This is a genomic window from Pseudomonas sp. PAMC25584, from assembly GCF_058135675.1.
Window position 1 is genome coordinate 1,984,986 of sequence record NZ_CM176870.1, and the last position, 55,916, is coordinate 2,040,901.

48 protein-coding genes, 4 tRNA genes and 1 pseudogene (1 of these 53 only partly in view) are annotated in these 55,916 nt (G+C 62.1%); 30 read left to right on the forward strand and 23 right to left on the reverse strand.

Going from position 1 to position 55,916, the window contains the following annotated elements; all coding sequences use genetic code 11:
* Positions 1 to 77: 77 nt before the first annotated feature.
* The 3 genes from ACS5Q8_RS09265 to ACS5Q8_RS09275 are packed head-to-tail and all read right to left on the reverse strand — an operon-like array spanning position 78 to position 5,027.
* Positions 78 to 1,979, reverse strand: a complete 1,902-nt coding sequence (locus ACS5Q8_RS09265) for an ATP-binding protein (RefSeq protein ID WP_465160089.1) — start codon at positions 1,977 to 1,979, stop codon at positions 78 to 80.
* Entirely contained in the window at positions 1,976 to 2,905 is a 930-nt protein-coding gene (locus ACS5Q8_RS09270) for an ABC transporter substrate-binding protein (protein ID WP_426099392.1), read from the reverse strand. The genes ACS5Q8_RS09265 and ACS5Q8_RS09270 overlap by 4 nt, the downstream gene beginning before the upstream one ends.
* Before the next feature lies 1 nt (position 2,906).
* Positions 2,907 to 5,027 carry a TonB-dependent receptor plug domain-containing protein gene (locus ACS5Q8_RS09275; protein WP_465160090.1) on the reverse strand — a complete coding sequence of 707 codons (2,121 nt, stop codon included), beginning with the start codon at positions 5,025 to 5,027 and terminating at the stop codon, positions 2,907 to 2,909.
* Positions 5,028 to 5,222: 195 nt separating this feature from the next.
* On the opposite strand from ACS5Q8_RS09275, the gene ACS5Q8_RS09280 reads away from it, so the two are divergent.
* The 9 genes from ACS5Q8_RS09280 to ACS5Q8_RS09320 all read left to right on the forward strand — a co-directional run bounded on the left by ACS5Q8_RS09280 (position 5,223) and on the right by ACS5Q8_RS09320 (position 13,085).
* Positions 5,223 to 6,248 (forward strand): NAD(P)H-dependent glycerol-3-phosphate dehydrogenase, encoded by a 1,026-nt coding sequence (locus tag ACS5Q8_RS09280; RefSeq protein WP_465160091.1) that lies wholly within the window; start codon positions 5,223 to 5,225, stop codon positions 6,246 to 6,248.
* 10 nt (positions 6,249 to 6,258) lie between these two features.
* A complete protein-coding gene (locus ACS5Q8_RS09285; RefSeq protein ID WP_276197249.1) occupies positions 6,259 to 6,606 on the forward strand; it encodes a DUF4389 domain-containing protein in 348 nt (115 codons plus the stop codon).
* Positions 6,603 to 7,052: a phosphohistidine phosphatase SixA gene (gene sixA, locus ACS5Q8_RS09290; protein WP_465160092.1), complete on the forward strand. Its 450-nt coding sequence runs from the start codon at positions 6,603 to 6,605 to the stop codon at positions 7,050 to 7,052. Before ACS5Q8_RS09285 ends, sixA begins: the two co-directional genes overlap by 4 nt.
* 85 nt (positions 7,053 to 7,137) lie before the next feature.
* Positions 7,138 to 8,793, forward strand: coding sequence for an AMP-binding protein (locus ACS5Q8_RS09295; RefSeq protein WP_443694745.1), 1,656 nt, complete (start codon positions 7,138 to 7,140; stop codon positions 8,791 to 8,793).
* Between the two features lie 29 nt (positions 8,794 to 8,822).
* Positions 8,823 to 9,266: a hotdog fold thioesterase gene (locus tag ACS5Q8_RS09300; RefSeq protein ID WP_247408308.1), complete on the forward strand. Its 444-nt coding sequence runs from the start codon at positions 8,823 to 8,825 to the stop codon at positions 9,264 to 9,266.
* A gap of 97 nt (positions 9,267 to 9,363) precedes the next feature.
* A complete protein-coding gene (locus ACS5Q8_RS09305) occupies positions 9,364 to 10,167 on the forward strand; it encodes an alpha/beta fold hydrolase (RefSeq protein ID WP_276197252.1) in 804 nt (267 codons plus the stop codon).
* On the forward strand, positions 10,164 to 11,018 hold the full coding sequence (locus ACS5Q8_RS09310) for an alpha/beta hydrolase (protein ID WP_465160093.1): 855 nt from the start codon (positions 10,164 to 10,166) through the stop codon (positions 11,016 to 11,018). Before ACS5Q8_RS09305 ends, ACS5Q8_RS09310 begins: the two co-directional genes overlap by 4 nt.
* Before the next feature lie 114 nt (positions 11,019 to 11,132).
* Positions 11,133 to 11,951 (forward strand): DUF4892 domain-containing protein, encoded by an 819-nt coding sequence (locus ACS5Q8_RS09315; protein WP_465160094.1) that lies wholly within the window; start codon positions 11,133 to 11,135, stop codon positions 11,949 to 11,951.
* A gap of 72 nt (positions 11,952 to 12,023) precedes the next feature.
* A complete protein-coding gene (locus ACS5Q8_RS09320) occupies positions 12,024 to 13,085 on the forward strand; it encodes an AI-2E family transporter (RefSeq protein WP_276197255.1) in 1,062 nt (353 codons plus the stop codon).
* Positions 13,086 to 13,149: 64 nt separating this feature from the next.
* Here the strand turns inward: ACS5Q8_RS09320 and ACS5Q8_RS09325 are convergent, their stop codons facing one another.
* Positions 13,150 to 14,184, reverse strand: a complete 1,035-nt coding sequence (locus tag ACS5Q8_RS09325) for a sensor histidine kinase (protein WP_276197256.1) — start codon at positions 14,182 to 14,184, stop codon at positions 13,150 to 13,152.
* Positions 14,184 to 14,948, reverse strand: coding sequence for a response regulator (locus tag ACS5Q8_RS09330; protein WP_276197257.1), 765 nt, complete (start codon positions 14,946 to 14,948; stop codon positions 14,184 to 14,186). Before ACS5Q8_RS09330 ends, ACS5Q8_RS09325 begins: the two co-directional genes overlap by 1 nt.
* Positions 14,949 to 15,207: 259 nt before the next feature.
* Between ACS5Q8_RS09330 and pyrF the strand changes: the two genes are divergently transcribed.
* Positions 15,208 to 15,906 carry an orotidine-5'-phosphate decarboxylase gene (gene pyrF, locus ACS5Q8_RS09335; protein ID WP_253394462.1) on the forward strand — a complete coding sequence of 233 codons (699 nt, stop codon included), beginning with the start codon at positions 15,208 to 15,210 and terminating at the stop codon, positions 15,904 to 15,906.
* Between the two features lie 59 nt (positions 15,907 to 15,965).
* On the opposite strand, the gene ACS5Q8_RS09340 is transcribed toward pyrF, so the two are convergent.
* Positions 15,966 to 16,973, reverse strand: a complete 1,008-nt coding sequence (locus ACS5Q8_RS09340; RefSeq protein ID WP_276197258.1) for an NADP-dependent oxidoreductase — start codon at positions 16,971 to 16,973, stop codon at positions 15,966 to 15,968.
* 227 nt (positions 16,974 to 17,200) lie between these two features.
* Between ACS5Q8_RS09340 and ACS5Q8_RS09345 the strand changes: the two genes are divergently transcribed.
* From ACS5Q8_RS09345 to ACS5Q8_RS09360, 4 genes and pseudogenes are all read left to right on the forward strand, one after another.
* Positions 17,201 to 17,962: an SDR family oxidoreductase gene (locus ACS5Q8_RS09345; RefSeq protein WP_465160095.1), complete on the forward strand. Its 762-nt coding sequence runs from the start codon at positions 17,201 to 17,203 to the stop codon at positions 17,960 to 17,962.
* Between the two features lie 202 nt (positions 17,963 to 18,164).
* A complete protein-coding gene (locus tag ACS5Q8_RS09350; RefSeq protein WP_247405967.1) occupies positions 18,165 to 19,577 on the forward strand; it encodes an aminotransferase-like domain-containing protein in 1,413 nt (470 codons plus the stop codon).
* A 1,059-nt stretch (positions 19,578 to 20,636) separates the two neighbouring features.
* A pseudogene (locus ACS5Q8_RS09355) lies at positions 20,637 to 20,798 on the forward strand (HAMP domain-containing protein); the annotation flags it as partial.
* 18 nt (positions 20,799 to 20,816) lie between these two features.
* On the forward strand, positions 20,817 to 21,659 hold the full coding sequence (locus ACS5Q8_RS09360; protein WP_426120543.1) for a methyl-accepting chemotaxis protein: 843 nt from the start codon (positions 20,817 to 20,819) through the stop codon (positions 21,657 to 21,659).
* Between the two features lie 39 nt (positions 21,660 to 21,698).
* Here the strand turns inward: ACS5Q8_RS09360 and ACS5Q8_RS09365 are convergent, their stop codons facing one another.
* Together ACS5Q8_RS09365 and ACS5Q8_RS09370 are read right to left on the reverse strand one after the other, a co-directional pair.
* Positions 21,699 to 22,511, reverse strand: coding sequence for an alpha/beta fold hydrolase (locus ACS5Q8_RS09365; RefSeq protein WP_465160096.1), 813 nt, complete (start codon positions 22,509 to 22,511; stop codon positions 21,699 to 21,701).
* A gap of 117 nt (positions 22,512 to 22,628) precedes the next feature.
* Positions 22,629 to 23,399, reverse strand: a complete 771-nt coding sequence (locus tag ACS5Q8_RS09370; RefSeq protein WP_247398767.1) for a hypothetical protein — start codon at positions 23,397 to 23,399, stop codon at positions 22,629 to 22,631.
* 357 nt (positions 23,400 to 23,756) lie between these two features.
* On the opposite strand from ACS5Q8_RS09370, the gene ACS5Q8_RS09375 reads away from it, so the two are divergent.
* From ACS5Q8_RS09375 to ACS5Q8_RS09390, 4 genes are all read left to right on the forward strand, one after another.
* Positions 23,757 to 23,832: transfer RNA gene (locus ACS5Q8_RS09375), tRNA-Glu, on the forward strand.
* A 2-nt stretch (positions 23,833 to 23,834) separates the two neighbouring features.
* Positions 23,835 to 23,910: transfer RNA gene (locus ACS5Q8_RS09380), tRNA-Gly, on the forward strand.
* Positions 23,911 to 24,014: 104 nt separating this feature from the next.
* Positions 24,015 to 24,090: transfer RNA gene (locus ACS5Q8_RS09385), tRNA-Glu, on the forward strand.
* 3 nt (positions 24,091 to 24,093) lie between these two features.
* Positions 24,094 to 24,169: transfer RNA gene (locus ACS5Q8_RS09390), tRNA-Gly, on the forward strand.
* A 294-nt stretch (positions 24,170 to 24,463) separates the two neighbouring features.
* On the opposite strand, the gene ACS5Q8_RS09395 is transcribed toward ACS5Q8_RS09390, so the two are convergent.
* A complete protein-coding gene (locus ACS5Q8_RS09395; RefSeq protein WP_247398764.1) occupies positions 24,464 to 26,086 on the reverse strand; it encodes an acyl-CoA synthetase in 1,623 nt (540 codons plus the stop codon).
* Positions 26,087 to 26,347: 261 nt separating this feature from the next.
* On the opposite strand from ACS5Q8_RS09395, the gene ACS5Q8_RS09400 reads away from it, so the two are divergent.
* Together ACS5Q8_RS09400 and ACS5Q8_RS09405 are read left to right on the forward strand one after the other, a co-directional pair.
* The gene (locus ACS5Q8_RS09400) at positions 26,348 to 27,847 is read left to right on the forward strand and encodes a PAS domain-containing sensor histidine kinase (protein WP_443697890.1); all 1,500 of its coding nucleotides are present in this window, start codon (positions 26,348 to 26,350) and stop codon (positions 27,845 to 27,847) included.
* Between the two features lie 16 nt (positions 27,848 to 27,863).
* On the forward strand, positions 27,864 to 28,499 hold the full coding sequence (locus ACS5Q8_RS09405) for a response regulator transcription factor (protein WP_017846815.1): 636 nt from the start codon (positions 27,864 to 27,866) through the stop codon (positions 28,497 to 28,499).
* Between the two features lie 6 nt (positions 28,500 to 28,505).
* On the opposite strand, the gene ACS5Q8_RS09410 is transcribed toward ACS5Q8_RS09405, so the two are convergent.
* Together ACS5Q8_RS09410 and ACS5Q8_RS09415 are read right to left on the reverse strand one after the other, a co-directional pair.
* Positions 28,506 to 29,120 carry a TetR/AcrR family transcriptional regulator gene (locus ACS5Q8_RS09410; protein ID WP_247398758.1) on the reverse strand — a complete coding sequence of 205 codons (615 nt, stop codon included), beginning with the start codon at positions 29,118 to 29,120 and terminating at the stop codon, positions 28,506 to 28,508.
* A complete protein-coding gene (locus ACS5Q8_RS09415) occupies positions 29,113 to 29,964 on the reverse strand; it encodes a 3-hydroxybutyryl-CoA dehydrogenase (RefSeq protein ID WP_276197267.1) in 852 nt (283 codons plus the stop codon). Before ACS5Q8_RS09415 ends, ACS5Q8_RS09410 begins: the two co-directional genes overlap by 8 nt.
* Positions 29,965 to 30,125: 161 nt before the next feature.
* Here ACS5Q8_RS09415 and ACS5Q8_RS09420 point away from each other — a divergent pair, with 161 nt between their 5' ends.
* Positions 30,126 to 31,172 (forward strand): AraC family transcriptional regulator, encoded by a 1,047-nt coding sequence (locus ACS5Q8_RS09420; RefSeq protein ID WP_465160097.1) that lies wholly within the window; start codon positions 30,126 to 30,128, stop codon positions 31,170 to 31,172.
* A gap of 1 nt (position 31,173) precedes the next feature.
* Here ACS5Q8_RS09420 and ACS5Q8_RS09425 read toward each other — a convergent pair whose 3' ends face one another.
* Complete coding sequence (locus tag ACS5Q8_RS09425) at positions 31,174 to 32,193, reverse strand: AraC family transcriptional regulator (protein ID WP_276197269.1); 1,020 nt, start codon at positions 32,191 to 32,193, stop codon at positions 31,174 to 31,176.
* 259 nt (positions 32,194 to 32,452) lie between these two features.
* Here ACS5Q8_RS09425 and ACS5Q8_RS09430 point away from each other — a divergent pair, with 259 nt between their 5' ends.
* Positions 32,453 to 34,231: an acyl-CoA dehydrogenase family protein gene (locus ACS5Q8_RS09430; RefSeq protein ID WP_276197270.1), complete on the forward strand. Its 1,779-nt coding sequence runs from the start codon at positions 32,453 to 32,455 to the stop codon at positions 34,229 to 34,231.
* A gap of 43 nt (positions 34,232 to 34,274) precedes the next feature.
* Positions 34,275 to 35,780, forward strand: coding sequence for a succinyl-CoA:acetate CoA-transferase ScpC (gene scpC, locus ACS5Q8_RS09435; RefSeq protein WP_465160098.1), 1,506 nt, complete (start codon positions 34,275 to 34,277; stop codon positions 35,778 to 35,780).
* Positions 35,781 to 35,832: 52 nt separating this feature from the next.
* Here scpC and ACS5Q8_RS09440 read toward each other — a convergent pair whose 3' ends face one another.
* The 7 genes from ACS5Q8_RS09440 to ACS5Q8_RS09470 all read right to left on the reverse strand — a co-directional run bounded on the left by ACS5Q8_RS09440 (position 35,833) and on the right by ACS5Q8_RS09470 (position 45,126).
* Positions 35,833 to 37,572 carry a dipeptidase gene (locus ACS5Q8_RS09440; RefSeq protein ID WP_465160099.1) on the reverse strand — a complete coding sequence of 580 codons (1,740 nt, stop codon included), beginning with the start codon at positions 37,570 to 37,572 and terminating at the stop codon, positions 35,833 to 35,835.
* 248 nt (positions 37,573 to 37,820) lie between these two features.
* Complete coding sequence (locus tag ACS5Q8_RS09445; protein WP_465160100.1) at positions 37,821 to 39,560, reverse strand: dipeptidase; 1,740 nt, start codon at positions 39,558 to 39,560, stop codon at positions 37,821 to 37,823.
* 184 nt (positions 39,561 to 39,744) lie between these two features.
* On the reverse strand, positions 39,745 to 40,962 hold the full coding sequence (locus ACS5Q8_RS09450; RefSeq protein ID WP_465160101.1) for a phospholipase D-like domain-containing protein: 1,218 nt from the start codon (positions 40,960 to 40,962) through the stop codon (positions 39,745 to 39,747).
* 56 nt (positions 40,963 to 41,018) lie between these two features.
* On the reverse strand, positions 41,019 to 41,666 hold the full coding sequence (locus ACS5Q8_RS09455; protein WP_443696218.1) for a MotA/TolQ/ExbB proton channel family protein: 648 nt from the start codon (positions 41,664 to 41,666) through the stop codon (positions 41,019 to 41,021).
* 17 nt (positions 41,667 to 41,683) lie between these two features.
* On the reverse strand, positions 41,684 to 43,963 hold the full coding sequence (locus tag ACS5Q8_RS09460; protein WP_443696219.1) for a TonB-dependent receptor: 2,280 nt from the start codon (positions 43,961 to 43,963) through the stop codon (positions 41,684 to 41,686).
* A gap of 24 nt (positions 43,964 to 43,987) precedes the next feature.
* Positions 43,988 to 44,716: an energy transducer TonB family protein gene (locus ACS5Q8_RS09465; protein WP_443696220.1), complete on the reverse strand. Its 729-nt coding sequence runs from the start codon at positions 44,714 to 44,716 to the stop codon at positions 43,988 to 43,990.
* 2 nt (positions 44,717 to 44,718) lie between these two features.
* Positions 44,719 to 45,126, reverse strand: coding sequence for an ExbD/TolR family protein (locus ACS5Q8_RS09470; protein ID WP_005786670.1), 408 nt, complete (start codon positions 45,124 to 45,126; stop codon positions 44,719 to 44,721).
* 190 nt (positions 45,127 to 45,316) lie between these two features.
* Here ACS5Q8_RS09470 and ACS5Q8_RS09475 point away from each other — a divergent pair, with 190 nt between their 5' ends.
* Both ACS5Q8_RS09475 and ACS5Q8_RS09480 read left to right on the forward strand, forming a co-directional pair.
* Positions 45,317 to 45,871, forward strand: coding sequence for a GNAT family N-acetyltransferase (locus ACS5Q8_RS09475; RefSeq protein ID WP_443696221.1), 555 nt, complete (start codon positions 45,317 to 45,319; stop codon positions 45,869 to 45,871).
* Positions 45,868 to 47,442: an alkaline phosphatase D family protein gene (locus tag ACS5Q8_RS09480; RefSeq protein ID WP_443696222.1), complete on the forward strand. Its 1,575-nt coding sequence runs from the start codon at positions 45,868 to 45,870 to the stop codon at positions 47,440 to 47,442. The genes ACS5Q8_RS09475 and ACS5Q8_RS09480 overlap by 4 nt, the downstream gene beginning before the upstream one ends.
* Here the strand turns inward: ACS5Q8_RS09480 and ACS5Q8_RS09485 are convergent.
* Complete coding sequence (locus ACS5Q8_RS09485) at positions 47,439 to 48,065, reverse strand: alanyl-tRNA editing protein (RefSeq protein ID WP_426099380.1); 627 nt, start codon at positions 48,063 to 48,065, stop codon at positions 47,439 to 47,441. The two genes, ACS5Q8_RS09480 and ACS5Q8_RS09485, sit on opposite strands and share 4 nt — an antisense overlap.
* 89 nt (positions 48,066 to 48,154) lie before the next feature.
* On the opposite strand from ACS5Q8_RS09485, the gene ACS5Q8_RS09490 reads away from it, so the two are divergent.
* Positions 48,155 to 49,087 carry a LysR family transcriptional regulator gene (locus tag ACS5Q8_RS09490; protein WP_276197275.1) on the forward strand — a complete coding sequence of 311 codons (933 nt, stop codon included), beginning with the start codon at positions 48,155 to 48,157 and terminating at the stop codon, positions 49,085 to 49,087.
* Between the two features lie 112 nt (positions 49,088 to 49,199).
* Here ACS5Q8_RS09490 and ACS5Q8_RS09495 read toward each other — a convergent pair whose 3' ends face one another.
* Positions 49,200 to 49,607 (reverse strand): PA2817 family protein, encoded by a 408-nt coding sequence (locus ACS5Q8_RS09495; RefSeq protein WP_276197276.1) that lies wholly within the window; start codon positions 49,605 to 49,607, stop codon positions 49,200 to 49,202.
* Between the two features lie 74 nt (positions 49,608 to 49,681).
* Entirely contained in the window at positions 49,682 to 52,129 is a 2,448-nt protein-coding gene (locus ACS5Q8_RS09500; protein ID WP_465160102.1) for an acyl-CoA dehydrogenase, read from the reverse strand.
* Between the two features lie 202 nt (positions 52,130 to 52,331).
* On the opposite strand from ACS5Q8_RS09500, the gene ACS5Q8_RS09505 reads away from it, so the two are divergent.
* From ACS5Q8_RS09505 to ACS5Q8_RS09520, 4 genes are all read left to right on the forward strand, one after another.
* Positions 52,332 to 52,991, forward strand: a complete 660-nt coding sequence (locus ACS5Q8_RS09505; protein WP_247402105.1) for a transglutaminase-like domain-containing protein — start codon at positions 52,332 to 52,334, stop codon at positions 52,989 to 52,991.
* Positions 52,992 to 53,047: 56 nt separating this feature from the next.
* Positions 53,048 to 53,665 carry a glutathione S-transferase family protein gene (locus ACS5Q8_RS09510; RefSeq protein ID WP_276197278.1) on the forward strand — a complete coding sequence of 206 codons (618 nt, stop codon included), beginning with the start codon at positions 53,048 to 53,050 and terminating at the stop codon, positions 53,663 to 53,665.
* A gap of 134 nt (positions 53,666 to 53,799) precedes the next feature.
* A complete protein-coding gene (locus ACS5Q8_RS09515) occupies positions 53,800 to 54,732 on the forward strand; it encodes an ABC transporter ATP-binding protein (protein WP_247402100.1) in 933 nt (310 codons plus the stop codon).
* Positions 54,729 to 55,508 (forward strand): ABC transporter permease, encoded by a 780-nt coding sequence (locus ACS5Q8_RS09520; protein WP_276197279.1) that lies wholly within the window; start codon positions 54,729 to 54,731, stop codon positions 55,506 to 55,508. The genes ACS5Q8_RS09515 and ACS5Q8_RS09520 overlap by 4 nt, the downstream gene beginning before the upstream one ends.
* A 132-nt stretch (positions 55,509 to 55,640) precedes the next feature.
* Here the strand turns inward: ACS5Q8_RS09520 and ACS5Q8_RS09525 are convergent, their stop codons facing one another.
* Positions 55,641 to 55,916 carry the 3' portion of a TetR/AcrR family transcriptional regulator gene (locus tag ACS5Q8_RS09525; RefSeq protein WP_443694801.1) on the reverse strand. Its footprint extends 270 nt past the window's final position, so the window shows 276 of its 546 coding nt (coding positions 271-546); the start codon falls outside the window, past its right edge — the gene reads right to left on this strand; it ends in the stop codon at positions 55,641 to 55,643.

Consider the following 55,916-nt stretch of genomic DNA (forward strand, 5'->3'; position numbering starts at 1 on the left):
TTAGCGGTCCGTTCGGGTGCCTAAGACTGCCGCACTTTCGTCTTTCACGCCAGTCGCAGTTGGCTAATGGCGCGGCGCTATTGCACCCAGCGCTGCAGGATTTGCTGCAAATCCGTGCGTTTGAACGGCTTGGCCAGGTAATCGTTCATTCCGGCGGCCAGGCAGAGTTCGCGATCGCCCTGCAAGGCGTTGGCGGTGAGGGCGATGATCGGCAGGTCGGCGCAGCCCGGCAGGTGGCGAATCTGCCGGGTGGCTTCGTAGCCGTCGATCAGCGGTAACCGGCAGTCCATCAGGATCGCAGTGAAAATCAGGCTCTCGGCGCTGCGGATCGCCTCGGCGCCGTCGGTGGCCAGGCTCACTTCAAAACCCAGGCTGCGCAGCATGGCTTCGACCACGGTACGGTTGACCGGGTTGTCTTCCACCAGCAACACATGCCGGCCATTGCCCGCGCTGGCTTTGCCTTCGGCGTTGGCGGCAATGGCCGGCACGCTGTGCTGGTCGATGGCCAGCGGGATTTCCAGGGTGAACTCCGAACCACGGCCTTCTTCGCTCTGCGCGCGCAGGGTGCCGCCCATGCGTTCGGCCAGGGTCCGGGCGATGGGCAGGCCCAGGCCGGTGCCGCCGTAACGTCTTGAAATGGAACTGTCGGCCTGCTGGAAGGCATCGAACATCCGTTCCAGGCGCTCGGCGGAAATGCCAATGCCGCTGTCGCGCACGGTGCAGGTGAACCACACCAGTTCAGGGTCGAGCGTTTGCCAATGGGGCTCGACGCTGACGCTGCCGTGTTCGGTAAACTTGAGCGCGTTGCCGATCAGGTTCACCAGAATCTGGCGGATACGCGTCGGGTCGCCCTTCACGCGCAACGTGTCCAGGCCCTGCGGGATCGGTAATTCGAGGCTCAGCCCGCGCTGCTGGGCGCTGTGCTGGAAGGCCTGGGCGCAGCTGTTGATCAGGTCCGCGAGGTTGAACGGAATGTGTTCCAGCTCCAGGGCCGCGCGTTCGATGCGCGAGAAGTCGAGGATGTCATTGATGACCTTGAGTAAATGTTCCGTGGACTCGGAGGCCAGCGCCGCATATTCGGTCTGCTCTTCGGTCATCTCGGTGGTTTCCAGCAGTTGCAGCATGCCCAGCACACCGTTCATCGGCGTGCGCAGCTCGTGGCTCATCATCGCCAGGAAATCCGACTTGGCGTTGTTCGCCCGCTCGGCTTCCTCACGGGTCTGGATCAACTGGGTCATGGCCTGCTGCTGTTCGCGGCTGGCCTGGTTGAGGCCTTCGGCAAGGTTGTTGATGTGTCGCGAGAGGTCGCCGAGCTCCGAGTCATCGACAATCGGCAGCGGGGTCTTGTAGTCGCCTTGCTGGATCGCCTTGACCGCATGGCCCATGGCGCTGATCGGCTGCGACAGGCTGGCGGCCAGGCGCCGCGCGAGCAGGAAGGTAAACAGCAGGGCGAACAGTGCGAGCACGCCGGCCTTGAATAGAATCTCCTGCTGGCGCTGGCTGAAGGCATCGTTGGACATGCCGACGATCACCCGGCCCAGGTAGTCGGCACGCGGCGCCTTGGGTTCGTTGAGGTTGTCCTGGAAAAAGTCATTGCCCAGTTGGATATGTTGCAGGCGGATCGGTGCCTGGAACACTTTGACCGACAGCGAACGGTCGTGAGTTTCCGAGGGTTGCTCGACGTACACCAGGATGTTCTCGGCGCTGTCCTGAATCTCCAGAAAACGCACATGGGGCGTGGCCAGCGTCGCGCGCAGTAGGCTGTCGAGCACGTCGTTGTTGCCGGAGATCACCCCATATTCGGTGGCCGGTGCCAATTGGTTGGCGATCAGTTGGCCGGTGTGGTCCAGTTCCTGGCGCAGGTCCTGGATGCGCACGAAGGTGAAGAAGCTGATCAACAGCAACGTCAGTAACAGTGCCGGGCCCAGGGTGATGAGCTGGGTGCGGGTGTTGATGTCCCAACGACGACGCAAGGTCATGGGCGTTTTTCTCCTTCGGCCAGGCGGGCGGCGACGTTGGCTTCGTCGACCTGTTCGATGCCCAGTGAGCGTGCGACTTGCGGGTTGCCCATGACTTTGAACTGTTCCGGGTACAACGTGCGCGCCCAGCCGGTTGGCGGGTGATCGAGCAGGCGGTCGAGCACGGCCAGCCAGTCGGTCTGGTCGCTGTAGGTGCTGGCTAGGCTGCCGGCCTTGACGAACCCGGCATTGGGCCCCACCAGCGGCAGTTGCCGGGCGTAACTGCTCAGCAGCAGGTTCTTCGCGGTTTTCGGGTTGTATAGCTGTGGGTCGTCAAGGCCGAGCAGCACATCGCTGTTTCTGAACAAATGCAGCAGTGGGCGGCTGTCGTTAATGTCGTCCCAGCGTTGGGGCACGATCTCCAGGCCCATCGGCGCGGCGTACTGGCGCAACTCGCGGAGCAGGAATTCACTGTCGGCGCCGTAGAGCACGCCGATGCGCCTGGCCTGGGGCAGGATTGTGGCGATTAGCCGCAGTTGGCGTTCCAGCGGCGGATCACTCCACAACAGGCTGATTTTGGCCGGTATGCCCTGGCCCAGGCGCTGGCGGGCCTGCAGGCGGCTGATGCGCAACACCAGGGTCGACGGGCCCTGGGCATCCTGCAGGCGCCAGTCGAGGCTGGGCAGGTCCAACAGGATCAGGCGCGTACCGGCGGGTAATTGGCTTGGCGCGGGTAGGTCAGTGAGCGGCGTGAACGTCACGTGGTCGTCGGGGCGCTGCAGGGCAAGCGCCTGGACGAACGCCTGCACCCCGGCGCCGTCTTCGGCGGCGGTCAGCAGGATATCGGCGCTCCAGGCCGGTATGCTTAGCAGCAGGCACAGCAGCAGCAGGCCGCGCTGCCAGCGTCTGGTGGGAGAGAGGAGGGGCATCCGTGACTGATCGCCCATGTCAGAACTCTAACTCCGCGCTGAAGTAGAGCACTTGGCGATGGTCGTAGTTGTTGTCGGCCCAGGTGGTGGGCTGGTCATCCAGGCGTTGTTGCAACATGCCGGCCAGCTCCACGTTGGCTTTGCCCAAGGCGATGCGCTTGGCGACGCGCAGGTCGACCCGTTCGAAGCGATAGCGGTTAAGGGCGTCGTCGCCATAGTAGAACAAGGCGCTGGACCAGCCGTGCCCCCATTCGCGCAGCCAGCCGGCCGAACCGCTGTTGCGTGCGGTTTGCGCCTTGTCCAGCGGGTTGCTGGAGCTGGCGTCGACGTAAGCATAGGTCAGCCGCAGGCGGTCGGCGTTGCTCATGCGCCAGTCGAATTGGGATTCGGCGCCGGTAAAGCGCGAGCTGTTGGCGTTGCTGGCAATGTACTGATTATTGCGCAGCGGCGAGCTGATCATGTCGGTGATTTCGTCGTAGAACAGTTTCACGTCCATGTTCAGCCCGATGTCGGCAAAAAAGCCGTTATAGCCCAATTCGCGGGATTTCATCAGCTCTTTATCGAGGTTGCCCGGGCCGCGTGTCGCCACGAAGTACTGTCCGGAATTTTGTCCGTAGGCCGGCGAGCTGAGGTTGGTGACGCGGTAGCTCCAGTTGACGTTGTTCTCGAACATGTCCGGCGAGCGGATCGCTTCGGAGTACACCGCGCGCAGGCCGTGGCGCGGGTTGATCAGGTAGTTGACCGCCACCCGCGGCGTCAGCGAGTTACCGCTCAGGTGGGTGTCTTCGTACATGGTGCCGCCCTGCAGCAACCAATGCTCGCTGGCGCGCCATTCAAGCTGGCCGAACAGGCGCCAGGTGGTGTCATTCTGGGTGCCGTTGAAATAGGTGTCGGAGTCGGCGCGGTCATAGCGATAGTTCATACCGCTGACCAGGCGCAGGCTGTCGGACAGGCTCAGGGTGTCCTGGACCTCCAGGTCGTAGCGGCTTTCGCGGGTGCTTTGGTCGATGTCGCCGCACACGCTCTGGCTGGCGCCGTTGCGCCATTGGTCCAGCACTTGGTTGCCCAGTGCTTGTTCGTCGGCACTGCCGGGGGGCGCAACACCTTGGCTGTAGGTGTCCATGTGCCGGGCCAATCGCTCGGCGTAATTGGGGTTGAGCTGCCACAGTCGGGTCAGTTCCGGGCTGAACGACACCTTGGCGTCACAGGCTTTCCAGATCTGCCGGCGGTCCCATTGCTGGGCGGAGCCCTGGATATACAGGCTGTGTTCGGGATTGAAATCGAAATTCCAACGCAGGGAACCGGCATAGTCTTTGGCGGCAACGTCGGAATTGTTGCCGCCTTCGGTAACCCCCGCGAATATTGGCACGTAGGTATAAGGACGCTGATTGGTCCCTTCCTTGGCATTCAGTTGCCAGTCGATGCTCTGTTGCGCGTTCAGGGTCTGGCTCACCGCCAGACTGAAGCGGTTGAGACGCCGACCGTCACGGCGGTCGGCGCCCACCGCGTCGTTGTCAAAGCCATCATCCTGCTGCCCGGACATGGACAGGCGCAGGTCGCCGGTTTCCCAGCCCACGCCCTGGCTGGCATAAAAATCATTGATCCCGCGCTCGCCGCGTACCACTTTTATCCTTGAACCGTGGCTGTTAGCCGGTGAGCGCGTGAGGATATTCACCACCGCCATCAACGCGTTGGCGCCGTAGCTGACGGTGTTGGGCCCGCGAAACACTTCGATCCGCTCGATGTCTTCCATGGCCACCGGAATATCACTCCAGTCCACCGTAGCCAGGCCGGCGCGGTAAACCGAGCGGCCATCGATCAAAACCTGCATGCGTCGCGCATCACTGGCACTGGTGCCGTGGTAGTTCACCGCCGCCTGATTGCCGCTGGTGTAGCCGACCATCATGCCCGGCACCAGCCGCAGCAACTCGGCGATGTCCCGTGCACCGCTGGCCTTGATCAGTTCGCTGTCGATCACGGTCATGCTGCCGGGCACGGCGGCGGCCGATTGTTTCAGGCGTGTGGCGGTCAGCACCTGCGGCAGCGGTTGGTTGTCGAGGAACAGGTCGTCGGCGAGCGCCACGCCGCTGCACAGCAACATCAACCACAGAGATGAACGGGGAGGAGGGCCCAAATACACGACACGGCCTTGATAATTACGAATAGCCGACCATGTTAACCGAGGCTGGGCCATTTGCCAGTCGTCGCCTTTGCAATTCCCCCGCGCCGATATGGCATTTTCCGACAGGCGTGTGAATTGATACGGGGGCTGGCCGCAAGCGGGGGGCTCCGTATAATGCTGCCATCGCCACTGGTATGGATTAACGGATTGCATATGACTGAACAGCGCCCTATTGCGGTCCTGGGAGGCGGAAGTTTTGGTACCGCCGTGGCTAACCTGCTGGCTGAGAACGGTCATTCGGTGCGCCAGTGGATGCGCGATCCCGAACAGGCCGAGGCCATTCGCGTCCATCGAGAAAATCCGCGCTACCTTAAAGGCATCAAGATTCATCCGGCGGTTGAGCCGGTCACCGACTTGCAGGCGACCTTGGAGGCCTGCGAGCTGTGTTTCGTCGCGCTGCCTTCCAGTGCCTTGCGCTCGGTGCTCGCACCCCACGCCGAACGCCTGGCGGGCAAGCTGCTGGTCAGTTTGACCAAGGGCATCGAGGCGCACACCTTCAAGCTTATGAGCGAAATCCTCGCAGAGATCGCCCCACAGGCGCGCATTGGCGTGCTGTCCGGGCCGAATCTGGCGCGGGAAGTGGCCGAACATGCGCTGACCGCCACCGTGATCGCCAGTGAAGACGAAGCACTGTGCGAGCGGGTCCAGGCCGTGCTGCATGGGCGTACCTTTCGCGTGTACGCCAGTGGCGATCGCTTCGGCGTCGAGCTGGGCGGTGCGCTGAAAAACGTCTACGCGATCATTGCCGGCATGGCCGTGGCGTTGGGCATGGGCGAGAACACCAAGAGCATGCTGATCACCCGCGCCCTGGCGGAAATGACCCGCTTCGCGGTGAGCCAGGGCGCCAACCCTATGACCTTCCTGGGGCTGGCGGGCGTGGGCGACCTGATCGTCACCTGCTCGTCGCCGAAAAGCCGCAACTATCAGGTCGGTTTTGCCCTCGGCCAGGGCTTGAGCCTGGAAGACGCGGTGACGCGCCTGGGCGAAGTGGCCGAGGGGGTCAATACCCTCAAGGTGCTCAAAGCCAAGTCCCAGGAAGCGGGTGTGTACATGCCGCTGGTCGCCGGGCTGCATGCGATCCTGTTTGAAGGGCGCACCCTGAACCAGGTCATCGAATTGCTGATGCGCGCCGAGCCGAAAACCGATGTCGACTTTATTTCCACCAGTGGTTTCAACTGAGGAACGCGTCATGAACGATCCGAAAGCAGCCCCCAAGTACGAGTCCATTGTCCTGCGCATCCTGTGGATGCTGGTGTTTGCCCTGGTGTGGCAAGTGGCGCAGTTCCTGCTCGGTGCGCTGGTGGTGGTGCAACTGATTTACCGGCTGGTCTACGGCGCGCCGAACCTGGGCCTGATGAATGTTGGCGACAGCCTGAGCCAGTTCCTCGCGCAGATCGGCCGCTTCGGCAGCTTTCACACTGAGCAAAAGCCTTGGCCATTCGCTGACTGGCCGACGCCGCGTGCGCCGGAAGGCGAAGCCGCCCACAGCGTGCCGCCGGCACCGCACCCGGTACGTGATGAAGAGCCAAAACTGTGAAACTGTGGATTTTGCGTCACGGCGAAGCTGAAGCGCACGCCCGCACCGATGCTGAGCGCAAGCTGACCGAGCAGGGCCGGGCCGAAGTCTTGCGCAGCGCGGCGCACCTGATCGGCCAGCCCATCAGTGCGATCATTGCCAGCCCGTATGTACGGGCGCAGCAGACCGCGCACCTGGTGCGTGAGGCGTTGGGCTTCGCGCCGGACATCCGCACCGTGCCCTGGCTGACGCCGGACTGCAATTCGCAGCAGGCGCTGGAGAAACTCGACACTGATGACAATGTGCTGCTGGTCAGCCATCAGCCGCTGGTCGGCAGCCTGATCAGCTTTTTGCAGCATGGCCATCAACGTCAGCCGTCGCCGATGTACACCGCCAGCCTGGCAGAGTTGGAGGGGGAGTTCCCGCTGGCGGGGCTGATGAGCCTGGTCGGCGTGAAGCATCCGTAGGCACTTTCGCTGTTTTGTGTGTGCTATATAGTCAGCCGAGCAAGTGCTTGGTTGGCTATCATCGGATCACAAAGGAGCGCGTCCCATGCCCGTCGCTTTTCGTTTGCCGTTGCAGGTCTTCTTCGAACGTGAAGCGCGGCATCCGCGCAAACCCTTCCTGGTGCAGCCCGTCGGCGGCGGCGAGGTGCAGACCCTGAGCTGGGGCGAGGTCGGCCACCAGGCCCGTTGCGCCGCCCATTGGCTGCGCGCCAGGGAGCTGCCCCAGGGTTCGCACATTGCCCTGATCTCGAAAAACTGCGCGCACTGGATCATTGCCGACCTGGCCATCTGGATGGCCGGGCATGTCTCGGTGCCGCTCTATCCCAACCTCACTGCCGATTCCATCGCCCATGTGCTGAAGCACTCCGAGGCGGTGCTGGTATTGATCGGCAAGCTCGATGACTGGCCCGCCATGGCGCCCGGGGTTCCAGCCGACGTGCCAACCATCAGCCTGCCGCTGTGCCCGGCGGGCGACTTTGATTTCAGGTGGGCCGACCTGCAAGCCTACTCACCGATCCCGGATGAGCCGCTACCTGCCGCTTCGGACCTGGCCACCATCATCTACACCTCCGGCACCACCGGTCTGCCCAAAGGCGTGATGCACAGCTTCGATGCCTTGGGCTTTGCCGCCACGCGAGGCACCGAATTGTTCGGCCTGGGGGAGGGTGACCGGCTGCTGTCATACCTGCCCTTGTGCCATGTGGCGGAACGGATGTTTGTGGAGATGGCTGCGATCTATACCGGGCAAACCGTGTATTTCGCCGAAAGCCTCGAGACTTTTCTGACAGACCTGCGTCGGGCGCGGCCGACGGCGCTGTTCGGGGTGCCGCGTATCTGGACCAAATTCCAGATGGGCGTCTACAGCAAGATCCCGGCAACGCGCCTGGACCGCCTGTTGCGGCTGCCCTTCATCGGCAAGCGCGTGGGCCGCAAGGTGCTCGCCGGTCTGGGCCTGGACGCGGTACGCATTGCGCTGTCCGGCGCGGCGCCGGTGCCTGAAGCCTTGCTGCGCTGGTATCAGCGTCTGGGGCTGGATGTGCTGGAGGTGTATGGCATGACCGAGAGTTGCGGCTATTCCCATGTGTGTCGTCCCGGCCAGCAGGTGATCGGCTGGATCGGCCTGCCGTGTCCGGGCGTTGAAGTGCGGATCGACCCGCAGGGCGAAGTGCAGGTGCGCAGTGGCGCGACCATGCTCGGCTACTTCAAGGACCCGGAAAAAACCGCCGAAGCCCTCACCCCCGACGGCTTCCTGCGCACCGGCGACAAGGGCGAGCAGGACGCCGAGGGCCGGCTGCGCCTGACCGGTCGCCTCAAGGAAATCTTCAAGACCAGCAAGGGCAAGTACGTGGCCCCGGCGCCGATTGAAAACCGCCTGGCCGAACATGCGCGGATCGAACAGGTGTGTGTGGTCGGCGACGGCCTGCCCGCGCCGATGGGCCTGTGCGTGCTGTCGGTGGTGGGGCCGGCGGATGTGCGCCAGGCTTTGCACAGCAGCCTTGAGCGCTGGCTGGAACAGGTCAACGCGGCGCTGGACAAGCATGAGCGCCTGCGTCAATTGGTGGTGGTGAAAGACAGTTGGGCGGTGGAGAACGGCTTTCTGACGCCGACCTTGAAGATCAAGCGCAACGTGATCGAATCGACCTATGGCCCCCTGTTTCAGGCGTGGAGCGAGCGCACCGAAGTCATTCTGTGGCAGGATTAGGGCCATCATAAAACCAATAGGACAACGGTATGAGCCTGTGGCGCACCCAACCCGATATCGAGCAACTCAATGCCCAGCAGAAAAACACCATCGGTGAGCTGCTGGATATTCGCTTCGAAAGTTTCGACGAAGAGTCCCTGACCGCCAGCATGGTCGTCGATCACCGTACCCATCAGCCCTACGGCCTGCTGCACGGCGGCGCGTCGGTAGTCCTGGCCGAAAGCGTTGGCTCAGTGGCGGCCTACCTGTGCATCGATACGAGTAAGTTCTATTGCGTCGGCCTGGAGGTCAACGCCAACCACTTGCGCGGGGTGCGCAGCGGGCGGGTGACGGCGGTGGCCAAGGCGATTCATATCGGCCGCACCACCCAAGTGTGGGACATCCGCCTGACCAATGATGATGGCAAGTCCAGCTGCGTCTCGCGCCTGACCATGGCTGTGGTGCCCCTGGGCGAGAACCCGCCGGCGCGATAGGCGTGGCGTGAGTGTCATCATTCCTGGCGGTTACGGTCATTGCTGTAACGGCCGGGCGTGGTGACAATCAGTGTCTGTTTTTATAGATGGAACCGGTATGTCGCAGCACGTGTTTTTTGCCCACGCCAATGGCTTCCCTTCGGCCACCTACGGCAAGCTGTTTGCCGGCCTGGCCCCGGAATATGCAGTCGCGCACCTGCCGCAGCACGGCCACGACCCGAGGTTTCCGGTGGACGATAACTGGCAGAACCTGGTGGACGAACTGATCCACCATCTGGAGCAGCAGCCCGAGCCGGTGTGGGGCGTGGGCCATTCCCTCGGCGGCGTATTGCATTTGCATGCGGCCATGCGTTGCCCGCAGTTGTATCGCGGCGTGGTGATGCTCGACTCACCGGTGCTGACCCGGGCCGACCGCTGGGTGATTCGCGCCGCCAAGCGCTTTGGTTTTATCGACCGCCTCACCCCGGCCGGGCGCACCCTGGGCCGCCGTGAAGAGTTCGCCGACCTGGACGCCGCGCGCAGTTACTTCGCCGGCAAGACCCTGTTTCGCAGCTTCGACCCGGAATGCTTCGACGCTTACCTGCAACATGGCCTGCATCAGGTCGGCGATCGCTTGCGCCTGCGCTTCGACCCGGCCACTGAGATCAGCATCTACCGGGGCGTGCCCCACACCAGTCCAGGCCAGGTACGCCAGTTGAAAGTGCCGCTGGCGGTGGTGCGCGGACGTCAGAGCCGGGTGGTGATGCGCCACCACGCCAGCGGCGTCGGTCGCCTGCCCATGGGGGAAATGCTCACCATGCCCGGTGGGCACATGTTTCCCCTCGAACGCCCCCAGGACACCGCGACCTTGCTCAAGCAGCTGTTCGCCCGCTGGGAAGCTCGTGAGCGCAGTTGCGCATGAGTACGCCGGTCGAAGAAGTGCGCCTGAGCCTGCCGCATATCGAATTGGCCGCGCATCTGTTCGGTCCCGAAGACGGTCTGCCGGTGATCGCCCTGCATGGCTGGCTGGATAACGCCAACAGCTTCGCGCGGTTGGCGCCGAAACTGCGGGGGATGCGTATCGTCGCCCTCGACATGGCCGGCCACGGGCATTCGGCGCATCGTCCGACGGGGGCCGGTTATGCCTTGTGGGATTACGCCTACGATGTGCTGCACGTCGCTGAACAACTGGGCTGGAAACGTTTTGCATTACTTGGTCACTCCCTCGGCGCCATCGTCTCCCTGGTATTGGCCGGTGCCTTGCCGGAGCGGGTGACGCACCTGGGTTTGATCGACGGTGTGATCCCGCCGACCGCCACCGGCGAGAACGCCGCCGAGCGGCTGGGCATGGCGTTGCAGGCGCAAATGAACCTGCAGGGCAAGCGCAAGCCGGTCTACAGCAGCCTTGATCGCGCCGTCGAAGCGCGGATGAAAGGGCTGGTGGCCGTCAGCCGCGAAGCCGCTGAACTGCTGGCCCAGCGCGGTTTGATGCCAGTGCCGGGCGGTTACACCTGGCGCACGGACAGCCGCTTGACCCTGGCATCGCCGATGCGTCTGACCGACGAACAAGCCATGGCTTTCGTGCGCCGCGTAGGTTGCCCTACACAGCTGGTGGTCGCCGCTGACGGCATGCTGGCGAGGCATCCCGAGTTGCTTTCCCAGCTACCGTTTACGGTGACGACCCTGCCCGGTGGCCATCATTTGCACTTGAATGACGAGGCTGGCGCGGTCCTTGTTGCAGACTGTTTCAATCGGTTCTTCTCTGCGCCTTGACTTGACGCGGTCAACTGCCGAGGCTGGGCGGATTGAAAGGGAGTCAACCATGAACGATCTCAACACCGATCTTGAAACTGCTGCGACCTCCGATGGCCAGGGCTCAACTATCCGATGAGCGTGCGTAAAGGCTGTATCCGTGTCCTGGGCCTGTGTGTGTTCAGCCCGTTGGTGTTCGCCGCCGATGTGCCGGGTAGCCAGGACTTGTCCGCCGTGGCCCGCCAGGTCGACGCGCAAATCGTCGATTACCGCCCCGCCGAAGAAAAAGAGCGCATTTACCCCATGGGCGCGATCCGCAAGATCAGCGGCCAGTTGCGCTACGAGGCCCAGGCCACCGCACGTGGCCAGGTCACCGCCATCACCTATGAACTGCCCGCCGAGCACACATCCAGCGCTGCGTTCACCGCCACGCGTGAAGCGTTGCAGCAGCAGGGCGCGCAACTGTTGTTCTGGTGCCAGGCCCGCGACTGCGGTGAAAGCAGCCTGTGGGCCAATGAAGTGTTCGGTAACGCCAAGCTGGTCGGCGCCGATGGCCAGCAGGAATACCTGCTGCTGCGTCTGGCCGCCCCGCAGGACAATTCCCTGGTGGCGTTGTACGGCATCACCCGCGGTAATCGACGGGCTTACCTGCATGTCGAACAGATTGATGCCAGCGCACCGCTCGGGGAGCTGCTGCCGACCTCCGCCACCCTGTTGCGCGAACTCAGAAGCACCGGCGAGCTGGACTTTCCGGCATTGGGCGCGGACCCGGATGCCACCTGGTTGACCCTGATTTCCCGCGGGTTGAACCTCGACACCACCCTGCGTGTCAGCTTGACCGGACCCCATGCCGAAGCGTGGCGCCAGGCCCTGGTTGACAAGGGGGTGCGGGCCGCACGCCTGGAAACCGGCACTGAGCCAGCCAAAGGCCTGCACCTGCATCTGATACGCTGACCGTAACAGGGCGAACGGACCCGCGCCGTTCGCCTAAACTAGCTGCCTACAGCCTTATCCTAGAGAAAATCCATGCTCAATAACGATCGCCTGCTGGTGCAAATCCTGCTGCTGGTGCTGTTTGGTGCCAGCTTCTGGGTGATGGCGCCGTTCTGGTCGGCGCTGTTCTGGGGCGCGGTGCTGGCGTTTGCCAGTTGGCCGCTGATGGTGTTGCTGACCCGCTGGCTGGGCGGCCGAGAATCCCTGGCCGCCGGCATTCTGACCTTGGGCTGGATGCTGCTGGTGGCGGTGCCGCTGGTATGGCTGGGGTTCAACCTCGCGGACCATGTGCGCGATGCTGTGGCGTTGATCAAGGATATTCAGGTCGACGGTTTTCCTGCGGCGCCGGCCTGGTTGGGGTCGATTCCTTTTGTCGGAGAACGGCTGGTGGCGATGTGGGGGAGCATCGACGAGCAGGGCGCGGCGCTGATGGTCAGCCTCAAGCCGTACCTGGGGCAGATGGGTAATTGGCTGCTGGCGCGCAGCGCGCAGATCGGCGGTGGCATCCTGGAGTTGACCCTCAGCCTGGTGTTCGTGTTCTTTTTCTACCGTGACGGACCGCGCCTGGCACTGTTCGTACACCGCTTGCTGGAGCGCTTGATCGGCGAACGTGCCGGTTACTACATCGAGCTGGTGGCCGGCACCGTGCAACGGGTGGTCAATGGCGTGATCGGTACGGCGGCCGCGCAGGCCGTGCTGGCGTTGATCGGCTTCCTGATCGCCGGTGTGCCGGGCGCGCTGGTGCTGGGTATGGTCACGTTCCTGCTCAGCCTGATCCCCATGGGGCCGCCGCTGGTGTGGATTCCGGCCACGGCCTGGCTGGCGTGGAAGGGCGATTACAGCCACGCGGTGTTCCTCGGCGTGTGGGGCACGTTCATCATCAGCGGCGTGGACAACGTGCTCAAGCCGTACCTGATCAGCCGTGGCGGCAACCTGCCGCTGGTGATCGTGCTGCTCGGGGTGTTCGGCGGCTTGATCGCATTTGGTTTCATCGGCCTGTTTATCGGCCCGACCTTGCTCGCAGTGGCATACAGCCTGCTGATGGATTGGAGTGCGACCCAGGCCCAGGGCCGCCGCGAAGACAACATTCTGTAGCTGATGGGCGAAGGCCGGTGTGGGAGCGAGCAAGCCCGCTCCCACAGTGACCGGTGTTGGCCTTCTAGGCGCGGGGCAACCACATCACGGCGGTCAACCCGCCGCCTGGGGTTTCCTCCAGGCTCAAGCGCCCGCCCAGGCGCTCGACCGCGTCCTTGGCGATGGTCATGCCCAGGCCCACGCCGCCGGAGTTGCGGTTGCGCGAGCCTTCCAACCGATAGAACGGCTCGAACACCGCCTCACGCTTGTCGGCGGCAATCCCGGGACCGTGGTCGATCACACGGATGACCAGGGCCTCGCGGCCGTCTTCCAGCTCCACGCGGGCGGCGCCGGCGTAGCGCAAGGCGTTGTCGATCAGGTTATTGAGGCACGAGCGCAACGCCATCGGTTGTACCTGCAACGGCGCACTGGTGCCGGCACATTGCACATCGGCACCTTGGTCCTGGGCGTTCTCACTGATCGACTCCACCAGCGCCTGCACATCCAGCCAGTGCCGGCTTTCGCTGGTGCGTTGTTCGTGCAGGTAGCTCAAGGTGGCGTCGAGCATACCGATCATGTCGTTCAGGTCCTGGCGCATCTGGCCTTGCAGCTTGGTGTCTTCGATCTGCTCCAGGCGCAGCTTCAGGCGCGACAGCGGAGTGCGCAGGTCATGGGAGACCGCGCCGAGCATGCGCGCGCGCTGGCCGACTTGTTCGCGAATGCGTTTTTGCATCAGGTTGAAGGTCGACGCGGCCTGCTTTGCTTCACGGGGGCCGGATTCGTCGAGAGGCGGGCTGTCGAGGTCAAGGCTCAAGCGCTCGGCGGCCTCGCTCAGGCGCTGGATCGGCCGGCTCAACAATTTGGCGCCATACCAGGCGGCGATGATCAGCGAGAAAAACTGAAACGTCAGGGGCACCACCGGCCCGCCAAACCATGGGCGAGGACGTTTCTGCAGAGGTCTCAGCGTGCCGTCCGGTTGCTCGACGAAGGTGTCTTTGGTCGGCGGCGGAGGCGGGTCGTAGTGGTGGAACCAGAAAAACGCCAACGCATGGGCCAGTACAATCGCCACTAGCAACACACCGAACAGCCGCCCGAACAGCGTGTTGAAGGCATTGCGCATCAGCCGATATCCCGTGCGTCGAACAGATAGCCTTCACCGCGCACGGTCTTGATCAACTGCGGTGCTTTCGGGTCATCGCCCAGTTTTTGGCGCAGCCGCGAGACCAGCAGATCAATGCTGCGATCGAAGGCCTCGATGGAACGACCACGGGCAGCATCCAGCAACTGCTCGCGGCTCAATACCCGGCGCGGCCGCTCGATAAACACCCACAGCAGGCGGAACTCGGCGTTGGACAGCGGCACTACCAGGCCGTCGTCGGCCACCAGTTGGCGCAACACGCTGTTGAGCCGCCAGTTATCGAAGCGGATATTGGCGCGCTGCTCGGTGCGGTCGTCACGCACCCGGCGCAGGATAGTCTGGATGCGCGCCACCAATTCACGCGGCTCGAACGGCTTGGACATGTAGTCGTCGGCGCCCAGTTCCAGGCCGATGATGCGGTCGGTGGGCTCGCAGCGGGCGGTGAGCATCAGGATCGGGATGTCCGACTCGGCGCGCAGCCAGCGGCACAGCGTCAGGCCGTCTTCGCCCGGCAGCATCAGGTCGAGCACCACCACATCAAAGGTTTCGGCTTGCATCGCCACGCGCATCGCGGCGCCGTCGGTGACGCCGGTGGCGAGAATATTGAAGCGTGCCAGGTAGTCGATCAGCAGTTCGCGGATCGGCACATCGTCGTCGACAATCAGCGCGCGGGTGTTCCAGCGCTTTTCATCGGCGCTCACCGCGCCTTTTTGCTCGTCGTTCAGCGGGACGGAAGGGGTATGCATAGTGCGATCATCTGCCTGGTGGTGGCGGTCAGCATAGGCGCCCAGCCACATGGCTGGAAGTGCTGGTCGTTGGGTCGTGCGGGCGAGGCTAGCGGTAGGGCGTGTTGAGGGCATGTCGTGAATGTATCTGTTTTGATACAAATGCCCGAAATGTCCGCTTGGGCGCGCTTGGTCAGTATTTACCGATCATCGGATCCCGCAACGGCGTCGCTTGCGCTACAATCCGCGCCGATTTCGACTTGCCTGAGAGCCCATTCCAATGTCCGTCTGCCAGACTCCTATCATCGTCGCCCTGGATTACCCCACCCGTGACGCCGCACTGAAGCTGGCTGACCAGTTGGACCCGAAGCTGTGCCGGGTCAAGGTCGGCAAGGAACTGTTCACCAGTTGCGCCGCTGACATCGTCGGCACCCTGCGTGACAAAGGCTTCGAGGTGTTCCTCGACCTGAAATTCCACGACATCCCCAACACCACCGCGATGGCGGTCAAGGCCGCCGCCGAGATGGGCGTGTGGATGGTTAACGTACACTGCTCCGGCGGCCTGCGCATGATGACCGCCTGCCGTGAAGTGCTGGAACAGCGCAGCGGCCCTAAACCCTTGCTGATCGGTGTGACCGTGCTGACCAGTATGGAACGCGAGGACCTGGCAGCGATCGGCCTGGATATCGAACCTCAGGAGCAAGTGCTGCGCCTGGCGGCCCTGGCGCAGAAAGCCGGCCTCGACGGCCTGGTCTGCTCGGCGCTGGAAGCCCGGGCCCTCAAGACCGCCCACCCGTCGCTGCAATTGGTCACCCCGGGGATTCGTCCGGCGGGCAGCGCCCAGGATGACCAGCGCCGTATCCTCACGCCGCGTCAGGCGCTGGACGCGGGCTCGGACTACTTGGTGATCGGTCGCCCGATCAGCCAGGCGGCCGATCCAGCCAAAGCGTTGGCCGCAGTTGTCGCCGAGATCGCCTGATCGATCACCGATCAATAATGTGGGAGGGGGCTTGCTCCCACATTTACATCTGCTGTGTATCAGCTGACTTTCAGCACCAGCTTGCCGAAGTTCTCCCCGTTGAACAGTTTCATCAACGTCTCCGGGAACGTCTCCAGCCCCTCCACGATATCTTCCTTGCTCTTGAGCTTGCCCTGCGCCATCCAGCCGGCCATTTCCTGCCCGGCGGCGGCAAAGTTCGCCGCGTGATCCATCACCACGAAGCCTTCCATGCGTGCGCGATTGACCAGCAATGACAGGTAGTTGGCCGGGCCTTTTACGGCTTCCTTGTTGTTGTACTGGCTGATCGCGCCGCAGATCACCACGCGGGCTTTCAACGCCAGGCGGCTGAGCACTGCGTCGAGAATGTCGCCGCCGACGTTATCAAAATACACATCCACGCCCTTAGGGCACTCGCGCTTGAGCGCGGCCGGCAGGTCTTCGTGCTTGTAATCGATGGCGGCGTCGAAGCCCAGCTCATCGACCAGGAACTTGCACTTGTCGGCGCCACCGGCAATGCCCACCACACGGCAGCCTTTGATCTTGGCGATCTGTCCGGCAATGCTGCCCACCGCCCCCGCTGCGCCGGAGATCACCACAGTTTCACCGGCTTTCGGTGCGCCGGTGTCGAGCAGCGCGAAATAGGCGGTCATGCCGGTCATGCCCAGCGCCGACAGGTAGCGCGGCAGGGGCGCAAGCGTGGGGTCGACCTTGTAGAAACCCCGCGGCTCGCCGAGGAAGTAATCCTGCACCCCAAGGGCGCCGTTCACGTAGTCCCCGACCGCGAATTTCGGGGTGTTCGAGGCGATCACTTTGCCCACGCCCAGCGCCCGCATCACTTCGCCGATGCCGACCGGCGGAATGTAGGATTTGCCCTCATTCATCCAGCCGCGCATCGCCGGGTCGAGGGACAGGTATTCGTTGCGCACCAGCACCTGGCCGTCCTGTGGGGTGCCCAGCGGCACTTCCTGGTAGGTGAAGGTCTCCCGCGTGGCCGCGCCGACCGGGCGTTTGGCAAGCAGGAACTGACGGTTGGTCTGGGCAGTCATGGCAAGGACTCTTGAGAAATGAAGCCTGATTGATAGACCCATACTGGCTTGCGGGCAAGGTCGGCCGAGGGCTGCGAATGCTCGTCGATAGGCCTCGATGATAGTGACGCAGGCGGTCTTATCATTGTGATTCATGCAGCGCTAACCGGCCTTCTGATAGTGCTGACGCGCGCGTCCCGGGGTTGGCTAGACTCGCGCCACGGCTATTTCTCCCATAGGACATCCCCATGAGCATGACGTTTTCCGGCCAGGTCGCCCTGGTCACCGGCGCCGCCGCCGGTATTGGCCGCGCCACTGCGCTGGCGTTTGCTGCCGAAGGTTTGAAGGTAGTGGTTGCCGACCTCGACGTGGCGGGCGGCGAAGGCACTGTCGCGCTGATCCGCGAGGCCGGTGGCGATGCGCAGTTCGTGCGCTGCAACGTCACGCTGGAAGCCGACGTGCAGCAATTGATGGCGCAGACCATTGCCGCATATGGCCGCCTGGACTACGCCTTTAACAACGCCGGGATCGAGATCGAGAAAGGCAAGCTGGCGGACGGCACCCTCGATGAGTTCGACGCCATCATGGGCGTCAACGTCAAGGGCGTGTGGTTGTGCATGAAGTACCAATTGCCGTTGCTGCTGGCCCAGGGCGGCGGAGCGATCGTCAACACCGCGTCGGTGGCGGGGCTGGGCGCCGCGCCAAAGATGAGCATCTACGCCGCGTCCAAACACGCCGTGATCGGCTTGACCAAATCGGCGGCCATCGAATATGCGAAAAAGAAAATCCGCGTCAACGCGGTATGCCCGGCAGTGATCGATACCGACATGTTCCGCCGTGCCTATGAAGCTGACCCGCGCAAAGCCGAATTTGCCGCCGCCATGCACCCGGTCGGGCGCATTGGCAAGGTTGAGGAAATCGCCAGTGCCGTGTTGTACCTGTGCAGCGACGGTGCGGCCTTCACCACCGGCCAGGCTCTGGCGGTGGACGGCGGCGCCACCGCGATCTAGGACTCCAAGCCGCACCGCTCTCGAAAAAGTTTGAGGTGCTGTGGGGCGTTTCCATAGCTGGCAAAACGCCGTGATCCAATGTGTATCAGGAGGTAAATAAGTCAATAAAATCAATACTTTAGTAACTGTTGGTGGCCTGTTTTGGCGGGCTTCTGTGCTTAACTGTTTTGGGTTGAATAACAGATAGTTAAGTGAGTGGCTCATGGATTTAGGGATCGATCGACAAGCCCTTGTACCGGTGGTGCAGCAAATCGTCAGCGCGGTGGCGGAATGGATTCGCAAGAGCGGGGTCAGCCCCGGCACACGCTTGCCGTCCATCCGCCAACTGGCCCTCGACAACCTGCTCAGCCAGTCCAGCGTGATCGAGGCATTCGAGCGCATGGAGGCCCAAGGCCTGCTGACCTCGAAGCAGGGCTCTGGGTTTATGGTGGCGCAGCCGCCGGTGGCTCAGGAACGCCACTGGTATGAAGGCGCGGAGCGAGAGTGGGGCGCTTTTACCGACAGCCCGTTGGGCGAGTTGAAATTGGGCTGCGGCTGGTTACCGGACGCCTGGCGCGAAAGCGATGACATCAGCTACGCGATCCGCGAAGTCAGCCGCACCGATACCGGGGGCCTGTTCAACTACAGCACGCCACTGGGGCTGCCGGCGCTGCGCGAGCAATTGCTCAAGCGCCTGACCCGAATTCACGTGGTCACCAGCCTCGACCGCATCCTCACCACCCATGGCGCCAGCCACGCTCAGGACCTGTTGATCCGCACGTTGCTCAAGGCCGGCGACACCGTGGTCGTAGAAACCCCCGGTTATGGCAACCTGTTTCGTCAGTTGGCCTTCCACGGCGTCACGCTGCTGGAAGTACCGCGCACCCAGGGCGGCCCGGACATCCCGGCGCTGGAAGCCCTGCTGCGCCGTCATCGTCCCAAGTGCCTGTTTATCAATAGCCTGTATCACAACCCCACCGGCACCAGCCTGTGCCGCAAGGTGGCCGAGCGTTTACTGGAGCTGGCGCACAGCGAAGACTTTCTGATTATCGAAGAAGATGTCTACGCCGACCTCCAACACGCCAGTTGCACGCGACTGTCGGCGCTGCCCCATGAAGATCGGGTGATCTATGTCTCGAGTTTCTCCAAGACCCTCAGCAGTGCCTTGCGCGTCGGCTACCTCAGCGCCAGTTCGCCGATCATTGCGCAATTGGTACACCTCAAGACCCTCACCGGCATCGGCACCTCGCGTTTTGCCGAAGCGGTGATGGCCACGTTGCTGGCCAACGGCACCTATCGCAAATGGGTGCAGCGCCTGCGCAAACGCCTGAACACGCAAATGGCCGCGACCTTGCAGGTATTGGAGGATGAGGAATGGCAGGTGTTCGCCGTGCCCGCCGGCGGCATGTTTGTCTGGGCGCGGCCCTGCGTGGGCGACCGTTCGCGGTTGCAGGCGTATGCACGGCAACTGGGTGTGCTGATGTCACCGGGGGCGCTGTTCAGCCCTACGGGTGAACACAGCGAGTGGCAGCGCATCAATGTGGCCTATGCTGCTGATCAGCGGGCCCTGGCGTTGTTCCGCGCTACGGGGCCTGCCAGATCGACCTCGACCATTCTGAAAACGACGAACGTGTAGCTTTTTGCCATTATTGTGGCGCCAACGACTTGTGTTCAGTGCCTCGTGGTTGCGAATCTCGCTGCTGGGAAACCGGGCTTGATGGCATCCGCCATTGCAAGAGGATTCAAGCGCATGATTTCGGCCGTGCAACGACGTTTCGCCAACCTCGGTATGGCGAAAAAACTGGGTTTGGGCTTCAGTCTGGTGCTGCTGTTGACTGCGTTGGTGGCAGCCATTGGCGTGTGGTCCCTGCAAACCGTTGGCCTGCGTTTCGAGGGCCTCAAGAGCATGTCTGCGCTCAACAGCGGGCTGCTCAAGGTGCGTTTGATCGAGCAGGACTACGCGCTGCACGCCGACCCCAAGTCCGTCGACGCCCTGCATGAACGTGTCGACGCCTTGGCTGCCCTGGCCGGCAGCCTCAAGGCCGGGTCTGCGGCCAACGTGCCGCTGATGACCGAGGTCGAGCAGGCCTTGGCCGCCTACCGCAAGGCGTTCGATGAGTTCGTCGAGCTGACCCAGACCAAGGACCTGGCGCTGGAAATGGCCAGTTGGTCGGTGTCCAGCGTGGCCAATAACCTCGATGTGTTGCAGGCCGGCCTGGCCGACGATGGCGCCTATGGCCTAAAGGAAAGCCAGGGCAAGGAGGGCGCCGAGTTTATCGAGCAGGCGGGGCAGGTCAGTCAGGTTTCACGGTTGATGCTGCAAGCCATGAACGAAGCTCATGTGCGCCTTGATCAGAGCCGCAAAGGCGAGGAAGACAGCGCCGAACAGGGCAAGATCGAACAGGCCGAGCAGGCGCTGGCCCAAGTTGAGCTACTGAAAACCTCGGTCAAGGACTCCGGTTACCAGACGGTGCTCAATGAGGTCGCCGGGCATATCGCCGCGTTCAGCGAAAAACTCGGCGAATACACCGGCCTGCTGGCCCAGGAAAAAGTGGTCTACAAACAATTGCATGATCGCGCCGACCAAGTCGTCAGCCGGGTCGACCAGGCGTATGCCGCTGAAGACCAGTCGATGCAAGCGCAACTGAAGAAAAGCGCGCTGCTGATCATCGGCTCGTCAGCCCTGGCGCTGTTGATGGGGTTGATTGCAGCGTGGGTGATTACCCGGTTGATCGTCGCGCCGCTGCGCCGTGTGATCGCGGTGGCCCAGCAGATTGCGGCCGGCGACTTGAGCGGGCGCATGGAAGTCAGCCGCCGCGATGAAATCGGCCAGTTGATGCTGGCGATGCAACAGATGGGCAGCGGTTTGAGCCAAATGGTCAGCGGGCTGCAAGCGGGTATCGAGCAATTGGCCAGTTCGGCCCATTCGCTGTCCAGCGTCACCGAGCAGACCAACATCGAGGTCAGCAGCCAGAAGGAAGAAACCGAACAGGTTGCCACGGCGATGAACCAGATGACCGCCACGGTCCATGATGTGGCGCGCAACGCCGAAGAGGCTGCACAAGCGGCGCAGACTGCCGATGACAAAGTCGACAGCGGCCAGCAGGTGGTGCGCCAGAGTTTGCAGCGCATCGAATTGCTGGCCACCTCCAGTACCCGCGCCAGTGCCAGCATCGAAAGCCTCAGCGTCGAAATCCAGAATATCGGCAGCGTGTTGAGCGTAATCAAAAGCGTGGCCGAACAGACCAACCTGCTGGCACTCAACGCGGCCATCGAGGCCGCGCGCGCCGGTGAGCAAGGCCGTGGTTTTGCGGTGGTGGCCGATGAAGTGCGGGCCCTGGCCAAGCGCACCCAGCAATCGACCGAGGAAATCGAACGCCTGGTCGGCGCCTTGCGCAGCGCGGCGCAATCGTCGGTGCAGCAGATCCAGCAGAGCGGCGAGTTGGTGAAGCTGGCCGTCAGTGATGCGCTGGAAACCGAAAGCGCCCTGGGCAGCATTGCGGCCGCGGTGTCATTGATCCAACAAATGAATCAGCAGATTGCGGCGGCGGCCGAGCAGCAGAGTTCGGTGGCCGAAGAAATCAACCGCAGCGTCACCAGCATTCGGGCGAGTGCCGATCAATCGGCGTTGAGCATGCAAGGCAATGCCGCGTCGAGTATTGAACTGGCGCAGTTGGGCACGGAACTCAAGGGCATGGTGGGGCACTTCCGCCTTTGATCGCCGCTGGCAGGCCGCGATCAAAGGGCTGGCGGGCGATCAGGCATGGTTGGCGAGGAAGGTCAGCAGCGCTTCATTGACGAAGTCCGGGTTCTCGCGACTGGAGATATGCCCGGCGTCGGGAATCAGGCTCAGGCTGCAGCCGATCAGGCTGGCCATCTGCTCGGACTCGGCGGGCGGGCGCGGTGTGTCCTGTTCGCCGCACAGCACCAGGGTGGTGTCGGCGTCCAGGCGTGACAACTGCTCCAATACATCTTCACGGCTGAAGATCAGCCGGCCCAGGGGCACGATGCTGTCTAGCAGGCGCGCCGCGGGGTAGTCCTGCAAGACCTTGCGGAAATTTTGGTACAGCGCCGATTCGCGGTCGATGCCCGGGCGGAAAAAGATCGGCGCGACCACATCCAGCAGCGGCTCCGGGATAGCGCCGGCGTCTTCAATCATCTTGAACAGCGAGAAGTAGTGCTGGCGCGTGGCCTCGGGTTCGGCGCCGAGGTAGGTGTCCATCAGCACCAGGCTGTTGACCCGCTCGGGTGCCCGCAGGGCCAGGCGCGCGCTCCACATGCCGCCGACCGACAAGCCCACCAGGTTGACCCGGGTAATGTGCAACTGGTCGAGCAGTGCCAGGGCCTGGCGCGCCAGGTCGTCCGGGGATCGCGTGTGTGTCGGCAGCGGCCCGGACTCGCCATGGCCCCAGAGCTCGGGGACGATCACACGATACTGGTGCGACAGCGCTTCGATCTGCGGTGCCCACATGTCTCGGTCCCACAGGTAACTCGAACCCAGCAGGACGACCGGGCCGCAGCCCTGGTCAACATAGTGCAACGGTTGTCCATCAATCACGGCGACAGGCATAACAGGCCTCCAACTTCACGAAGTGAGGGACACTTTTGTACGCGAGTCGACGGCCAGCGGATAGGTACTAAATGATGGCATGTGGCGAGGGAGGGCTCGCCACATGGGGAGGGAGGGTCAGTCGTAGATGACTTTTTTCTTCCACTCGGCGTCGGTTTCGGCGACTTTCAGGCCTTCGGTCAGTTCGTTGACTTCGTCTTCCGCAGGCTTGCTGTTGGTCAGCACCGTAGAGTTAGCGCGCACCAATTGACTCTCCAGCAGTTGCAGTTGCTCTCTGTAGAGCGCGGGCTCGGGCTGCTTGCGCAAGTACTGCACGCCGCGCTCGAAGGCCAGGCGCGCCTGGCCAGGCTGGTTCTGTTGCAGGGCATGCTGGCCGAGGTTGTTGAAGAACTCGATGTGCAGCAGTACCAGGATGTGGCGAATTTCCCTGATCCAGTGCTTGGCTTCATTGGTCGGTAGGAAACCGTCCTGGGCGGCGCGCGTGACTTGGCCGTGCAGGGCTTCGAGCAGGAACCGCACGTCCTTGGCCTTGGCTTCGGTCTGGATCGGGCCGGGCGGGTTGTTGATCGGGATCGATTCGCCTTGGGCCACCAGCGCATTCAGTTCGGCGATCCGCGCCTTGAGCGGTGCGCTGGTCTTGTTGAGGTGCAACAAGCGTTGGTTGACGTTGAGCTCCAGGCGGGTCAGCAGCAGCTTGAGCGCTGGGGTCATCAACTGGCCAGGGAAGGTCTCGGTGATCTCACCACAGCGACGCAGCCGGTCATTAAGCTCAATCACGGCGCGCTGCTTTTCCAGTTTGTTGTTTTCCACCGCGTGGTTCATGTAGCCAATGGCGATCAGTATTACGATCCCGGCTATTACCAGCAGGGTGATCATGAGTGGTGTCACCGGTGTGACCTCTTTATAGGGTTTGCTGTGGAGTGTAGTGACTGGGACATCTGTCGGATAGGACTGTTCGACCAGTTGCCCAGGTAGTTTCTTCTATATACGTAAGCATTCCCTGCGTAGATGCACAATGCCATCAGTTGCTGGATGAACTATAGCGTCTTGTCGGGCGCCAGAATATAGGCGTCAAGGCGCGGACATGCAGAATGCCCGCAAGGGCCGGAAAACGGGGGCGAAGTCATTGATTTAAATAAATTTATCCTTGGGGGTTGACGACCTTTCAATCCATCCATAGAATGCGCGCCACTTACAGCGTAAAGCACACAGCGAAACGCGGTAGGGAGTGAATGTTGTACGTGTGTCCCCTTCGTCTAGTGGCCTAGGACACCGCCCTTTCACGGCGGTAACAGGGGTTCGAGTCCCCTAGGGGACGCCAATGCGGGAATAGCTCAGTTGGTAGAGCACGACCTTGCCAAGGTCGGGGTCGCGAGTTCGAGTCTCGTTTCCCGCTCCATTTTTAAGCAGTGTTGCCCTCGGGCGGCATTGAGTGAAACCAGGACCAAGTCTTCGGACAAGGCCCCTGGGCACTGAAATACACACCATGTGTTTCAGTAGCGTGTCCCCTTCGTCTAGTGGCCTAGGACACCGCCCTTTCACGGCGGTAACAGGGGTTCGAGTCCCCTAGGGGACGCCATTTGCGGGAATAGCTCAGTTGGTAGAGCACGACCTTGCCAAGGTCGGGGTCGCGAGTTCGAGTCTCGTTTCCCGCTCCAATTTTTGATTCGCAGTGTCCATTGGGACTGGGGGTCAGCGAAAAAAAGACGCTTCGGCGTCTTTTTTCGTTTCTGCGATAAATATTGCGTCTCGGTGCGAGCCAGTGCGCCTGATGCTTGCTTGATCTTCTCGGGCTATCCGGCGCGCCTCAACGACGCCGCCCCAAAAAACAATGCCCTCCATAAAGGAGGGCATCGGTTTGAGGCTGGCTGCACAACCCTATCAACTAGCGTCCATGTCGTTCAATCAGACACGACCGTGTATGCGCAGCGTTCGGGCTTGGTGAAAGAGCCCTAGAGCTTTTTCGCCATGTCACGCAGCAAAAACTTCTGGATCTTACCGGTCGAAGTCTTCGGCAGCTGTGTGAAAACCACCGTGCGCGGCACCTTGAAGCCTGCCAGGTGTTCGCGGCAGAAGCCGATGATGTCGGCTTCGCGGATGTTCTGGTGGTCGGCCTTGAGGGTGACAAAGGCGCACGGCGTTTCACCCCACTTTTCATCGGGGCGGGCGACGACGGCGGCTTCCAGGATTGCCGGGTGCCGGTACAGCACACCTTCAAGTTCGATGGTGGAGATGTTCTCGCCGCCGGAGATGATGATGTCCTTGAGCCGGTCGCGGATTTCGACATAGCCGTCGGGATGGGTCACCGCCAGGTCGCCGGTGTGGAACCAGCCGCCTTCGAACGCTTCAGCCGTCGCCGTCGGGTTCTTCAGGTAGCCCTTCATCACCGTATTGCCCCGCATGAAAATCTCGCCGATGGTGTGGCCATCATGGGGGGTGGGTTCGAGGGTTTTCGGGTCGGCGACCATCACGCCTTCCAGGGTCGGGTAGCGCACGCCCTGGCGAGCCTTGATCTGCGCACGTTCGTCCAGGGGCAGTGCATCCCATTCCGAGTGCCAGGCGCACAGGGTCACAGGGCCATACACTTCGGTCAGGCCGTAGACGTGGATCACCTTGATGCCCATTTCTTCCACGGCGCCGATGACCTTGGCGGGTGGCGCCGCGCCGGCGACCATGGCGTTCACCGGGTGGTCGATGGTGGCCTTGGCCGAGTCGGGCATGTTCACCAGGGCGTTGAGCACAATCGGCGCACCGCACAAGTGAGTGACCTGGTGCTCGCGGATCAGGTTGAGGATTTTCTGTGGGTCGACGCGGCGCAGAAACACATGGACCCCGGCCAGGGCCGTGATGATCCACGGGTAGCACCAGCCGTTGCAGTGGAACATCGGCAGCGTCCACAGGTACACGGGGTGGTTGCCGATCGCCCAGATCATTTGGTTGCCCAGGGAATTCAGGTAGGCGCCGCGGTGGTGGTAGACCACGCCCTTGGGGTTGCCGGTCGTGCCTGAGGTGTAGTTCAGCGAGATGGCCTGCCATTCATCTTCAGGCCACTGCCAGGCGAAGTCCGGATCGCCCTCGGCGAGAAACGCCTCGTAGTCCAGGTCGCTGACGGGCTGGCCTTCGCCGTATTCCGGGTCATCGACGTCGATGACCAGGGGCGGATGGTCAAGCATGCCGATGGCTGCATGCACCACATCGTGGAACTCACGGTCGGCGATCAATACCTTGGCTTCGCCGTGCGCGAGCATGAAGGCGATGGCCTCGGCATCCAGGCGCACGTTGAGCGCATTGAGTACTGCGCCAATCATCGGCACGCCAAAATGCACTTCGAGCATGGCCGGGATGTTGGGCAGCATGACGGCCACGGTGTCGTTTTTGCCGATCCCGCGACCGGCCAGGGCCGAGGCCAGACGCCGGCAACGGCTGTAGGTTTGCGCCCAGGTGGCGCGTATCGATCCGTGGATCACGGCAGGGTAATCGGGATAGACGCTGGCAGTGCGCTCAATGAAGCTTAAAGGCGAAAGAGCAATGTGATTAACGCTGGTCGGCTCGAGGCCTTGGTCGAAAATGGACATGGTGCGGATACCCGGTGGCTGATTATTAGCTCTATTGTTCGAGACGCTGGTAACGGCAGTTAAGCTGACGGTGCCGGCCTTGAGGCTTTATCGTTGGCGCGCCGGTCCCTGCGGGAAAAGCGCAATGACTTCTCCGGCGGCTTTTATATACTGTTCGTGCGGATATATGGAAGTACTACCTGTGTTGTATAGTATATGTACTATATCTTGCTTAAACGCTTCCGCTGACCTCGACGTCGCCCTCCCTGTATAGGTTTCAAGATGATCGGCAATTCCGTGCGCTTACCAAGCGGCTCGCCGCTGCTCGGGCATGACCCGCAGCCGAGTCTGCTGCTGGATGCCCAGGCTCGGCCGCTGGAGCTCAACGCGGCGCTGTTGGCGTTGCTTGAGCAGTTGTCCCTGGCCGATTGTGTGAGCCTGTTGCCGGTCAATTGCTTGCCGCTGGTGCAGGCGTGCCTGGGGCAGCAGCGGGCGATCGAAAACGTCGAGGCGCAGTTCGCCGAGCGCATTCTGGTGTGGACGTTTATTCCTGACCCTGGCGAAAACCGCGTGCTGGCGCGTTGCCGGGAGGCCAGCGCGCAGATTGTCGCCGAGCGCGAATCCACCAAGGCCCGGCGCCTGTATCGGCTGATCATCGAAAACACCACCGACCTGATTTCCCGGCACACCCCGGATGGTGGTTTTCTCGATGCCTCGCCGGCTTCCTGGGCGTTGTTGGGCTACTGGCCGGAGGAATTGCGCGGGACCCTGGCACAACGCCTGTTCCATCGGCAGGGCTTGGCGGGGTTGGTGCGGCGTGCCTGGGAGGGCCTGGAGCAGGACGGTTATTACACCATGACCTATCGCATCCGCCATCGCGAGGGCCATTACCTGTGGTTCGAAACCGCCTGCCGGGCGATCCGCGAGACCTACACCGGCGCGGTGGTGGAGGTGGTCAGCGTGTCCCGCGACATTACCGCCAGGGTCCAGGCCGAGGAAACCACCCTGACCGAGCGCAAGTTGCGCGAGGCCCAGCAGCGTCATCACCAGGACGAACTGGCGCACACTGCGCGCCTGGTGACCCTGGGCGAGCTGGCGTCGGGTATCGCCCATGAAATGAATCAGCCGCTGGCGGCGGTGGTTAACTACGCCAATGCCAGCCAGCGTTATCTGGCTGCCCTGGGCAGCGATTCGCCGGCGGCCGAGCGAGTGGCTCAAGGCCTGGAGCGGATCTCGGTGCATGCCAATCACGCCGCGCAAGTGATCAAGCGCTTGCGTGCGTTTCTGCGCAAGGGACGTAGGCGCATGGAGGCGCTGAACCCCGGCGAGGTGGCCCGCGAAGCCGTCCGCCTGTGTGCCTGGGAGGCCAGCGATTGTCAGGTGACGATCGAGGATCGCTTGCCGGATAATCTGCCGCTGATTTACGCCGACCGGGTGCTGCTGGAGCAGGTGCTGCTGAACCTGCTGCGCAATGCCATTGATGCGAATCGTGAAGCCCATCCCGGCCAGCCTTCGCTCATCGTCATGAGTGCGCTGGCACAACGTGACGGGTGGGTGCAAATCGACGTGAGCGATCAGGGCCCCGGTGTCTCGCCGGCGCAGTTGGAGCAGATATTTACCCCGTTCTATACCAGCAAGGCCAATGGCCTGGGCCTGGGCTTGTCCATGAGCCGCAGCATCATCGAAGGCTTCGGTGGCGAGTTGCAGGCCGAGCCGATGCCGGTCGGGCTGCAAATGTGCTGCCGCTTGCCCGCACTCGCCCAGAGCGGTGCCCCACAATAAGAAGAGGAATCAAGCGATGGTGAGCGTGACGGAACAGGTGGTGTATGTGGTGGATGACGACCAGGGGATGCTCGATTCGACCGTCTGGTTGCTGGAGTCGGTGGGCCTCAAGGCGCTGCCGTTTACCAGTGGCCGCGAGTTTCTCGACGCCTGCGACAGCCGCCTCAACGCCTGCGTGCTGCTGGATGTGCGCATGCCGGGGATGGGCGGCCTGAATGTGCAGGAGCACATGCGCAGCCGCGACCTGCACCTGCCGGTGATTTTCGTCAGCGGCCACGCCGATGTGCCGATTGTGGTCCGCGCGTTCAAGGCCGGGGCGCATGACTTTATCGAGAAGCCCTACAACGAACAGTTGCTGCTCGACAGTGTCCTGCAGGCCCTGAGCAAGGCCGATCATCGCCAGAGCCTCGGTGAAGGACCGGCGCGGGTGCAGGCGCGGTTGCAGCAACTCACGCCACGCGAGCGTGATGTATTGCTCCCGCTGGTGCAGGGTTATACCAATCGGGAAATTGCCGAGCAGTTGGGCGTCAGCGTCAAGACCATCGACCTGTATCGCGCGCGGGTCATGAAGCGCATGGCGGCCAGCCATTTGCCGGAGCTGGTGGGTATGGCGATTGCCGCTGGCCTGGTGGACCCCCTGCAATTGCGCTGATCGGCCTCATGCCACGGCAATCTGCAGGCTCGGGCGGTCGCCGGCCCGCGTTGCCAGTACGCGCTCGATGGCGCCGGTCAGCAGGTTTTCCAGTAACTCGGTGCGTTCTGCATCATCCAGCGTCTGCCCGGCCAGCCAGCTCGGCGCATTGTTCAGCAGCGTGGCGATGGCGTGGCCGGCCGCTTGCAGGGCATGGACACTCAGCCGCCGCGGTCGCCCGAGCATTTGCAGCAGTCGATGCTCGTATTGTTCGCGCAACTGCCGGACCCGCAGTTGCTGGTCCTCCGTGAGGCAGCCGCAATCGCGCTCCACCAGGCGGAAATGCCACGGCATCTCTTGATGCAAATTCAGGTGGGCATGAATCAGCCGTTGCAGATTGTCCTGGCGTGAGCGCGGCCGTTGCTCGACGCGCCCCAGGGTGGTCAGCAGTTCTTCGTAGAACTCTTCGATCCAATCCAGCAGCAGATGCTGCTTGCTGGGGTAGTGGTGGTACAGCGAGCCCGGGGTCAACCCCAGGCTGCTGGCCAGCTCGCGCATGCCGACTTGACCGAAGCCTTTGCTGGCAAGCAACTCCAGGGCCTTGTTGCGGTGTTCGCACAAGCGCGAGCGATACTCAGCCATAGGTGTGGAAGCCGCGCCCGCTCTTGCGCCCCAGGTAACCGGCGGCCACCATTTCCTTGAGCAGCGACGCGCTGCGGTATTTGCTGTCCTGGAAGCCCTCATAGAACGCCTCGAGGATCGCCAGCAAGGTGTCCAGGCCGATCAGGTCGGCCAGGGCCAGCGGGCCGATAGGCTGGTTGCAACCCAGGCACATGCCGGCGTCGATGTCTTCGGCGCTGGCCAGGCCTTCCTGGAACACCAGGATCGCTTCGTTGATCATCGGCACCAGAATCCGGTTGACCACAAAACCTGGGCGGTTGCCGGCGGTGATCGCGGTTTTGCCCAGGTGCTGTGCCAGCTTAATGGCCTGGGCGTGGGTCTTATCGCTGGTCTGCAGGCCACGAATCACTTCGATCAGGCCCATCACCGGCACCGGGTTGAAAAAATGCAGGCCGATAAAGCGCTCGGGGGCGTTAACGCCCGCCGCCAGTTCAGTGATGGACAGCGAAGACGTATTGGAGGCAATCACGCACTGCTCATCGACGTGAGCGGCGATCTGTTGCAGCACGCGCCGTTTCAGGTCGAGGTTTTCCGTGGCCGCCTCGATGACCCATTGGGCATTGGCCAGGCTGGTGTAGTCGGTGCTGGTGCGGATCTTGTCCAGGGCCGTATGCTTCTGGGGTTCGCTGAGGATGCCCTTGCTGACTTGGCGATCGAGGTTCTTGCTCACGGTGGCCAGGGCTTTTTCCAGGGCGCCGGCGGAGATGTCCAGCAAGGTCACGTTGATGCCGGCCACGGCGCAGATCTGGGCGATGCCGTTACCCATGGTGCCCGCGCCGATCACGCCGATATTCTGCAGATTCATCGTCAGTCTCTCTTCAAATGTGCGCTGCCGTTGCACGGCAGACATGCCTTGCAATACGGTCTATTGGGCGAGAGTCTAGGGCCCGGCAGTGGGGCGGCCTATGCCGAAACCTGTCAGTTGTATTGGCGTTTATTACCATGTGTACGCGACAGGAACTCAGAATGAAGCCCACGCGGGAAAAGGATTCGGTTGCCGTCTACTTCGTGCAGGTCATGATCCATGCGCTGCGCGATCAGCCGCAGCGGCTGGCCGCCGTGCTGTGCGAAGCGGGCATCGCGCCGGCGCTGTTGACCCAGCCCGAGGCCCGGGTGCCGGCCAGCGCGTTTGCGGCGTTATGGTTGATTCAGATTCGTGAGTTGAACGATGAGTTCTTCCGCCTGGATTCCCATGGCATGCCGCCGGGCAGTTTTGCCCTGATCTGCCGTGGCCTGATCCAGGAGCCGAACCTGGGCAAAGCGCTCACCCAGTGCCTGGCCAGTTTCGCCCTGTTCCTGCGCGACTTTCGCGGCAGCCTCAGCGTGCATGGCAAGCGTGCGGTACTCCGCCTGGAAGTCGGCGGCGGCGATGAGGACACACGGCGTTACGGTGAGGAAACCTTTCTGGTGCTGATGATCAGCCTGCTGTGCTGGCTGGGTGGACGCCGCGTGCCCATCGATCGCGCCGACTTTCGCCACGCGCGTGCGCCGCTCAGCGACGATCAGTTGCTGTGGGGTTACAACCTGACGTTTGGCGCGGCCCGCACCGAAATCGAATTCGCCAGCAGCTACCTGCGTCTGGCCGTGGTGCAGGACCTGGCGTCGCTCAAGGTGTTTCTGCGCAGCGCGCCGCAATGGCTGGTGATCCGGTTTCGCAACCAGGACGGCGTGGCGACCCAGGTTTATCAACGCCTGCGTGGCAGCCACTACAGCCAGTGGCCGGCGCTGGAGGACTTGGCCGTGGACTTGCACATGAGCCCCAGCACTTTGCGCCGGCGTCTGGAGCGTGAAGGTTGCTCGTTTCAGGAGATCAAGGATGAAGTGCGCCGCAGCCTGGCGCTGGAACTGCTCTGTCAGACGCGGGCGAGCATCGGTGAAATCGCCGCGCAATGCGGTTTTCAGGAGCCCAGCGCGTTCCATCGTGCGTTCAAGAAGTGGACCGGCGAAAGCCCTGGGCGTTACCGCGAGCGGGTCCAGGGTAAAGTGTCTCGGCCTGCGCGCCTGGGCGCTTGAGTCATTTGCGGTTGAGCGCTGCGTCGCGGTAAGTCCTGGGTAACTCGCCGGTCCATTGGCGGAAGGCCCGGGTGAACGCCGACGGGTCTGAGAACCCCAGCTGTTGCGACGTCTGGTTGATCGACATCGACGTCTGGCTCAAGTAATGAATGGCCATGTCGCGGCGTACCCCGTCCTTGAGTTTCTGAAACTTGCTGCCTTCGGCCAAGAGCTTGCGCCGCAGTGTTCTTTCCGTCAGGTGCAGCTCGCTGGCGGTGCTCTGGATGGTGGCCTTGGCGAGATCGTCGACGTTCTCCAGGTGGTCCAGCACCCGCCGCGTGTAAACCGGGTAATAGGCGGGACGGGTGAACCAGTCCACCGGCGCTCGCTGCAGGTGATAGGCCAGGGTTTCTGCGGTTTGCACCAGCGGCGCGGTGAGAATCCCGGCGTCGAACACCAGGCAAGTCTCGGGTTGGTCAAAATGCGCGGGGCACGGAAACATCAAGCGGTATTCCGCTGAATGGGCGGGCTCGGGATGATCGAACGTCACCCGCTTGAGCGTGATCCGCTGGCCAATCAGCCAGCTTGGGAACCGATGCCAGAGCAACAGTAAAAACCCCCTCAGCAGGTAGCCGGCGTCCAGGCTCGGGTCACTCAAAGCCATTGAAAACAGGGCCTCATCACCGACGACTTTCAGCTCCAGGTGCAGGGAGTCGTTCATCACGTTGTAGAAATGGCTGAGCTTGTAATACACCGAATGCAGGTTATGCGAGTGGATCACTTGCTTGGCCATTATCGCGAAGCAGCCCTTCGGACAGCGCTGTGAACCCGCGCCGAAAAACTCGTCATCACTCAAGCGCCACACGGCCTGCATCAAGCGACTGAACTGGTCGGGGGTGATGCGCAGGTGCAGGTTATCCAGGCGCTTTCGGCTGATGCCGGCTTCCTTGAGCAAGACGTCTTCGTCCAGCGCGAGGCGGCGTGCGGCCGTCATCAGGATGTGGGCGAAGTACATGGAAATGGAATAGCGCTCGATGCCCATCGTTCAGCAGTCCGGCAGCAGGGCAGGCTAGTTTAGCCAAAAGTGGCTGTCCGTTTATGTCTGTTTTTAGACTGATTTGGTAATTGCCACCCAGGGCTGGATCGGAGGAAGCTGAATAGAGCTATGCGCTGCGGGCTCCGTCCCTGCTTGCGACCGTCCCAGGTTTTTTGAGTAGTGGCCGTTTTGGTTAATTGCTCAGCTTGGTGGAGTGGGCGAAGGGTGTAGCGGCCTGTTTAACAAGTGAATGAGGAAAATAACAATGAGTGGTTATGCCCATCCGTACCGCGACACCGAATTTGTGCTGGAGGCGTTGGTCGGATTTGAGCAGTTGTGCGCGAGCGCCCAGCTTCAGGATGTCAACAGCGAACTGGTCAGCGCCATCTTGAGCGAGGCAGGCCGCTTGGGTTCCGGCGTGCTGGCGCCGCTCAACCGGGTCGGTGATACCCAAGGTACGCACTTGGGGGAACAGGGCGTGCAAGAAGCACCGGGTTTTGCCGAGGCGTATCGGCAATTCCAGGAAGGCGGCTGGCCCTCGTTGACCGCTGCAGAACAACACGGCGGGCAGAACCTGCCGAACGTGATCGGCACGGCCGTCAATGAAATCTGGCACTCAGCCAATATGGCATTCGCCTTGTGCCCTATGTTGACCCAGGGCGCCATCGAAGCCATCGCCCATCACGGCTCGGCCGAACTGCAAGCCGCCTACCTGGAAAAACTGGTGAGTGGCGAGTGGACCGGGACGATGAACCTGACCGAGTCGGATGCCGGCTCCGATCTGGCGGCCATCAAGAGCCGCGCCGTGCCCCAGGGCGACCACTATCTGATCACTGGCCAGAAGATTTTCATCACCTGGGGCGATCACCAGATGACCGACAACGTCGTGCATTTGGTCCTGGCGCGCCTGCCGGATGCGCCGACGGGCGTCAAAGGCATTTCGCTGTTCGTGGTGCCCAAGTTCCTGCTGGATGCCCAAGGCCAGCCGGGCGTGCGCAATCGCGTGCAGTGCCTCTCCCTGGAACACAAATTGGGCATTCATGGCAGCCCGACCTGCGTGATGAATTTCGGCGACCCCGAGGGGGCGGTCGGGTATCTGCTCGGCGAGCCGCACACGGGCCTGACCTGCATGTTCACCATGATGAACCACGCCCGTCAGAGTGTTGGCCTACAGGGCTTGTCGATTGCCGAGCGCGCTTACCAGCAGGCCCGTCAATACGCCAAAGAGCGTCTGCAGGGCACGCGCAAGGACGGCAGCCGTTTCTCGATCATCCGCTTTCCCGATGTGCGCCGGATGCTGTTGCAGATGAAAGCGTCCATCGAAGCGATGCGCGCGTTGTCGCTGGTGGCCGCCGCTGAAGTCGACCGTGCCGCGCATGCGCCCACGCCGGAGCTTGCGCACCATCATCAGGGGCGGGTCGATGTGTTCACCCCGATCGTCAAGGGCTGGTTGACCGAACTGGCCCAGGAAGTCACCTCTCTGGGCGTGCAAATCCACGGTGGTATGGGCTTCATCGAAGAGACCGGCGCGGCGCAGCATTATCGCGATGCGCGCATCCTGACCATCTATGAAGGCACCACCGGCATTCAGGCGCTTGACCTGGTGGGGCGCAAGACCCTGCTGAACCAAGGCGCGTTACTCAACAGCCTGCTCGAGGAGATGGATCAAACCGTCGAGCAACTGCGTCACATCGACGCCCTCGACTATCAGGCAGTGGCGTTGGCCGCCGCGCTTGGCGCCGGGCGCGAGGCCTTGTCGCGGTTACTCGACAACGCCAAGCACGATGCGGATTGGGCCGGCAGCGTCAGCGTCAACTTCCTGATGCTCTTCGGCTACCTGTCGGGCGGCTGGCTCATGGCGCGTTCTGCCCTGCAGGCGCACGCCCAGCTGCAAGCCGGCACGGGCGATGCGGCCTTCCTCAAGACCAAAGGCGTCAGCGCACGCTTCTACGCAGAGCAATTGTTGCCACGGGTACACGCGTTGTTGGCGGCGATCAGCGCTGGGAGCGCGAGCATCATGGCGTTGGATGAAGAGCAGTTCTGACACCGCGTTGGTTTTTGTGCCTAACTTTTTTGAGGTTCACCCCATGCATCACCAGCGCATCCGCCTGGATTCCTTGCACGAAAAAATCATGAGCGCGGCGCAGGCCGCCGCGTTCATTCAAGACGGCATGACCGTGGGCATGAGTGGTTTCGGTGGCGCAGGGGACGCCAAGGCCGTGCCACTGGCGCTCATCGAGCGGGCCCGGGAGCATCCGCTCAAGATCAACCTGATCACCGGCGCGAGCCTCGGGCGTGGCCTGGACGGGCAGATGGCCGAGGCCGGGCTGCTGGCGCGGCGCATGCCGTTTCAAGGCGACCCGGTGCTGCGCAAGGCGATCAACGAAGGCCGCGTGGTGTTTATCGACCAGCACCTGAGCGAAGTGGTCGAACAGCTGCGTGACGGCAGCCTGCCCAATCCGGATATTGCGGTGATTGAAGCGGTGGCGATCACCGAACAGGGCCATATCGTGCCGACGTCTTCGGTTGGCAATTCGGCCAGTTTCGCCCAGACGGCGCGGCAGGTCATCGTTGAGCTGAACCTGGCCAGCAGCCCTTATTTTGAAGGGATGCACGATATTTATCAGCCCCACGGGCGCCCTGGCCGGGGGCCGATTCCGGTCATCAGCGCGGATGATCGCATCGGCACCCAGGCCATCGCGATTGACCCTGCCAAGATCGTCGCCATCGTGCTGTGCAATACGCCGGAATCTGCGATTCCCATGCTGCCGCCCGATCATGAGACCCAGGCGATTGCCGATCATCTGGTGGCTTTTTTCGAGCTGGAAGTGGAACACAAGCGCTTGAGCAGAAGCCTGGCGCCGCTGCAAGTCGGCGTCGGCTCCATTGCCAACGCCGTCATGTGCGGGCTGATCGATGCGCCGTTCACCGACCTGGTGCAGTACTCGGAGGTGCTGCAGGATTCGACCTTTGAATTGCTCGACGCGGGCAAGCTGAAGTTCGCCTCCGGCTGTTCGATTACCCTGTCCGGCCCCTGTGGCCAGCGGGTGTTCGGCAACCTGGAGAAATACGCCGACCGCCTGGTGTTACGGCCACAGGAAATCTCCAATCACCCGGAAGTGATTCGACGGTTAGGCGTGATTGCCATCAACACCGCGCTGGAGTTCGACCTGTACGGAAACGTCAATTCCACCCACGTTTGCGGTACACAGATCATGAATGGCATCGGTGGCTCGGGAGACTTCGCCCGTAACGCGCTGCTGTCGATTTTCGTGACCAAGTCGATCGCCAAGGACGGTGCGATTTCCCGCGTGGTGCCGATGGTCAGCCATGTCGACCACACCGAGCATGACGTCGATATCCTGGTGACTGAACAAGGGCTGGCGGACCTGCGTGGCCTGGCGCCGAAAGAACGGGCCGAGTTGATCATCAACCACTGTGTGCACCCCGACTATCGCGAGGCGTTGCGCAGCTACTTCAAGGCCGCGTGCGCCAAGGGTGGGCATACGCCGCATGTGTTGAGCAAGGCCTTGAGTTGGCACATCAATCTGCAGGAAACCGGTTCGATGCAGGCGGCCGCCGTCGGCGTCTAGGCTGGGTTTGCGCTTGAAACAAGCCCGCCATTGCGGCGGGCTCCTGCCGCACTCAGAGCTTCGCTAGCTGACCGACCCGCGCCATCATTTCGGTGACGATCTGCAGGTCCAGGAGAAACTGCTCGACCGTCTTGAACTCGTGGTGGGTGTGGCCGGTGTACTTGCCCTCGAGCCTGGCCAGGCCGAACTGCACGCCATTGGGCAGGTCATGCACCGAGGTTGCGCCAGCAGAGGCGCCGAACTTGCGTTCCATGCCGAGGTTTTCACTGGCCACGTCCAACATAGCCTTAAGCCATTCACCCTTAGGGTCACGGTGCATCGGTTCGGTGACCAAGTAGTCGAAGGCCACCGCAACGCCGCTTTGCTCACTCCAGGCAGCCAGCTTGTCTGCCATTTCGGCTTTGAGTGCGTCTGCAGACTTGCCCTTCGGTAGACGCAGATTGACCGTCAGCGTGAAGGTATTTTCGTCCATCCCGATAAAGGTCAGTGACGTGGTCAGCGGCCCCATGAACGCATCGGAAAAGCCGATGCCCAGTGGCCCTCCCAGGTAATCCAGGCCCCAGTTGTCGGCGGCGTAACGTGCGGCGTCGGTAATGTGGTTGTACTTGAGCGCGATTTTTCCGTCCAGGCTATGGATGAAGCCCAGCAGCCTGGCGACGGGGTTTACAGCCGATTCGGGTTCGGAAGAGTGTGCGGACACGCCGGTAACGGTGAGTTTGACGTTCCTGCCGACGACCTCGGCGGTCACGTCGAAGTTGCCACCCTTGCGCCTGGCATAGTCGCTACCGGCCTTTTGCAGGCTGGCGGCCAATTCAGCGGGGTGCTCAGCCACCAGCATGGCGACCGACGTCAGCGGAATCTGATTCGCTGCAAGGCCTCCGGTCATCGAGATGATTTCGGCGCCCTTGCCCTGTGCATCGCGCCGGGCAAAGGTTGCCGTGACGGTGCCATAGCCTTTCTCGGCAATCACCACCGGATAACCGCCATCCAGTGCCACGTTGTAGTGGGGCGTTGGGTTGCGTTCGCGGTAGTAGGCGATCGCATCGCCAGCGATTTCCTCGGTGGTATCGACCAGCAGCTTGAAGTTTCTGGCCAGCGGTAGCTGCTCCTCCTGGATGACCTTCATTGCGTAGAGCGCCACCACGATGCCGTTCTTGTCATCCTCGGTGCCGCGGCCATACAAGCGGTTGCCGACCTGGGTAACTTTGAACGGGTCGAGTCGGGTGCCGTCTTCCAGCACCCAGTTCTGCGGGTTGGCAGGCACCACGTCGGCATGCGCGTGAATGCCCACCACTTCATCGCCAGTGCCGTTGAGGGTGATCTCATACACGCGGTTGTCGATGTTGCGAAAGGCCAGGTTGAATGACTCGGCCAGGCCCTTGAGCGTGTTGCCGAGCTTGATGAATTCGGGATTGTCGTGCTGGGCAACGCCTTCGACCCGGAAGGTCGGGATGGCCACCAGTTCGCGCAGGGTCTCGATGGCAGCGTCGCCGTACTTCAAGCGGGTATAGAGGCCGAGCAGGCGATAAATCTGGTTTTTCTGCTCGATGGAAAGCTCATCGTTGTCCAGAAAACCGCTGATTGCCGGGCCGAGTTCTCTGCTCATGGGCTGGCGGCTCACGCGTAGCTGTCTCAGGAATTCACGGAAGTCCGTGACCGATGAATCACTGAAACTCGCGAGGATGGCCGAGCTCTGCGGCGGGGAAATAGTGGCATGCGTGGGCAGGGCGAATGTTGCGAGGCTGGTGACTACCAGCGCGGCGGTGAGCAGGCGGGTAAGTGATGGGTTCATTATTGTCACACTCCTATCTTCGTAGGCGGTTGGTGATTGCCCGTCGAAGCTAACACTGCGAGGTAGGGGGAGAGGTGTTCAGAAGTAGGCTCTATCGCCAATAAATGCGGAGGCTGTGCAGAATCCGATGTTTCCTACGCATGCCTTCCCATGCAAAAACGCCGCTCGGTCGTGAGCGGCGTTTTTGTGGGTGTCGGGCCAGGCGATCAGCGTGATGGGCCCGCCATTGCGGCGGGCTCCTGTCGCACTCAGAGCGTCGGTAGCTGACCGACTCGGCCCATCATTTCGGTGACGATCTGCAGGTCCAGGAGGAACTGCTCGACCGTCTTGAACTCATTGTCGGTGTGCCCGGTGTACTTCACTTCCGGGCGTGCCAGGCCGAATTGCACGCCGTTGGGCAGTTCATGCACGGAGGTGGCGCCGGCCGAACTGCCGAACGCGTGTTTCATGCCCAGGTTTTCCGTAGACACCGCCAACAAGGCCTTGACCCACTCACCTTCCGGGTTGCGGTACATCGGTTCGGCGACCGAGTAGGTGAAGTTCACGTTGACCTTGGTTTTCTTGTCCCAGGCGCTGAGCTTGTCGGCAATTTGCGCTTTGAGTTTCTCCGGCGATTTACCCTTGGGTACGCGCAGGTTCACCGCCAGCTTGAAGGTTTTGTCGTCCAGGTCGACGAACGTCAGCGAGGTGGTCAGCGGCCCCATGAAGTCATCGGCGAACCCCACGCCCAATTTGCCGCCCAGGTAATCCAGGCCCCAGTTGTCGGCGGCATAACGCGCCGCGTCGGTGATGTGGTTGTGCTTGAGGGCGATCTTGCCGTCGACGCTGTGGATCAGATCCAGCATGCGCGCGACCGGGTTCACGCCGGATTCCGGTTCGGACGAGTGCGCGGAGACCCCGGTGACCGTCAACTGCACCTCTTTGCCGACCACCTTGGCGCTCACCTCGAAGTCAGCGCCATTGCGCTGGGCGTATTGCGCACCGGCCTCTTGCAGGCTGGCGGCCAACTCGGCGGGTGTGTCGCTGAGCAACGTGGCGACCGACGCCGAGGGAATCTGGTTGGTCGCTTTGCCGCCGGTCATGGCGATGATTTCCGCGCCTTTGCCTTCACCTTTGCGGCGCGGGAAAGTGGCCATGACCGTGCCGTAGCCTTTTTCGGCAATGACCACCGGGTAGCCGCCATCCAGCGCCAGGTTGTACGGCGGCGTCGGGTTGCGTTCGAAGTAATAGGGGATCGCGTCGCCGGAAGTTTCCTCAGTGGTGTCCACCAGCAGCTTGAAGGTGCGCGCCAGCGGCAGCTTCTCTTCCTTGATCACCTTCATGGCGTACATCGCCACCACGATGCCATTTTTGTCGTCTTCAGTCCCACGGCCATACATGCGGTCGCCGATCAGCGTGACCTTGAACGGATCGAGCCGGGTGCCGTCTTTCAATACCCAGTTTTCCGGCGTCACCGGCACCACATCCGCATGCGCGTGGATGCCCACCACTTCATCGCCGCTGCCTTCCAGGGAGATTTCGTACACGCGGTTGTCGATGTTACGGAAGTTCAGGTTGAAGTCTTTCGCCAGGCCCTGGAGCTTGTCGGCGATCTTGAGGAATTGCGGGTTTTTGTACTGCGGCAGGCCGTCGACGTTGAACGTCGGAATTTCCACCAGCTCGCGCAGGGTCTCCGTGGCGGCCTTGGCGTATTTCACCCGCGCATAGATGCCCAGCAGGCGATTGATTTCGTTCTGTTGCTCGGCGCTCAGGGGTTTGTGCTCGAGAAAGGCGCTGATCGCCGGGTCCACATCGCTGGTTTTACCCAGCTCGCCCTGGGCCAGGGTGCCGAGGAAACTGTTGAAGTCAGTGACCGAGGTTTCGCTGAAGCCCTTGAGAATCGCCGTGCTCTGCTGTGGGGTGATGTTGGCGAAAGCGGGGCTGACGAAGGTCGAGAGGCTCGCGGCGAACACGCTGGCGGCAGCCAATTGCTTGAGTGGAAAGTACATGGCGGGACGCATTCCTTTGCTGGTAGTGAGTAGGAAGTTTCTGATCATTAAGTCAGAAATATTTCCACACACTACCATCACCTTGCTTGAGAGTGGCAGACGTTGGTGTAGGAAATTTCTCGGTAAAACGTCGCCCGTCGGTGAGTTACATCCCTGTGGGCGCGGGCGTTGAACCCTGTTCAGTTCAAGGTTGGCCAGGGTAGGGCTCGGGGTAAGTGGCGTTTACGCCCAATGCTTTGGCATAGGGTCCATCCCACAATTGCTCATGCAATTGCCCTATACGCTTGGCCATCGCTTCGCTGCGCATGATCACCTCCAGGTTGCGCGAATTATCCAGATACCCGCCCAGCCAATTGCTGGTGCCGACCCACGCCACTTGCCCGTCGATCTCCAGGGTCTTGCTGTGGATCACGCGTGCGTAGGGGATAAACCCTTGTTTGGCTTGGGGCAGGGTAACGATCTTGATCTGCACGTTGGGCAGCACCGCCAGGCTTTTCAAATAGGGCAATTCCAGCGCGTCGGTATTCCAGTTGGACACCATCAGCTTGATCGACACCCCGCGAGCGGCGGCGGCACGCACGGCGTTGTCGATCACCGCATAGTAGGGCCGGGTTTTATCCGGGCCGTAAGACAGCGGCGCGTAGTCCAGCAGTTGCACGCGCACTTCATGCTTGGCTTCGCTGAGCAGGCGCGGCAGTTCGAGTTGGGAGTCGCCCACCCCTGGCGGGTTGTAGCGTTGCGGGCTGGCCACCAGGTAGTTGCCGCTGCGCGCAGGCGCCTGGCCGGCCATCGGCAGCGGCACGGCGCTGTGTGCGGTCAGCGCCGCCTGGGCTTGCCAGTCTTGATCGAAAATCGCCTGGACCTGGCCGACCACAGTGGCGTCGGTGATGCGCAGTCCGGTTTCGTGGATATGTTCCAGGGACCGCCAGTCGAAATTCTGGCTGCCGACAAACGCCTGCTGCCCATCCACCACCATGTATTTGGCGTGGATGATGCCGCCACTCAGTTGCGCGTAGGGCAGCACGCGCAAGGTCAGGTTGGGAATCGTACGCAGGCGTTCCAGGGTGGAGGCTTCTGATAGGCGAATGCCTTTTTCTTCCAGCAGGAAACGAATTTTCACACCGCGTTTACCGGCGGCTTCCAGGCGCTCGATTACCCGCTCCAGCACCGAACCTGGATGGTCGGCGGCATAAAACTGGCCGATATCGATCGTGCTTTTGGCACCGTCGAACAGCTCGATCCATACCGGGCCCGGCTGGCGCAAATCGGCGCTAGCCAGTTCGGTGTCCAGCGGCACGGTGTGTACCAGTTCAAACCCCGGAATTGAAAAGTCCGCCTGGGCAAGCGGACTGAGCAGCAAGCCGACGAGGCCGGCGATACGGCATTTCATCGATAGGGACATAGGCATCTCGTCAGGGAAAAAGACAGGGCGGGCGCCTCATGCGCCCGCCCTGACAGTCATGCCGTGCGGCTGTGCAACGGCGTGGACACCAGGTGCGGCACTTCGCCCTGCACGCGGGCACCGGTGGCGGCGCGAATCAGCAGGATCTTCAACTGATCGTTGATGCGTTCCAGGCTGTCCTGGAAGAAGTTGTGGAACACCACGCAGAACAGCGCGATGGCGATCCCCAGGCCCGTCGCGAACAACGCCGTACCGATGCCGCCGGAAATCTGCCCCGGGTCGGACACCCCCGCGCTGGCCAACGCCTTGAAGGTGTCGATGATGCCGAGGATGGTGCCGAGCAAGCCCAGCAACGGTGCGGCGGTGGTGATGGTTTCGATGATCCACAGGCTGCGGGCCAGCGGGGCGCGGGTGGTCAGGTATTGGGTTTCGATCACATCATCCAGGTCCTTGCGTGAACCTTGCGAGGCTTTCTGTACCAGCACCGGCGTCACCATGTTCAGCGGCAGGCTGTCGCGGCGGGTCAGGCTTTCCGGCAGGTCGCGCTCGCTGTGTACATGGGCGCCCAGCACCTCGGTCAAAGCACGGGCCTGGCGGCGCACATAGGCGAAGTAAATACCGCGCTCGATGGTGATGAAGATGGCGATGGCCATCGCGGCGTACATCACATAAAAGGTGATGTCGTGGAGCAGATTCATGTCCATGTTCGATTACCTCGCTGTTAGAAATTGGCTTCCAGGGACACCGTCACGGTGCGTTCCAGGCCAACGATGTAGGCCGGGTCGCCGTCGCGGAAACCGCTGTAGCTGGCCGCGTTGGTCTTGGTGGTGTACACGCCGTCCAGGTACTTCTTGTCGAACAGGTTGTCGACGTTCAGGCGCAGGGTCGCGTCTTTCACCACCTTCTTGTCCACCGGCAGGTAGATACCGGCGCCGGCGTTGAACACGGTGCGGCCGGAGATGGCTTCGTCGTTCGTCAGGTCGCCGTAGATCTTGCTGGTGTATTTGCCGCCGAAGGTGCCGTAGAAGCGCCCGTCGTCATACCCGATGTTGGCGGCCAGCATGTTTTTCGGCACGTTGGCGAACTGCTTGCCGCTGGTGGGCAACAGGATGGCTTTGCCGGCGTTGTACACGGTCAAGTCGTCCTGCTGCTCGGCCTTGGTATAGGTGTAGGAGGTGTAGTAGTTGAAGTGTTGGGGCAGCAGGCCGCTCCACTCCAGCTCCAGGCCGCTGTTGTTGACCGATCCGGCGTTGATGTCGGCGTAGTCGCCGTTGATGTCCTTGGACGAAACCTGGCGATCCTTGAACTGCATGTAGAACAAGGTGGCGGCCACGGTCATGTCGTCGCCGGTGAAGCGCCAGCCCAACTCATGGTTCCAGCTGGTTTCCGGCTTGGAGTTGATCGAGTCCACGCCCTTGTCGTACAGCACGTAGTTCTGCGGGATACGCATGTTGCGCGACAGGCTGTAGAACAACTGGTCGCGTTCGTCGAGCTGGTACTTGAGGCCGGCGTTGGGCAGCGGCTTGTTGTAGGTCTGGTGACGTTTTTCCGGCTGCTCGGTGAGGCTGCCGTTGTTGGTGCCGTCGCGCTTGACGTTCATGTAGGCCAGGCCGGCCACCAGGGTCCAGTCCGGGTTGATGTACCAGGTGTCCTGGGCCCAGACTTTCTGCGCCGGGGTGACGGTGAAGCGGTCGCGGCCCTGCACGGTGTTGCCGTTCGCATCGACCACGGCGTTGCCGTCCGGCCAGGTGTCGGTGGGTTTGCCGTTGCTCTTGAGCGCGATGAACGGTTGGGTCTGGCTTTGGCGCGCGCGCTCGTACCAGTAGCCGAATTGCAGGCTGTGATCGCCCAGGTCCCAGTTCAGTTTGGTGGTAATGCCGGGGCGCCAGGTCTGGGTGCGGGAGGGGCGGTAATACACGCCGGTGGTGGAGGAGCCGTCGGCGTTGTATTGGGCGGCGGTGGGCAAGTTGCCCAGGTCGAAGACGCCGCCTGCGTTCGAGCCGCGGTTCAGCGCGTAGCTCGACGAGCTGACGCCGCTGCCGTTACCCCAGTAGTAATACGGGATCACCGACAGCGCCAGGTTGTCGGCCAGTTTGAACTGGGTGTTGAGTACGCCGGTAAAGGTCTGGAACGGGTTCTGTGCGAGGGCGTAGTAGCTGTTGAGCTTGCCGTTGCTGCCGACCGTCGGTGTGGCGGGGTAGGGATCGAACTTGCGGCCGTTCTGCTGGAACTGCGATTTGGTCAGTTGGCTGTAACTGTTGTTGTCCTGCTCGTGGTACTTGAGGATCAGGTTGGCGGTGTTGCCATTGCCGGCGTCGAAGAAGCTGTTCCACTCGACCTTGTCCGCACGCACGGCCCCCGAGCCGCGCCACATCTGCCCTTCGGTATGGGACGCCGACAGCCAGTTGCTCAGGCCGTTGACCTCGCCGGTGTTGAGCCGGGCAAAGGTCTTGCGGGTGGCGTTGCTGCCGATGGTCTGTTTGACGAAGGCCCCGGTTTCCTTGGTGGGGCGAATGGTCACGATACCGATGTTGCCGCCGCTGGAGCCGATGTGCGGGCCGTCGGCCTCTGACGAGCCTTGGGTGACGAAAATCTGGTCGATGTTTTCCGGGTCGCCCAGCAGGTTGGAGTACAGCGCGTAGTTGCCGGAGTCGTTGATCGGCATGCCGTCCACCGACATCCCCACCTGGTCGGAGTTAAGCCCGCGCATGGTGAAGCGAAAGCCCGACAGACCGGTGGCATCTTCGCTGGAGATGTTCAGGCCCGGGGTGTACTTGAGCTTGTCGATGGCGTTGCCGGTGGCGGTTTGTTTATCCAGCGCTTCCTTGGTTATCGTGGAGCGCCCCTTGATGCTTTCTTCCTGCACCATGTAGCCGCCACCGGCAGTGGCCTTGCCCTGTACGCCGATGGTGCCGACGTCGCTGTCGCCGGTGTCGGCCATGACCATGCCATGCCCCATGCTCGCGGCAACGAGTGCCAGATGAATCCGTGTGAACCTCATCAGTGTCGTCCTAGTGTCGGGTGCTTATTGCACGCTGTAGTTGAAGGTGGCGGTGAAGCGCTGCTCATTGCGCCCCCCGAAGGCTTGCTCGGGGAACGGCTTGACCTGCTTGATACGCCGCAGGCTGTTGGCGGCGGCCCGGTTGAGCAACATGCTCGAGGCCGGGGTCTGCACGCCGGAGTCGAGTACCCGACCCTGGCGGTCCACCAGCAGCCAGACCACCACGTCGCCATTTGGGCGTTCGAGGGAGGCTTGGCGTCCGGTGGGGTATTGCTTGTAAGTGTCCAGCTCGTTACGCAACCCCTTGAGGTAACCGCCCTCCAGGGCCTGGCCGTCGACCTTGGGTGGTGCGGGCGGTGCCGGTGCCGGTGTCGGCGCGGCCTGTGCGACCGTCGCGGGCGTGGGTTTGGCCACCACCGGTGGGGGTGTCGGCGTGGGTTTGGCGACCACGGGCTTGGGCACTGGCTTGGGCTTGGGCGTGGGTTCAGGTTTTGGCAACGGCTTGGGCGGTGGTGGAGGCGGGGCCGGCTCGGCCTCTTCGTCCTCGATCACCGGCGGTGGCGGTTCTTGCTCCACCACGGGTTGCGGCACCACTTCGGGCTCCGGCTCGACCAATGCCAACTCGACCGCCGACTCGTCGTACACCGGCTCGACCTTCAACGTCTGGGACTGGATACCCAGTGCAATCAGCACCAGGGCGATCAGGGCCGGGACACTGCCCAGCAGCCGACGCGCACGAAACAGGACGTACATGATCAGGACTTACGCGTGGCGATGGACACGGAGGTAAAGCCACCCAGACGCAGGGTGTCCATCACCTCCACCAGGCGCGAAACCTCCACGCCCTTGTCGCTGTTGACGATGATCGTCGACTTGGTATCCGGCTTTTCAGCCGCCTTCAGCGCCGGTACCAGAGCGTCGACCGTGAGGTCCTTGCCATCCAGTTGCAACTGGCCTTCCAGGCCCAGGGTGAGGATGAATTTGTTCTGCGGCTTGAGCTGCTGTGAACTGCTGGCGCTGGGCAGTTGAGTCTTCATGCCGAGTGCCGGAATCACGTTCAGACTCACCAGTACGAAAAACACCAGGAGGAACATCATCACGTCGATCATCGGGATCAGTTCGATGTGTGCCTTACGTTTTTTCGGTTCATCCCAGGTTCTCATTCTGCTACCCCGTTATTGAATTAGGGGCGACACGCTAGCAACGAAAAATGACCGAACGGTTAACTTTAATTTACGTTTTGACGTGTCTAGGACGTGTCTTACAGATCGGTTTCCAGTCACTTTCATGAAGTAATGAAACTGAAACGCCCGGGGTACATTCTCGAAAAATTTACACCGAGAACCGTCTTGCATGAGTCAGTCACTGCCGCATTTATCGACTTCGCGCTTGCTGTTGCGGGCATTGGAAAGCGACCAGGCCGCGATGCTTTCCAGCCTCGCCAACGGGCCGAAGATTGCTGACAACACGGCCAACATTCCATCGCCCTATACCCTGGAAACGGCCCGGACGTTTATTGACGGGATGCAAGACAAATACCGCGCCGGCGATCTGTTGAGCCTGGGCATGCACCTGCGCGAAACCGGCGAATTGATCGGCATCGTCAGCCTGCGTCTCAATGCGCGTCACCATTACGGGCACCTGGGCGGATGGGTGGCGGCGCACTGTCGCAACCAAGGCTATGCAGCCGAGGCGGCGCGTGCAGTGATGGACTTTGGGTTCGCCGAACTGGGCCTGTACCGAGTGGGCAGCCAATGCTTTGCCCGCAACAAGGAGTCGGCGCGGGTCATGGAGAAAATCGGCCTGCTGTACGAAGGCTGTATGCGCGCCGCGTTTCTCAAGAATGGGGTGTATGAGGACTTGCTCGGGTTTGCGACCGTGCGCAATGACTGGGAGCGCCGGGCGTGAGTCGCGCGGTTGACCACGATCGGCGACGGGTACTTGCCGGGCTGGCGCTGGCCACCACCTTTTCGATCCTCAGCCCGTTTGCGCGCAGTGCGGGGATTGATTACCCGTTCACCTTGGGCGTGGCCTCGGGTGATCCGTTGCCGGATGGTTTTGTGATCTGGACGCGCCTGGCGCCGTTGTTCAATGCGGCGGACGGTCGAGGCGGATTGGCGCGTGCGGTGCCGGTGCGTTGGCGGGTCGCCAGCGACGCGGCGATGATGCGCATTGTGAGGCAAGGTGAGGTGATGGCGAGCGAGCGCTTTGCCCACTCCGTGCACGTGGAGGTCGCGGGGCTGGAAGCCGGCAGGCCGTATTGGTATCAGTTCGAAGGGCTGGGGGCGCAGAGCGCGGTGGGCCAGTCGCGTACCGCGCCCGCCCTGCATGCGATGGCGACGGCGCGCTTGGGGTTTGTGTCGTGCTCCCACTGGGAACGCGGGTACTTCAGTGCCTATCGCCACCTGGCGGCGGAGCAGCCGGACCTGGTGTTTTTCCTCGGTGACTATATCTACGACAATTCCTACGCGGCAGATTCGGGAAAAGTCATTCGTTCCCACGGCAGCGGCAACGCGCTGACCCTGAGCGATTATCGCAACCGCTATGCGCTGTACAAGACCGATCCGGATCTCCAGGCCTTGCACGCGGCGGCGCCCAGCGTGGCGACCTGGGACGATCACGAGGTGCAGAACGACTATGCCAACCGCTGGTCCCAGGACCCGAAGGTTGCCGTGGCGCAGTTTCTCAAGCAGCGGGCGGCGGCGTATCAGGCCTATTACGAGCATATGCCGCTGCGCGTGAGCAGCCTGCCCAACGGGCCGGACATGCGCGTTTACCGGCGCCTGGACTACGGCCGGCTGGCACGTTTCCATGTGCTTGACGGTCGACAGTATCGCTCCGAGCAACCGTGCATTCAGGCCAACGGCAGCCATCAGGGCCACATCGCCGCCAACACCTGCAGCGACTTGCGCGACCCCGCTCGCACCATGCTCGGTTGGCAGCAGGAGGCCTGGTTGGACCAGGGGTTTGCCCAGTCGAAAGCGCAATGGAACGTGATCGCCCAGGACTTGCTGGTGGCCCCGCTGGTCCAGCGTGACCTGACCCAGCACACGCTGGGCCATTGGACCGATGGTTGGGATGGCTACATGGCGAATCGTTCACGGATGCTCGCGTCCATCGCGCGCCATCAGGTCAAGAACCCGGTGTTCTGGGGCGGCGATATACATTCATTCTGGGCCACGGATTTGCATGCCGATGCCAACAACCCGGACTCGCCTGTGCTCGCCACCGAATTCGTCGGCACCTCGGTGACCTCCGATGGGCCGCCTTATGATGCCTTCACCCAGATGCTGCCGCTGAATCCCCATGTGAAGTTTTTCGACAGCCGCCAGCGCGGGTATGTATCGGTGGCGTTGGATGCACAGCGCATGCTCACGCACTTTCGCGTGATTACCGATCCGCGTGACCCGGCCGCCACGGTGTCGACGCTCAAGTCGTTCGTGGTGGAACCGGGGCGCGCCGGGGCGAGCGCGGTTTAATCCAGGCTATAACGCACCGACAGCGTGCCCTTTTTCTCCGACAGGGCCAGGATCGTCACCTGGCCCAATTCGCCTAACGCCTGCACGTGCGTGCCACCACAGGCATACGCGGGCAATTCACCGAAGCCGACTTCGCGGGTGCGGTCTTCCAGGCGCATCTGGCGCGGGTAGTCGGCGGCGATCCATTGGTTGATCTGCTGTTGAATCGCGTCGGCGTCCATCGCGTGTGCGCTTTCGCTGCGGATAAAGGTGATCTTGCCTTCGCCCGGCCAGTGGTGGGCCTTGATCGGCATCCAACCCAAGGCCTCGCCAGCGTTGCCGATCAAATGCCCGGCGGAATGCAGGCGGGTGTGCAAGGCGCGGCGCTGTGCGTCGACCCGTGCGTTGATCGGGCCCGGTGCGACGGGTTGGTCGAGGTAATGCACCACGCGCTCCGCCTCTTGGGTGACCCGCAGCACCCGGCTGTCGCCCAGCCAGCCGGTGTCGAATGGCTGGCCGCCGCCCTGGGGGTGGAAAATCGTCGACTGCAGCGTGACCGCAAACTGCTCTTCGTGGGCGGTGCAGCTCAGCACTTCAAGCTCGGCGGTCAGGTGGTCGTGGGTGAAAAACAGGCGCTCGGTCATCGTCTACATCCGCATCAAGGTTCTGCGGGCAGTATAAATAGTGCGCCGATGGGTGATAATCCGTTCAATTATCAATGGACCTGTGCGTGATGAGCATCAATCTTCCTTTGCCGCTGCTGGGTGAAATGGCGATTTTCGTCAGAGTGGTGGAAGCTGGCAGTTTTTCCGCCGCGGCGCGACAACTGAGCGTTTCGCCGTCGGCGGTGAGCCGCAGCATCTCGCGTCTCGAACAGGCGTTGGCCACGCGCCTGCTGCAACGCACCACGCGCAAACTGCGTTTGAGCGAGGGCGGCGAAGAGGTGTTCAAGCGCTGCCAGGAGATGGTTAACGCGGCGCGTTCGGTGATGGAAGTCAGCGGTCAGTTCACCCACGAGGCCGAGGGCCTGGTGCGGGTCAGCGTGCCCAAGGCGGTGGGGCGGTTCGTGGTGCATCCGCATATGCCGGCGTTTCTGCGGCGCTATCCCAAGGTCGATGTGCAACTGATCCTTGAGGATCGGCAGGTGGACCTGATCGATGACAATGTCGACCTGAGCATCCGGATTACCGACAGCCCGCCGCCGGGCCTGGTGGGGCGGCAATTACTGCCCATCGAACACGTGGTGTGTGCGACGCCGCAGTACCTGGCCGAGCATGGCACACCGAGTCACCCCCATGACTTGCTCGCGCACAGCTGCATCTACCTGGGCGAAACCCCGGGGGACTCGCGCTGGAAGTTTCGCCGGGCGGGCAAGGCAGTCACCGTGGCCGTGCGTGGGCGTTATGCAGCGAACCACACCGGCGTGCGCCTGGATGCGGTGTTGCAGCATGTGGGGATTGGCAGCTTGCCGTATTTCACGGCGCGGCATGCGTTGGATGAGGGGCGCTTGGTGCAGGTGTTGCCCGAGTGGGATTTTATTGCGTCCTACCATGGCGAGGCCTGGTTGCTGCATTCGCCGACGCGTTACCTGCCGCCGAAGGTGCGGGTGTTCATTGATTATCTGGTGGCGTGCATGGCCACGGAGCCGACGTTGCGCCGACGGTAGTGCGGGAGGGGCTTGCCCCCGATAGCGGTGGATCAGTCATGCATGTATTGGCTGACACACCGCCATCGGGAGCAAGCCCCCTCCCACATTGGGTTCTGCAGCGTCTGAATGATCAGTGCTTGCTCTGGTCCTGAGGCATGGCCAGCAGCTGCTTTTCCTGGTTCCAGTCGAACGGTTCGTCGTTCTGTTCGGCTTCAAAGCGCCGCTCTTCCAGGGCCTGGTACAGGTCCAGTTCGTCGTCGGGCATGAAGTGCAGGCAGTCGCCGCCGAAGAACCACAGCAGGTCGCGCGGCACCAGGTGGGCGATTTGCGGGTAGCGCAGGATGACCTGGCTCATCATGTCCTGGCCCAGGTACTGGCTCTCGATCGGATCGATCGGCAGCAGGGCGCGCAGTTCATCGAAACGTTCCAGGAACAGCAGGTGGCTTTCCTCGGGCACCTGTTCGGCTTCGCCGACGGCAACCAGGATGCTGCGCAGGTGGTCGAGCAAGACGAGATGATCGGCAACGACGTTGGACACGAGATAAGTCCTCAAAGCAAAAACGGGCGCGAGAGTATATAGCCCAAGCGCCCGTAATTATATGGCCTAGGGGATCAGCGGACTTTACCCTCGGCCTGGGTCAGCGCTTCTTTGCTGAAATCATCCACGTCGATCACCTTGCGCCTTGCCGCTTCGGCCTCACGCAGGCTTTGCGCTTCGGCCGGTTGCAGCACGCCTGCGTGCAGGGCGGCGTCGATCGCATGTTCGCCGGCAGCCGGTTTGACCTGGCCGCTTTTGAGGGCAACGTGCAGTTTTTTCTGCAGCGGATGGCTGGCGCCGAGCAAGTCGTAGGCATGTTGCAGGGCGCCCACCGGGTCTTCCAGCGCTTGCGGGCGGTAGCAGCCGGCGAGCATTTCTTCCAGGGTCGGGTCGCCTTTGGCGCGGCCCATAACGGCGGCCACTTCGGCATCCAGTGCATCGGACGGCCCGGTATGGCGACGCCCGAACGGGAACACGATGACCCGCAGCAAGCAGCCGAGCAGCTTGTTCGGGAAGTTGCTGAGCAGTTCATCCAGCGCGCGTTCCGATTCTCCCAGGCTTTCTTCCATGGCCCAGGCGAACAACGGTTCCAGGTGATCCGGCGAATCCAGGTCGTGATAACGCTTGAGCGCCGCCGATGCCAGGTACATATGGCTCAGCACATCGCCCAGGCGTGCCGACAGGCGTTCGCGGCGTTTCAACTCGCCGCCGAGCAGCATCATGCTCAGGTCGGCGAGCAGGGCGAACGCGGCAGCCTGGCGGTTCAGCGCGCGGAAGTAAGCCTGGCTCAAGCGGTTGCCCGGGGCTTTTTCGAAGCGGCCGACACCCAGGTTGAGCACCAGGGTGCTGGCGGCGTTGCTCACGGCAAAACCGATGTGCTGCATCAGCAGGCTGTCGAATTCCTTGAGCGCCTGGTCGTGGTCTTCGCGACTGGCCAGGGCCATTTCCTTGAGCACGAAGGGGTGGCAACGGATCGCACCCTGGCCAAAGATCATCAGGTTGCGCGAGAGGATATTCGCGCCCTCCACGGTGATGAAAATCGGCGCGCCTTGCCAGCTACGGCCCAGGTAGTTGTTCGGGCCCATGATGATGCCCTTGCCGCCGTGGACATCCATGGCGTGGCTGATGCACTCGCGGCCGCGCTCGGTCAGGTGGTATTTGAGGATCGCCGACAGCACCGACGGCTTTTCGCCGAGGTCGACGGCGTTGGCCGTGAGCATGCGCGCGCTGTCCATCAGCCAGGCGTTGCCGCCGATGCGGGCGAGGGCTTCCTGAATACCTTCGAAAGCCGCCAGCGGGACGTTGAACTGCTCACGCACCTGGGCGTATTGGCCGGTCACCAGGCTGGTGAACTTGGCCGCGCCGGTGCCAACCGCCGGCAGGGAAATCGAGCGGCCGACCGACAGGCAGTTCATCAACATCATCCAGCCCTTGCCGAGCATGTCCTGGCCACCGATCAGGTAGTCCAGGGGGATGAACACGTCTTTGCCGGAGTTGGGCCCGTTCATGAACGCGGCGCCCAGCGGCAGGTGACGACGGCCGATGTGGACGCCGGGGGTGTCGGTGGGGATCAGCGCGAGGCTGATGCCCAGGTCTTCTTCTTCGCCCAGCAAGTGGTCCGGGTCATGCGCCTTGAATGCCAGGCCGAGCAGGGTCGCGACCGGGCCCAGGGTGATGTAGCGTTTTTCCCAGTTCAGGCGCAGGCCGAGGGTTTCCTTGCCTTGCCATTCACCTTTGCAGATCACTCCGGTGTCGGGCATGGCGCCGGCGTCGGAGCCGGCCAGCGGGCCAGTCAGGGCGAAGCACGGAATATCGTCGCCACGGGCCAGGCGCGGCAGGTAGTGGTTGCGTTGTTCATCGGTGCCGTAATGCAGCAGCAGCTCGGCGGGGCCGAGGGAGTTGGGGACCATCACGGTGGACGCCAGGTCACCGCTGCGCGTCGCGAGTTTCATCGCCACTTGGGAGTGGGCATAGGCGGAGAAGCCCTTGCCGCCATACTCCTTGGGAATAATCAGCGCGAAGAAACCGTGGGTCTTGATGTGTTCCCAGGCGGCGGGCGGCAGGTCCATGGCCTGGCCGATTTCCCAGTCGCTGACCATCGCGCACAGTTCTTCGGTAGGACCGTCGATAAACGCCTGTTCTTCTTCGGTCAAACGTACCTTGGGGTAGGCCAGCAACTTGTCCCAATCGGGGCGGCCGCTGAACAGCTCGCCGTCCCACCAGACGGTGCCAGCGTCGATGGCATCGCGCTCGGTCTCGGACATTGGTGGCAAAACCTTCTGAAACCAGCTGAACAGCGGTTTGGTGAAGTATTGGCGGCGCAGGTCGGGCAGCAGCAGGGGCGCGGCCACGATCGCAATCAACACCCAGAAGATCAGCAGCAGCCAACCCGGTGCGTGGCTCCACGCGCCCATCGCCAGCAGGTAAACGGCGACCACGCCCAGGGCGGGCAGGGGCGCGGTGCGCCGGTGTGCCAAATAGGCAATGCCGACCACCAGAACCAATATCCACAACAACAACATATTCAATCCTCCATGAAACCAGGGGCGAAACCACCAAAGAGCTTAGTCGGCATCCGAGAAAGCGCGGTGATCAGGGTGTGACGCGTTGCACTGGGAGCGCCTTGGGATCACCGATCACCAGGCGCTGGCATTTGGCCGAATCGTCGTTATCTCTGTGGCAGACCTGTCGTTAGACTTAAGGCTTCCCCCGGAGATCAAACGCATGGAAACCTACCTGAATCCCAGCCGCTTCATCGATAGTGACCACCCAGCGGTGGTGGAGTTCGCCGAAAAACATCGCGGTTCCAGCGCGGATTCAGGTGACCAGGCAGTCAGTCTTTATTACGCCGTGCGTGAGGCGGTGCGCTACAACCCCTACACCTTCAGCCGCGACCCCAACACCCTGAACGCCAGCTTCGCCCTGGCTGCCGGCCAGAGCTACTGCGTGCCCAAGGCCACCTTGCTCGCTGCGTGTGCGCGGCACTGCGGCATTGCGGCGCGCATCGGTTTGGCGGATGTGCGCAATCACCTGTCGACGCCGCGCCTGATCGCATTGCTCAAAAGCGATGTGTTCGCCATGCACGGTTATACCGAGCTGTACCTGAACGGTCGCTGGGTCAAAGCCACGCCGGCGTTCAACCAGCAATTGTGCGAACTGTTCGATGTGCCGCCGCTGGCGTTCGATGGGATCAACGACAGTGTGTTCCACGCGTTCAATCGCCAGGGCCAGCGCTCGATGGAGTACGTGGTGGACCATGGGCAATTTGCGGACGTGCCCGAAGATTTCTTCTTTGCCCACCTGGAGAAATGTTACCCGCACCTGTTTGGCGAGCAGATGCCGAGCGTGCTGGGCGATATGCAGGGCGATTTAAGCCGCCCATGAACCGGCGTATGCTGCTGCGTTCATCAAGCCATGTTCATCAACAATAAGGCGCGGTCATGCTGAAGATCTGGGGGCGTAAAAATTCATCGAACGTCAGGAAAGTCCTGTGGTGCGCCGAGGAACTCGGCCTGGACTATGAGGCCATCGATGCGGGCGGCGCTTTTGGTGTGGTCGACACGCCGCAATACCGTGCATTGAACCCCAATGGTCGGGTGCCGATGATCGAAGATGGTGACTTCGTGCTGTGGGAATCCAACACCATCGTGCGTTACCTCTGCGCCAAGCAGGCGTCGAACTGGTACCCGAGCGATGTAAAGGCGCGGGCCAGCGCCGAAAAATGGATGGATTGGACCACCTCGACCCTCGCCGAGCCGTTCAAGGCGGTGTTCTGGGGCATGGTGCGCACCCCGGCGGAAAAGCGTAATTGGGACACCATCAACGCCGGGCGCCAGGCCTGCATCGATGCGCTCGGCACGGTGGAGAAGGCGCTCGCCGCACAGCCCTACCTGTCGGGCGACGACATCGGCATGGGCGATATCCCCTTGGGCAGCTTTATTTACGCCTGGTTTGAAATGCCCATCGAACGGCCTGCCATGCCCCATCTAGAGGCCTGGTACCAGCGCCTGCAACAGCGGCCGGCCTACCGCAAAACGGTGATGACCGCGTTGACCTGATACTGACTATTAATACAGGTGACTGTACTTGTGCGGCGCGGGCAAGCACCATGCTTGTCTTGCGCCGCCGTTGAACGACGTGCGGTGTAGCCTCATCTATTGTTTCTATTCCCTTCTTTGGTGCGTATTCCGATATGAGTTCCGCTCTGTCCATCCGGCAGCTAACCAAAACCTACGGCAACGGTTTCCAGGCCCTGAGTGGTATCGATCTGGACGTTGCCGAAGGTGATTTCTTCGCCTTGCTCGGCCCCAACGGCGCCGGCAAATCCACGACCATCGGCATTCTCTCGACCCTGGTCAACAAGACCAGCGGCACGGTGAATATCTTCGGGCATGACCTGGACAAATCCCCGGCGGCGCTCAAGCGTTGCATCGGTGTGGTGCCCCAGGAATTCAACTTCAACCAGTTCGAAAAGACCTTCGACATCATCGTGACGCAAGCCGGCTACTACGGCATCCCGGCGAAAATCGCCAAGGAACGCGCCGAGCAGTACCTGACCCAACTGGGCCTGTGGGACAAGCGCGACGTGCCTTCGCGTTCGCTCTCCGGCGGCATGAAGCGACGCTTGATGATCGCCCGCGCGCTGGTTCACGAACCGCGCCTGCTGATCCTCGATGAGCCGACCGCCGGGGTGGATATCGAACTGCGTCGCTCGATGTGGACTTTTCTCACCGAGCTGAATGAGAAAGGCATCACCATCATCCTCACCACCCACTACCTGGAAGAGGCTGAGCAGCTGTGCCGCAACATCGGCATCATCGACCACGGCACCATTGTCCAGAACACCAGCATGCGCAACCTGCTGGGCCAGTTGCATGTGGAAACCTTCCTGCTCGACCTGAAGAACGAACGGTCGGCGCCGCCGCAGTTGCTCGGCTATCCGTGCCGCCTGGTGGACAGCCGCACCCTGGAAGTCCAGGTGGATAAAGCCATGGGGATCACCGCGCTGTTCGGCCAGTTGGCCACACAGGACATCGAAGTGCTGAGCCTGCGTAACAAAACCAATCGCCTTGAGGAGTTGTTCGTGTCCCTGGTGGAAAAAAACCTGGCGAAGGTGGCGGTATGAGTTCTGAACTGCAACCCAACCTCATCGCGCTGCAAACCATCGTCTACCGCGAAGTGAAACGCTTTACCCGGATCTGGCCGCAGACCCTGCTGCCGCCGGCGATCACCATGGTCCTGTACTTCGTGATCTTCGGTAACCTGATCGGTCGGCAGATCGGTGACATGGGCGGTTTCACCTACATGGAGTACATCGTGCCGGGCCTGATCATGATGTCGGTGATCACCAACTCCTACGGCAACGTGGTCTCGAGTTTCTTCGGTAGCAAGTTCCAGCGCTCCATTGAAGAACTGATGGTCTCGCCGGTCTCGCCGCACACCATTCTGATCGGCTACACCCTGGGCGGCGTGCTGCGTGGCTTGATGGTCGGCGTGATCGTGACCTTGTTGTCGCTGTTCTTCACCCACCTGCAAGTGCATCACCTTGGTATTACGCTGGTGGTGGTGGTGCTGACGGCGACGATCTTCTCGTTGCTGGGCTTCATCAACGCGGTGTTTGCGCGCAACTTCGATGACATCTCGATCATCCCGACCTTCGTGCTGACGCCGCTGACCTACCTGGGCGGGGTGTTCTACTCCATCACCTTGCTGCCGCCGTTCTGGCAGACCGTATCGCTGGCCAACCCGGTGCTGCACATGGTCAATGCCTTCCGCTACGGCATCCTTGGGGTGTCGGATATCCGGATCAGCGTGGCGATCACCTTCATGGTCGTGGCCACGGCGGTGTTGTACATCGGTTGTACGCGGTTGCTGGTGAGCGGGCGCGGGATGCGCACGTAACGCCGGATTGCACGCGGAAAAAATGTGGGAGCGGGCTTGCTCGCGATAGCCATGGATCAGTCAGCGATACAGTGACTGACCTAGCGCAATCGCGAGCAAGCCCGCTCCCACATTGGGTCCTGAGTACCGCCTTTATCCCTGCAGCGCCAACTCGATCAGCGCGTGCAGCTCATCCACCGCCAGCGGTGCGGTGGAGAACAGAAGGCGAAACACCGTCGGCGCCGCCAGCAGGTTGACCAGGCGGTCCACACTCGGCGGTGACGGCGTGGTGTTCGGGTAGCGCTCGACAATCGCTTGAAGCTGCCCGCTCAGGATGCTCACGCAATACCCCGGTGTCTGGCTGCATTGCACGTCGCGCATCATGTTGCGCCCCGGCTCCGAGCTCATCTCATCCAGGTATTGCTCGGC

Excerpts from the sequence above, each read along its gene's own strand:
- ACS5Q8_RS09265 (WP_465160089.1), bottom strand. The coding sequence starts at position 1,979 with ATGACCTTGCGTCGTCGTTGGGACATCAACACCCGCACCCAGCTCATC.
- ACS5Q8_RS09270 (WP_426099392.1), bottom strand. The coding sequence starts at position 2,905 with ATGGGCGATCAGTCACGGATGCCCCTCCTCTCTCCCACCAGACGCTGG.
- ACS5Q8_RS09280 (WP_465160091.1), top strand. The coding sequence starts at position 5,223 with ATGACTGAACAGCGCCCTATTGCGGTCCTGGGAGGCGGAAGTTTTGGT.
- ACS5Q8_RS09285 (WP_276197249.1), top strand. The coding sequence starts at position 6,259 with ATGAACGATCCGAAAGCAGCCCCCAAGTACGAGTCCATTGTCCTGCGC.
- ACS5Q8_RS09295 (WP_443694745.1), top strand. The coding sequence starts at position 7,138 with ATGCCCGTCGCTTTTCGTTTGCCGTTGCAGGTCTTCTTCGAACGTGAA.
- ACS5Q8_RS09300 (WP_247408308.1), top strand. The coding sequence starts at position 8,823 with ATGAGCCTGTGGCGCACCCAACCCGATATCGAGCAACTCAATGCCCAG.
- ACS5Q8_RS09305 (WP_276197252.1), top strand. The coding sequence starts at position 9,364 with ATGTCGCAGCACGTGTTTTTTGCCCACGCCAATGGCTTCCCTTCGGCC.
- ACS5Q8_RS09310 (WP_465160093.1), top strand. The coding sequence starts at position 10,164 with ATGAGTACGCCGGTCGAAGAAGTGCGCCTGAGCCTGCCGCATATCGAA.
- ACS5Q8_RS09315 (WP_465160094.1), top strand. The coding sequence starts at position 11,133 with ATGAGCGTGCGTAAAGGCTGTATCCGTGTCCTGGGCCTGTGTGTGTTC.
- ACS5Q8_RS09320 (WP_276197255.1), top strand. The coding sequence starts at position 12,024 with ATGCTCAATAACGATCGCCTGCTGGTGCAAATCCTGCTGCTGGTGCTG.
- ACS5Q8_RS09325 (WP_276197256.1), bottom strand. The coding sequence starts at position 14,184 with ATGCGCAATGCCTTCAACACGCTGTTCGGGCGGCTGTTCGGTGTGTTG.
- ACS5Q8_RS09330 (WP_276197257.1), bottom strand. The coding sequence starts at position 14,948 with ATGCATACCCCTTCCGTCCCGCTGAACGACGAGCAAAAAGGCGCGGTG.
- pyrF (WP_253394462.1), top strand. The coding sequence starts at position 15,208 with ATGTCCGTCTGCCAGACTCCTATCATCGTCGCCCTGGATTACCCCACC.
- ACS5Q8_RS09340 (WP_276197258.1), bottom strand. The coding sequence starts at position 16,973 with ATGACTGCCCAGACCAACCGTCAGTTCCTGCTTGCCAAACGCCCGGTC.
- ACS5Q8_RS09345 (WP_465160095.1), top strand. The coding sequence starts at position 17,201 with ATGAGCATGACGTTTTCCGGCCAGGTCGCCCTGGTCACCGGCGCCGCC.
- ACS5Q8_RS09350 (WP_247405967.1), top strand. The coding sequence starts at position 18,165 with ATGGATTTAGGGATCGATCGACAAGCCCTTGTACCGGTGGTGCAGCAA.
- ACS5Q8_RS09360 (WP_426120543.1), top strand. The coding sequence starts at position 20,817 with ATGGTCAGCGGGCTGCAAGCGGGTATCGAGCAATTGGCCAGTTCGGCC.
- ACS5Q8_RS09365 (WP_465160096.1), bottom strand. The coding sequence starts at position 22,511 with ATGCCTGTCGCCGTGATTGATGGACAACCGTTGCACTATGTTGACCAG.
- ACS5Q8_RS09395 (WP_247398764.1), bottom strand. The coding sequence starts at position 26,086 with ATGTCCATTTTCGACCAAGGCCTCGAGCCGACCAGCGTTAATCACATT.
- ACS5Q8_RS09400 (WP_443697890.1), top strand. The coding sequence starts at position 26,348 with ATGATCGGCAATTCCGTGCGCTTACCAAGCGGCTCGCCGCTGCTCGGG.
- ACS5Q8_RS09405 (WP_017846815.1), top strand. The coding sequence starts at position 27,864 with ATGGTGAGCGTGACGGAACAGGTGGTGTATGTGGTGGATGACGACCAG.
- ACS5Q8_RS09410 (WP_247398758.1), bottom strand. The coding sequence starts at position 29,120 with ATGGCTGAGTATCGCTCGCGCTTGTGCGAACACCGCAACAAGGCCCTG.
- ACS5Q8_RS09415 (WP_276197267.1), bottom strand. The coding sequence starts at position 29,964 with ATGAATCTGCAGAATATCGGCGTGATCGGCGCGGGCACCATGGGTAAC.
- ACS5Q8_RS09420 (WP_465160097.1), top strand. The coding sequence starts at position 30,126 with ATGAAGCCCACGCGGGAAAAGGATTCGGTTGCCGTCTACTTCGTGCAG.
- ACS5Q8_RS09425 (WP_276197269.1), bottom strand. The coding sequence starts at position 32,193 with ATGGGCATCGAGCGCTATTCCATTTCCATGTACTTCGCCCACATCCTG.
- ACS5Q8_RS09430 (WP_276197270.1), top strand. The coding sequence starts at position 32,453 with ATGAGTGGTTATGCCCATCCGTACCGCGACACCGAATTTGTGCTGGAG.
- scpC (WP_465160098.1), top strand. The coding sequence starts at position 34,275 with ATGCATCACCAGCGCATCCGCCTGGATTCCTTGCACGAAAAAATCATG.
- ACS5Q8_RS09440 (WP_465160099.1), bottom strand. The coding sequence starts at position 37,572 with ATGAACCCATCACTTACCCGCCTGCTCACCGCCGCGCTGGTAGTCACC.
- ACS5Q8_RS09445 (WP_465160100.1), bottom strand. The coding sequence starts at position 39,560 with ATGTACTTTCCACTCAAGCAATTGGCTGCCGCCAGCGTGTTCGCCGCG.
- ACS5Q8_RS09450 (WP_465160101.1), bottom strand. The coding sequence starts at position 40,962 with ATGTCCCTATCGATGAAATGCCGTATCGCCGGCCTCGTCGGCTTGCTG.
- ACS5Q8_RS09455 (WP_443696218.1), bottom strand. The coding sequence starts at position 41,666 with ATGGACATGAATCTGCTCCACGACATCACCTTTTATGTGATGTACGCC.
- ACS5Q8_RS09460 (WP_443696219.1), bottom strand. The coding sequence starts at position 43,963 with ATGAGGTTCACACGGATTCATCTGGCACTCGTTGCCGCGAGCATGGGG.
- ACS5Q8_RS09465 (WP_443696220.1), bottom strand. The coding sequence starts at position 44,716 with ATGTACGTCCTGTTTCGTGCGCGTCGGCTGCTGGGCAGTGTCCCGGCC.
- ACS5Q8_RS09470 (WP_005786670.1), bottom strand. The coding sequence starts at position 45,126 with ATGAGAACCTGGGATGAACCGAAAAAACGTAAGGCACACATCGAACTG.
- ACS5Q8_RS09475 (WP_443696221.1), top strand. The coding sequence starts at position 45,317 with ATGAGTCAGTCACTGCCGCATTTATCGACTTCGCGCTTGCTGTTGCGG.
- ACS5Q8_RS09485 (WP_426099380.1), bottom strand. The coding sequence starts at position 48,065 with ATGACCGAGCGCCTGTTTTTCACCCACGACCACCTGACCGCCGAGCTT.
- ACS5Q8_RS09490 (WP_276197275.1), top strand. The coding sequence starts at position 48,155 with ATGAGCATCAATCTTCCTTTGCCGCTGCTGGGTGAAATGGCGATTTTC.
- ACS5Q8_RS09500 (WP_465160102.1), bottom strand. The coding sequence starts at position 52,129 with ATGTTGTTGTTGTGGATATTGGTTCTGGTGGTCGGCATTGCCTATTTG.
- ACS5Q8_RS09505 (WP_247402105.1), top strand. The coding sequence starts at position 52,332 with ATGGAAACCTACCTGAATCCCAGCCGCTTCATCGATAGTGACCACCCA.
- ACS5Q8_RS09510 (WP_276197278.1), top strand. The coding sequence starts at position 53,048 with ATGCTGAAGATCTGGGGGCGTAAAAATTCATCGAACGTCAGGAAAGTC.
- ACS5Q8_RS09515 (WP_247402100.1), top strand. The coding sequence starts at position 53,800 with ATGAGTTCCGCTCTGTCCATCCGGCAGCTAACCAAAACCTACGGCAAC.
- ACS5Q8_RS09520 (WP_276197279.1), top strand. The coding sequence starts at position 54,729 with ATGAGTTCTGAACTGCAACCCAACCTCATCGCGCTGCAAACCATCGTC.